Origin of the sequence: Lentibacillus kapialis (genome assembly GCF_014646635.1) — a bacterium.
In the GTDB taxonomy this organism is placed as follows: domain Bacteria; phylum Bacillota; class Bacilli; order Bacillales; family Amphibacillaceae; genus Lentibacillus; species Lentibacillus kapialis.
In genome coordinates this window covers 1-42152 of record NZ_BMNQ01000030.1, presented here as the reverse complement: position 1 = coordinate 42152, position 42152 = coordinate 1, and the positions used below count along the sequence as shown (strand labels likewise).

Annotated in this window: 40 protein-coding genes, 2 tRNA genes and 1 pseudogene; 14 read left to right on the top strand and 29 right to left on the bottom strand. The window is 44.5% G+C overall.

From position 1 onward, the window contains the following. Positions 1–247: 247 nt before the first annotated feature. The 7 genes from IEW67_RS10935 to IEW67_RS10905 all read right to left on the bottom strand — a co-directional run bounded on the left by IEW67_RS10935 (position 248) and on the right by IEW67_RS10905 (position 5182). On the bottom strand, positions 248–898 hold the full coding sequence (locus tag IEW67_RS10935) for a transaldolase family protein (RefSeq protein ID WP_188633109.1): 651 nt from the start codon (positions 896–898) through the stop codon (positions 248–250). Between the two features lie 34 nt (positions 899–932). Beyond that, a complete protein-coding gene (locus IEW67_RS10930) occupies positions 933–1733 on the bottom strand; it encodes an SDR family oxidoreductase (protein WP_188633108.1) in 801 nt (266 codons plus the stop codon). Positions 1734–1799: 66 nt separating this feature from the next. Then, positions 1800–2165 (bottom strand): PTS glucitol/sorbitol transporter subunit IIA, encoded by a 366-nt coding sequence (locus tag IEW67_RS10925; RefSeq protein WP_188633107.1) that lies wholly within the window; start codon positions 2163–2165, stop codon positions 1800–1802. Between the two features lie 16 nt (positions 2166–2181). Further along, positions 2182–3216, bottom strand: coding sequence for a PTS glucitol/sorbitol transporter subunit IIB (gene srlE / locus IEW67_RS10920; RefSeq protein ID WP_188633106.1), 1035 nt, complete (start codon positions 3214–3216; stop codon positions 2182–2184). Beyond that, positions 3217–3777: a PTS glucitol/sorbitol transporter subunit IIC gene (srlA, locus tag IEW67_RS10915; protein WP_188633105.1), complete on the bottom strand. Its 561-nt coding sequence runs from the start codon at positions 3775–3777 to the stop codon at positions 3217–3219. 12 nt (positions 3778–3789) lie between these two features. Next, entirely contained in the window at positions 3790–4224 is a 435-nt protein-coding gene (locus tag IEW67_RS10910; RefSeq protein WP_188633104.1) for a transcriptional regulator GutM, read from the bottom strand. Between the two features lies 1 nt (position 4225). Further along, positions 4226–5182: a sugar-binding transcriptional regulator gene (locus IEW67_RS10905; protein ID WP_188633103.1), complete on the bottom strand. Its 957-nt coding sequence runs from the start codon at positions 5180–5182 to the stop codon at positions 4226–4228. Positions 5183–5585: 403 nt separating this feature from the next. On the opposite strand from IEW67_RS10905, the gene IEW67_RS10900 reads away from it, so the two are divergent. The 3 genes from IEW67_RS10900 (at position 5586) to IEW67_RS10890 (ending at position 8724) form a co-directional block, all read left to right on the top strand. Further along, positions 5586–6251, top strand: a complete 666-nt coding sequence (locus IEW67_RS10900) for an HAD family hydrolase (protein ID WP_188633102.1) — start codon at positions 5586–5588, stop codon at positions 6249–6251. 571 nt (positions 6252–6822) lie between these two features. Continuing rightward, a complete protein-coding gene (locus IEW67_RS10895; protein ID WP_188633101.1) occupies positions 6823–7545 on the top strand; it encodes a DUF5986 family protein in 723 nt (240 codons plus the stop codon). 36 nt (positions 7546–7581) lie between these two features. Further along, complete coding sequence (locus IEW67_RS10890; protein WP_188633100.1) at positions 7582–8724, top strand: helix-turn-helix domain-containing protein; 1143 nt, start codon at positions 7582–7584, stop codon at positions 8722–8724. A gap of 148 nt (positions 8725–8872) precedes the next feature. Here the strand turns inward: IEW67_RS10890 and IEW67_RS10885 are convergent, their stop codons facing one another. The 6 genes from IEW67_RS10885 to IEW67_RS10860 all read right to left on the bottom strand — a co-directional run bounded on the left by IEW67_RS10885 (position 8873) and on the right by IEW67_RS10860 (position 15692). Next, positions 8873–9721 (bottom strand): MurR/RpiR family transcriptional regulator, encoded by an 849-nt coding sequence (locus tag IEW67_RS10885; RefSeq protein WP_308430729.1) that lies wholly within the window; start codon positions 9719–9721, stop codon positions 8873–8875. Then, positions 9718–10626, bottom strand: a complete 909-nt coding sequence (locus tag IEW67_RS10880) for an ROK family protein (RefSeq protein ID WP_188633099.1) — start codon at positions 10624–10626, stop codon at positions 9718–9720. Before IEW67_RS10880 ends, IEW67_RS10885 begins: the two co-directional genes overlap by 4 nt. Before the next feature lie 71 nt (positions 10627–10697). After that, positions 10698–12380 (bottom strand): FAD-binding protein, encoded by a 1683-nt coding sequence (locus IEW67_RS10875; RefSeq protein ID WP_188633098.1) that lies wholly within the window; start codon positions 12378–12380, stop codon positions 10698–10700. Between the two features lie 18 nt (positions 12381–12398). After that, on the bottom strand, positions 12399–13934 hold the full coding sequence (locus IEW67_RS10870; RefSeq protein WP_188633097.1) for a sodium:solute symporter family protein: 1536 nt from the start codon (positions 13932–13934) through the stop codon (positions 12399–12401). 184 nt (positions 13935–14118) lie between these two features. Continuing rightward, entirely contained in the window at positions 14119–14985 is an 867-nt protein-coding gene (locus IEW67_RS10865) for an N-acetylneuraminate lyase (RefSeq protein ID WP_188633096.1), read from the bottom strand. Further along, a complete protein-coding gene (locus IEW67_RS10860) occupies positions 14982–15692 on the bottom strand; it encodes an N-acetylmannosamine-6-phosphate 2-epimerase (protein ID WP_188633095.1) in 711 nt (236 codons plus the stop codon). The genes IEW67_RS10865 and IEW67_RS10860 overlap by 4 nt, the downstream gene beginning before the upstream one ends. Positions 15693–16031: 339 nt before the next feature. Here IEW67_RS10860 and IEW67_RS10855 point away from each other — a divergent pair, with 339 nt between their 5' ends. The 3 genes from IEW67_RS10855 to IEW67_RS10845 all read left to right on the top strand — a co-directional run bounded on the left by IEW67_RS10855 (position 16032) and on the right by IEW67_RS10845 (position 16762). Continuing rightward, complete coding sequence (locus tag IEW67_RS10855) at positions 16032–16550, top strand: hypothetical protein (RefSeq protein ID WP_188633094.1); 519 nt, start codon at positions 16032–16034, stop codon at positions 16548–16550. A 59-nt stretch (positions 16551–16609) separates the two neighbouring features. Further along, positions 16610–16685: transfer RNA gene (locus IEW67_RS10850), tRNA-Gly, on the top strand. Between the two features lie 3 nt (positions 16686–16688). Next, positions 16689–16762: transfer RNA gene (locus IEW67_RS10845), tRNA-Pro, on the top strand. A gap of 279 nt (positions 16763–17041) precedes the next feature. Here IEW67_RS10845 and IEW67_RS10840 read toward each other — a convergent pair. After that, positions 17042–20473 (bottom strand): alpha-N-acetylglucosaminidase, encoded by a 3432-nt coding sequence (locus IEW67_RS10840; protein WP_188633093.1) that lies wholly within the window; start codon positions 20471–20473, stop codon positions 17042–17044. Between the two features lie 416 nt (positions 20474–20889). Between IEW67_RS10840 and IEW67_RS10835 the strand changes: the two genes are divergently transcribed. Further along, on the top strand, positions 20890–21357 hold the full coding sequence (locus IEW67_RS10835; protein ID WP_188633092.1) for a hypothetical protein: 468 nt from the start codon (positions 20890–20892) through the stop codon (positions 21355–21357). Here IEW67_RS10835 and IEW67_RS10830 read toward each other — a convergent pair. Beyond that, positions 21295–22431 carry an endonuclease/exonuclease/phosphatase family protein gene (locus IEW67_RS10830; protein ID WP_229671754.1) on the bottom strand — a complete coding sequence of 379 codons (1137 nt, stop codon included), beginning with the start codon at positions 22429–22431 and terminating at the stop codon, positions 21295–21297. The two genes, IEW67_RS10835 and IEW67_RS10830, sit on opposite strands and share 63 nt — an antisense overlap. Positions 22432–22557: 126 nt before the next feature. Here IEW67_RS10830 and IEW67_RS10825 point away from each other — a divergent pair, with 126 nt between their 5' ends. Next, the gene (locus IEW67_RS10825) at positions 22558–23334 is read left to right on the top strand and encodes a hypothetical protein (RefSeq protein WP_188633091.1); all 777 of its coding nucleotides are present in this window, start codon (positions 22558–22560) and stop codon (positions 23332–23334) included. On the opposite strand, the gene IEW67_RS10820 is transcribed toward IEW67_RS10825, so the two are convergent. From IEW67_RS10820 to IEW67_RS10805, 5 genes and pseudogenes are all read right to left on the bottom strand, one after another. Further along, positions 23237–24709: a serine hydrolase domain-containing protein gene (locus tag IEW67_RS10820; protein ID WP_188633090.1), complete on the bottom strand. Its 1473-nt coding sequence runs from the start codon at positions 24707–24709 to the stop codon at positions 23237–23239. The two genes, IEW67_RS10825 and IEW67_RS10820, sit on opposite strands and share 98 nt — an antisense overlap. 162 nt (positions 24710–24871) lie before the next feature. Then, on the bottom strand, positions 24872–25120 hold the full coding sequence (locus IEW67_RS18470) for an FIMAH domain-containing protein (RefSeq protein ID WP_373288521.1): 249 nt from the start codon (positions 25118–25120) through the stop codon (positions 24872–24874). An 18-nt stretch (positions 25121–25138) separates the two neighbouring features. Next, positions 25139–26392 (bottom strand): annotated as a pseudogene (locus IEW67_RS10815) (exo-beta-N-acetylmuramidase NamZ family protein); the annotation flags it as partial. Between the two features lie 145 nt (positions 26393–26537). Then, positions 26538–27152, bottom strand: a complete 615-nt coding sequence (locus IEW67_RS10810) for a CalY family protein (protein WP_188633088.1) — start codon at positions 27150–27152, stop codon at positions 26538–26540. Positions 27153–27265: 113 nt separating this feature from the next. After that, entirely contained in the window at positions 27266–29296 is a 2031-nt protein-coding gene (locus tag IEW67_RS10805) for a glycoside hydrolase family 3 protein (protein ID WP_188633087.1), read from the bottom strand. A 383-nt stretch (positions 29297–29679) separates the two neighbouring features. Here IEW67_RS10805 and IEW67_RS10800 point away from each other — a divergent pair, with 383 nt between their 5' ends. Continuing rightward, the gene (locus IEW67_RS10800) at positions 29680–30132 is read left to right on the top strand and encodes a hypothetical protein (RefSeq protein WP_188633086.1); all 453 of its coding nucleotides are present in this window, start codon (positions 29680–29682) and stop codon (positions 30130–30132) included. A 74-nt stretch (positions 30133–30206) separates the two neighbouring features. On the opposite strand, the gene IEW67_RS10795 is transcribed toward IEW67_RS10800, so the two are convergent. After that, positions 30207–32390 (bottom strand): malate synthase G, encoded by a 2184-nt coding sequence (locus tag IEW67_RS10795; protein WP_188633085.1) that lies wholly within the window; start codon positions 32388–32390, stop codon positions 30207–30209. A 147-nt stretch (positions 32391–32537) separates the two neighbouring features. Between IEW67_RS10795 and IEW67_RS10790 the strand changes: the two genes are divergently transcribed. From IEW67_RS10790 to IEW67_RS10775, 4 genes are all read left to right on the top strand, one after another. Continuing rightward, positions 32538–33422: a LysR substrate-binding domain-containing protein gene (locus IEW67_RS10790; RefSeq protein WP_188633084.1), complete on the top strand. Its 885-nt coding sequence runs from the start codon at positions 32538–32540 to the stop codon at positions 33420–33422. Beyond that, positions 33394–34329 (top strand): hypothetical protein, encoded by a 936-nt coding sequence (locus IEW67_RS10785; protein WP_188633083.1) that lies wholly within the window; start codon positions 33394–33396, stop codon positions 34327–34329. Before IEW67_RS10790 ends, IEW67_RS10785 begins: the two co-directional genes overlap by 29 nt. A gap of 75 nt (positions 34330–34404) precedes the next feature. Then, a complete protein-coding gene (locus IEW67_RS10780) occupies positions 34405–34995 on the top strand; it encodes a superoxide dismutase family protein (protein WP_188633082.1) in 591 nt (196 codons plus the stop codon). A 214-nt stretch (positions 34996–35209) separates the two neighbouring features. Continuing rightward, the gene (locus tag IEW67_RS10775) at positions 35210–35650 is read left to right on the top strand and encodes a ribosomal eL19 family protein (protein WP_188633081.1); all 441 of its coding nucleotides are present in this window, start codon (positions 35210–35212) and stop codon (positions 35648–35650) included. A 14-nt stretch (positions 35651–35664) separates the two neighbouring features. Here the strand turns inward: IEW67_RS10775 and IEW67_RS10770 are convergent, their stop codons facing one another. The 5 genes from IEW67_RS10770 to IEW67_RS10750 form a co-directional block, all read right to left on the bottom strand. After that, complete coding sequence (locus IEW67_RS10770) at positions 35665–35880, bottom strand: DUF2922 domain-containing protein (protein ID WP_188633080.1); 216 nt, start codon at positions 35878–35880, stop codon at positions 35665–35667. Between the two features lie 120 nt (positions 35881–36000). Then, positions 36001–36222, bottom strand: a complete 222-nt coding sequence (locus IEW67_RS10765) for a DUF1659 domain-containing protein (RefSeq protein WP_188633079.1) — start codon at positions 36220–36222, stop codon at positions 36001–36003. A gap of 215 nt (positions 36223–36437) precedes the next feature. Further along, complete coding sequence (locus tag IEW67_RS10760; RefSeq protein ID WP_229671758.1) at positions 36438–37346, bottom strand: ATP-grasp fold amidoligase family protein; 909 nt, start codon at positions 37344–37346, stop codon at positions 36438–36440. A 31-nt stretch (positions 37347–37377) separates the two neighbouring features. Beyond that, positions 37378–38646 carry a lipopolysaccharide biosynthesis protein gene (locus IEW67_RS10755; RefSeq protein ID WP_188633077.1) on the bottom strand — a complete coding sequence of 423 codons (1269 nt, stop codon included), beginning with the start codon at positions 38644–38646 and terminating at the stop codon, positions 37378–37380. A gap of 11 nt (positions 38647–38657) precedes the next feature. After that, positions 38658–39617, bottom strand: coding sequence for a glycosyltransferase family 2 protein (locus tag IEW67_RS10750; protein WP_188633076.1), 960 nt, complete (start codon positions 39615–39617; stop codon positions 38658–38660). Between the two features lie 332 nt (positions 39618–39949). Here IEW67_RS10750 and IEW67_RS10745 point away from each other — a divergent pair, with 332 nt between their 5' ends. Beyond that, the gene (locus tag IEW67_RS10745) at positions 39950–40993 is read left to right on the top strand and encodes an LCP family protein (protein WP_188633075.1); all 1044 of its coding nucleotides are present in this window, start codon (positions 39950–39952) and stop codon (positions 40991–40993) included. A 152-nt stretch (positions 40994–41145) separates the two neighbouring features. On the opposite strand, the gene IEW67_RS10740 is transcribed toward IEW67_RS10745, so the two are convergent. From IEW67_RS10740 to IEW67_RS18580, 3 genes are all read right to left on the bottom strand, one after another. Continuing rightward, entirely contained in the window at positions 41146–41469 is a 324-nt protein-coding gene (locus tag IEW67_RS10740; protein ID WP_188633074.1) for a nucleotidyltransferase domain-containing protein, read from the bottom strand. Continuing rightward, entirely contained in the window at positions 41450–41836 is a 387-nt protein-coding gene (locus IEW67_RS10735) for a HEPN domain-containing protein (protein ID WP_188633073.1), read from the bottom strand. Before IEW67_RS10735 ends, IEW67_RS10740 begins: the two co-directional genes overlap by 20 nt. A 198-nt stretch (positions 41837–42034) precedes the next feature. Continuing rightward, a complete protein-coding gene (locus IEW67_RS18580) occupies positions 42035–42151 on the bottom strand; it encodes a WecB/TagA/CpsF family glycosyltransferase (protein ID WP_505735187.1) in 117 nt (38 codons plus the stop codon). Position 42152 lies beyond the last annotated feature (1 nt).

The window sequence follows — 42152 nt, the reverse complement described above, 5'->3', positions numbered from 1 at the left end:
ACACTTAAAAGTTATCATGTGGATTCGGACTACCTGGACTGCCCAACAGCGGGGTGCGCAAAAACACACAGTATTGGGTATTGTGATATTCTCAAATTTTATACTTTCTTATCTGATTAGAAAAACTCGGCATTCGCCTCGTCTTACAGCGAATGCCGTAGCTTTTACTTATAAGGTCATCCATAATTTATACTTTCTGACGTTACAAGAAAGACTGACACGCCTTAATTCCACTTACCTTACCTCTCTACAAATTCTTAATCTTATCCCAATCTTCCTGAAACTGCTCCATCCCCGCATCTGTCATGGTGTTATGAAGCATTTTTTCGAAATTGCCATATGAAATGGTTAAGGCATCAATGCCATTTTTCGATAAGTCCACTAGATGCTGTGCGTTTCTGATGCTGGCTCCAATAATTTTTGTATCAAAACCAAGATTTTCATATGCTTGCTTAACATCATTAATAAATTGGATGCTGGAACCGCCCGCATCATCAATCCTCCCTAAATAAGGACTGATGTAGGTCGAACCTGCTTTAGCAGCGAAAATAGCTTGTGGAATCGAATAAACCAATGTCGCATTCGTTTCAATTCCTTTTTGGGAAATCCGTCTGATGCCTTCTAAGTTTTCAAGTGTAAAAGGGAATTTAATGACAACCTTATTATGGCACATATTGGCAACCTTGATTGCCTCTTCAACAGCCTCATCTGCTGTGGATCCTGTTACCTGATACCAAATTTTTCCACTCAGCTTTCTGTCAATCTCTTGAATCAAATCAAATGGCGGGCGTTCTTCCTTGGACAGGATAGTTGGGTTGGTAGTGACTCCATCCAGGAATCCAAGTTTGTTCACACTATCGATATGCTCTAAGTTGGCGGTATCTAAATACAGTTCCATTCAATACATCCCTTTCAAAAATATGATAGAACAATCAGCCTCGTGACTTACCACCGGAAATGTTAATCGTCGTACCCGTGATGTAACTGGAATGGTCTGAAACCAGATAGTTTGCCAGATCAGCGATTTCATCCAGTTGGCCAACCCGGCCTAATGGAATCGAGCTTGCATAGTTCGTTCCCAATTCTTCGACACTAACGTTTCTGGTATAAGCCAGCGCTTCATTATAGGAATCCGTGGTTAAACCGGTTTTTTCATTGATCCCCGGTGCCACACCAACGACACGAATATTATATTTGCCAAGCTCTTTTGCCCATGATCGTGTAAAACCATTCAACGCCCCTTTACTTGCTGAATAACAGCTTTGACCTGAAGAGCCTTCCACGCCGGCCTCGGAAGTCATATTAACAATGACGCCACTTTCCTGTTTAACCATATGTCTGCTGACTGCCTGTGCGCACAAGAATGGTCCCTTAACGTTGACTCCGGTCATGAAATCAAAATCAGATTCATCCAATTCGTATTTTGGCTGCTCACCTTTCACATCCACCAGAAGTCGCGGAAGGTTCACACCGGCATTATTGACCAATGCATCCACTCTGCCAAATTGCTCAACCGTATAATCGACCATTGCTTCAACACTTTCTTTATTCGTTACATCACATTTAACGGTATAAGATCCATTTTCATGTTTACCGTTCTCAACGTTTAAATCTGCTACGATAACGTTGGCATTATTATCCAACAGCCGTTGTACAATGTGCTTGCCAATACCTGAATTACCACCGGTTACAATCACAATTTTTTGGTTCAGGTCAATCCATGATGTATTCATAATCCAAACTCCAATCTCTATTTTTTCCTATAATCATCAAGAAAGAAAAGGCCGCATAAAACGGCTTTATCTTTCTACTTTAATGACATCTCCAATATTCACTTGATTGATGTCTTTATTTTCGAGTGACAAGGTGCCGGGCAATTCAGCTTCTTCGGCACTATCGAAACGTAATGTGATATGCCCTAAGTTTTCAAGGTTTTCATTAACCGCACTGCCGACAGCAGTCACTGCATAGGCTTTTTCGCCGATGATAAAGCTGTCTCCCACTTTGATATCACCGCGAAGGTCATTTTCTGAATGCAGAATACAAAATTCCGCAAGTTCCTGAGGCGCGTTATCTTTGAACAAGATCAACATACCCTGATCGAGAAATTCAGTTACAGATTCACCCAATTTATTAACGTTTGTTTGATAAATGACTTCACGCATTATTCATCATCCTTTTCTAAGATTCATACATGCCAAAGCTAGCTAACCATGCAATAAACACTGTTGGTGCCCCCGTTAAGAAGCGTCCATACAACACGGCAGGAACACCGACCTCCACTGTTTCCGGTTCCGCCTCAGCCAATCCAAGCCCTACTGGCACAAAATCTGCTGCAGCTTGGGAGTTAATGGCAAAAACGGCCGGCAGAGCGTATTGGGGAGGAATATTCCCTTTCCCAATTTCGACACCGATTAATGAACCGATAACTTGTGCAATAACGGCCCCAGGCCCAAGAAATGGAGACAATAGTGGAAAAGAAACAATCGCTGATAATAGAATCAGCCCCCATATACTGCCTGCTAACGGTGAAAGGAAGTTCGCAAATAAATCACCTATCCCGGATTCCGTAATGATACCAATCAGCATCGCAACAAATGCCATAAATGGTAGGATTGTTTTGATGACTGTATCAACGGCTTCACGTCCGGCTTGATAGAAGACACCTACAACGTTACCGACCGACTGGCCAATCCGAGCCATCAAATTCGGCTTCTGTTGTTCACTTACCTTTTGTGAGGCGTTATATTTTCTTTCTGTCGTTTCCTCAGCTTGCGGATATTTCTGCTGCTCATCTGTTTCTCCAACTGATTCCTGTGCTGGTGATTCAGCTGTTCCATCTGCTTCAGCCAGGGAGACATTGTCTGTTTTAACTGCGGATACATAAATATCTTCTTTAATAAAATCAGCCATTGGCCCGCTCGGACCGGTAGCTTTCAAGTTAATGGTATAAATTCGCTTTTTTGGATAAATGCCAGCTCTTAATGTACCGCCGCAATCAATAATGACACAAGCCATTTCATCTTCAGGCACACTCGTATTAAAACCGTCCACCAGTTCACCACCGCTTATGTCTGCGATCTTTCTGGCTACCTCAGACATTGTACCGCCAGTGATGTTAACAATCTTGTTTTTCTGTTCATTTACTGGAATGGTTAATGGCCCGCCAAATCCTCCTGAGCCGGCATGTACGATAATTGACTTATATTCTGCCATTTACGAAGCACCCTTTTCTGTATTCAACGTTTTAGGAAGTTTAACTTTTTGCTGTTTCTCAACATAAGTGACACATAAGTCGGTAATCCATCCTCTGAACATATTCGTTACAACACCTACTAATAAGTAACGCAGGGCCAGATCGGTCGTTTCGAACCCAAGTTCAGTGATACCTGCTGCTACACCCAGGAAAACAAACAGTTCAGCCGGATTAACGTGCGGGAACAAACCATTCATTGAGTGACAGGAATAGCTTGCTGCTGCATAATAACCTGGCTTGAATTTTTCCGGCAAAAACCTTCCAAGTGACAACGTCATCGGGTTGAGCAGGAAAAATGTACCGACAAATGGCAAGACCATGTATCTGAGAAAGATATTTTTGGATGAAGCCATTGCCAGCTTATTGATTCGTTCTTCCCCGACCAAATGAACGACGGAGTTCATGGCTACCAATAATACAAGCAACAATGGAACAATATCTTTGACAAAACTGACAAATTGTTCGCCGCCTGCTTCAAAAAGGCCTATAAAACCTTCCGCTAAACTTACAATTGCGTCCATCTTAACGCCTCCTTATGATTTACTAAAGTTTGAAACTAACTTGCCGAACGGACTCTTGGATGGCGGGATCTCCTCACCTTTAGATACTTTCGTATAAACTTCAACAGCCTCATCAAACGCCTTTTGGGTAAAACGATCCATTTTGTTATAAACCGCTTCGTCTATATGGAGAAGATCCTGCCCTTCCAGTATTGAATAATCTTTAAACCTGGCCAAAATCGTGACGCCTTGCATTTTCTTAGCCGTTCTGATTCTTCTCTTGTTGTCAAGGGACATCAGCAGGACAACCCCCGACCGAAATATTCCTTTTGACCGTCCAATTGAGACTTTACCCTGAGACCTTAATGCGTTATAGTGTTTGTTAAAATTTTTAATTTGCGTTGATCCCAATAATGTCTGCAGAACCCAAGCAACCATAATACCGGCCATTATAAGCAGAATTTCCATGTCACCCCTCCTTTTCCATCAATCTTTTAATCTCAAAAGCTGTTTCCTCGTCCGTCACCAGCGTATTAATGAAACTTCCTCGCATTGCGCCAATGATAGACTTAGCCTTTTCTTTTGAATAAGCAATCCCAATCGAGTAACGCAGGCTTTGTAACGTTTCCAGTTTAACGGCAATCGTCCTTTCCGAAATCGGTGAGGCAATGGATTCACCACCAAGCGTGTAAAACCGTGAGCAAATATCCCCAATTGCCTGATGTGCTTCCAACTCCTTCTGATCCTTCTGACCAAGAAATCCGGACCAGATCAAGTTTGATGATTTTAACTGCGTTCCGATCCCTACAATTGCCACAGATAATTGCTCCCAGAGATCAAGAATTTTACTCATATAATTTGAGTTAAGTATTTCCTGAGCCGTTTCTTTCGATTGATGCACCGCTGCAGCATCAATAAAATGCGATTCGCCGCTAAAAGCCTGTGCAAGTTTGTATACAATGGCGTTCACATGAAAGTCGACTTCCATTTCACCGGGACCGCCCACAAGCGGTACACACGTTACATTTTTGGAATTCAGATCATAAAGCTGATTCACTGTCGTACCCAAAGTGGTCCCCCACGCTGAACCAATCGTATCGTTATCTCTAATGACACGATTTAATAACTTGGTAGTCGCCTTGCCTACCTCTTCGTTGCCGGAATGATTGCCGTTCTCGCTTGAAGGGACAATGATAACTTCCTTCATATCGAAATGCTCGGAGATTTCTTCCTCTAATTGAATTTGTTCATTCAATTGGCTTTGTACTGTGATTTTTACAATACCTTCTTTACGTGCCTTTTTGAGCATCCTGCCTATCGTTGTCCGATAAATACCCAATCTCGATGAAATCTCTGCTTGTGTATAGTCTTCTTCATAGTATAATTTCGCTATTTTATAAAGTAAGCGTTCCTCTTCCCGATCCATCTGCCACCTCCTTGTTTTGCACATATGTGCATATCATAGTCATATGTGCAATGAAACTGTTTTCATTATAAGTACGTTTCTGTCGAATGTCAACGAAAAATATCCGGTCATTTTCTTGGGTCAACACCAAAATCTATAGTTGAATTGTGAATATAGTAGTAAAACTAGCTAGCGGAGGAAAAACACGGAGACTCCTGTGGGAATGCGCAGTGTGAAGACCCCGCAGAAAAAGCGACCTTCTTTTTCGAGGAGGCTGAGGACAAGCCCACGGAAAGCGTCGTGTTTTTCCGAAGCGACTGCTTACGTCAAAATGACATTTGATTTTGGTGAACAGCCATTTTCTTTTTATTAAAAATGTAGTAGGATAATAGCTAAATTAGACAAAAAGGGGACAGCAGCCATCATGATAAACGGGATTATTTTTGATTTTGACGGATTGATTTTAAACACTGAGACTATTTTATATGAAGCATTGAATGCTATTTTTACAGACCATGGAAGTGAATTGCCGGTTTCTAAATGGCAAGAACAAATCGGAACCCATACCGGTTTTTCACCGTTTAGCTACTTGGAAGAATTGACTGGCCATCGTGTTGATCACCAGGAGCTTGAAGCGCGTTTGGAAAGCGATCTTCATTCGAGGTTACTGAAGGAGAAGGCACGTCCAGGAGTAGAGGACTATCTGAAAACCGCTAAAGAGCTGGGGTTAAAGCTTGGATTGGCTTCCAGTTCCAACTATGAGTGGGTCAGCAAATACTTAAAAAACCTGAATCTATTGCATTATTTTGACTGCATCAGGACCGCTGAGGACGTTGAAGCGGTCAAACCTGATCCCGCTTTATATATACAGGCAGCAAAATGTTTGGGTTTACAAACTGCTGAATGTCTGGTTTTTGAGGATTCGGCAAACGGAGCAATAGCAGCCAAGCATGCAGGAGCGAGATGTGTCATCGTTCCCAATGACATCACACAGGATTTGGACTTTTGCCCGGTTGATTACAGACTGGATTCGATGGCTGATAAGGCATTGGAAGCCGTTCTGGAAATAGTGAAAGCCAAGGATAAATAATTGAAATTAGTTTAAGAGGTTGCTCAAAAAGTCGGTAAAAATGACACTTCGAATTTCTTCGTTGGCTTGTTTCTCCGCTGCTCATGTATCTAAAGGCATACATTCCGCTGCTCGAAACTGCGCCGTCTCGAACTTCTTGGTCCTTTTTATCCTCCTTTTTTCACGCACTTTAAGGCTATTTTAAATAGAGAGCCGTGGAATGTCTGTCTAAGGGGTTAAAGAGGAACCATTCAGATATCCGGAAGGGCGCAGATTTAATGCGGCTTTCCTCTTTGTATTTTTTAACGATTTTTGCGCACAAACTCAGCTTAACCTTAACTGCCAAAAAAATGGAGCATTGGAAGAGGGATAAGACAATTATTGACAAAATTATTGCCCGGGAAATACGGATTAATTTACGATTCGACACCTCTAGACATACCAATCCTCATAATAGCTACATTACTTCATGTTCTCTCCATCTAAGGTTTTGCCCCGTTTCTATGATAAAACCCGTTCAACCCATTTTTTACTTGACTTTTAGTGAATTATTGGTAATGTTATTTACAAATAAATAAAAGGTTGTGATGTGATGAATCAATATGATATTGACTATCAAAGGCATATCGCAAAGGGTTTTGTTGAAATTATTTCAAACGGACTTGAATCGTTTTCCGATTACAAACAAACTGTCGCAGAAAATCCGACAACAAATCATTTAGGACATAAAAGAATGGATGAAATTAATAAATACATGGACAGATATCTGATTAATCTCCAGGAAGAAGGATTTTTACATCATGTTATCACAGCCGGACGTTCCCCGTATCAGGTATTAATGATTTTTGATACCAAAAAGAAAAACTTAATTCTTTTAAAAAGAGTAGAATCAATAGATAGTCTGCCGAGAAATATGTTTAAATCGCCAGGCGATGACGTTTCAGAATACATACAAGAATATGCTCAAGTAAATAGGCGGCTATCATACCAATTGGAATTTGAATTCGATAAACAAAACGACCTTAACACTTTCAATCACACCCAGCTCGAACAAGGATTTGAATATAATACATTGGCATTCATAACATTTGTTATCGATAAAGAGGAAAACCTTACTGATATTGCGATCGGAGTTCCCGCATATGATATGAACAGTTGGATACACCAGAATAAATGGAGCCAATTTATAGTTCCTGGCTTTGAAGAACCTCATGCAGATCCAAACATTGCCAATGATGATACATCAAAATCCGGAGAACAAAAGTATAGAGATATTATAAAGCGCAAAAACCAGGAAAAACAAGAAGGCCGTTAATATTTTCGAAGCATTCAAGCGTAAAGGAGCATTTCCATGGAAGTGAATCAATTCAATCCCAGTAAATTAAAACAAGCGAGAATTTTCCGTGGTCTCACGATATCTGAATTGGCACATTCGACCAATATCACAAAACAAGCTATCTCCCAATATGAACAAGGTAAAATCACGCCACGAGTAGAAACGATGTTTAAACTCGTCAATAAACTCTATTTCCCCCGCGAATTTTTTTATTCATTTGATAAAGATACCGGATATAACAGCTACACTTTTTTTAGGTCAAAAGTCAATATCAATAAAAAACAATTAAATGCTCACGTGCAAGTAGTCGATTTTTTATTTAATGGACAACAGTTTTTAGAGCAATATATTGAATTTCCAAAACTAAATATACCTGATGTACCCATTAAAGAATCCTGGGAAAAAGAAGAAATTGAGGAGCTTGCTAAAAACGTAAGAGGCTTATGGGGAATTGACGGCGAACCAATTCATAATCTCATTTTTGAATTAGAACGGAACGGCATTTTCATATCCGGTATCTTAACAAATACACAGGACGTAAATGCCTACAGTCAAAAGAAAGTTATACATGGGCAGGATTATTGTTTTATGCTTTTAGCTAAAGATAAAAAATCCGCTGTTCAGAGGCAATTCGATGCAGCTCACGAATTTGGCCATTTACTGATGCACAGTTGGATTGAAGAAGATACCGATCTGGAACCTGACGAAAAAAGACGAATGGAGAAAGAAGCGGATTATTTCGCGTCTGCATTTTTATTGCCAAAAGAAGCATTTATATCCACCATATATAAACCGAAACTGGAGGAATATATTCATTTAAAGAAATATTGGATGGTTTCGATCAATGCCATGATTGTACGGAGCTATCACCTGAATTTAATCACTTACACACAGTATCAATATCTACAGAAACAACTTTCCGGTAAAAAGATGCGAAAAACAGAACCATACGATAATGTATTACAGCTTTCCAATCCGGGGTTGTTAAAACAAGCGGTGACTGAATTATTGGATGATGGCACCATTAAGCCCATGCAAATAGTTAAAGCGTTAAAAATGTTTCCGGGGCTGATCGAGGCAGTATTAAATCTGAATCCGGGAACACTAAATGTGAGCACAGAGAACAAGAAAACGTTAGAGCTAAAAAGGAAAATTTGAAAAAATGTTGACTGCTTATCCCTCGCACTGTTTCCGTGATGATGAAAAACAGAGAGACAGCCCACAGGATTTATCTTCTGGGTCAGTCTCTCTGTTTATTGTTTCAGTGTTCAATGTCCAATATATTGGTTAATCAATTAAGAGCTTTTCAATACAACTTACGGGCCGTATTCCTACTAATGCCCATTTTGACTTTCTCTGCATTGTCATAATTTTTGATAGTGAGGCCGGTGCAAACCAGATCGATTAAAAATAATTGAGACACTTTGGCTACCAGAGATCCGCTGTCTAATGGGCTTTCTTTAGCCGAAGAAAGCAGAACGTGATCAGCAAATTGTGTCAGGGGCGATTTAATGTAATTGGTTAACGCAATTACGGTTGCGTTTTGCTGTTTGGCAATTTCGACCGAATCGACAATATCTTTCGTACTCCCGGTGAGGCTGACAGCGATGACCACCGTATCCTTATCCATTGAGGAAGCGCGCATGAACTGAAAATGAGGATCGGTCACAGCACCCACGTGCTTGCCGATTCGCATGAGCCGGTTTTGCATGTCCAAAACGGCAATCCCCGAGGAGCCCACACCAAATAACACGACATCTCTTGCGGCATCAATCGCATCCACACATTTCTGCAGTTCATCATAATCAATAATTTCATGCGAATTTTCGATGGCCTGCATCATATTGTATTTGATTTTATCCGCATACGTCTCATTGTGATCATTGTCGTCATCTACAGTAACTTCTTGGGCAAATAAAAATTTAAAATCCTGAAAGCCTTTGAACCCGAGTTTGCGAAAAAAACGCAGCACAGTCGCTTCCGCAACGCCGCTTTCCTCCGATAATTCGGTTAATGAATGATACAGTACCTGCTGGCTGTTGGACTGGATATATTCATAGATCTTTTTCTCGGATTTCGTAAAGCTGTGCTTATGCTGCTCCATCGTAATCGATGGTTTGACACCATTCAGCTGATTTTTATCCAAATCAATCACCCTCCTGCACCACAATCTATAAAATGTTTGACTGCTCCCAGCAAATTGGCTTGGTTAGCATGCTGGGCAATTCTGATATCCAACTTCGCTGCATGGTTCGGCATGATTTTTTCCATCAGCGCTTCCTTAACCGGATCCAGCAGAAAATCACCTTGTGCTGATACCCCGCCGCCAATGACAATCAGTTCCGGATTTAATATATGTACCATCGACTTCATACCCGTTGCCAGATCATCAATCCACTGGTTATATAATACCATGCTTTTCTCATCGTCGGTGCGTAATCCATCAAAAAAAGTCCTTAACTCCATTTTATATCCAAATACTGCACCTATCATCTCCTGAAGCGCAGAACTTGATGCGTATTGTTCCAGACAGCCGCTATCGCCGCAAGTACAAGGCTTTCCACCGGCGTATAAATTGATATGACCGATTTCTCCAGCAGAAAAACGTGACCCGGCATATAATGTTCCATCGGTGAAAATAGCACCGCCGATCCCGGTTCCGATTGTAACGCAAAGAAAGTCATCCGCGTCCATTGCAGCGCCCTTCCAATGTTCACCGAGTGCCGTACAGTTCACATCGTTTTCTGCCGTTACTTTCAACCCTGTTGCCTCTTCTATTCGCTGTTTAATCTGGACACCCGTGTAGCCAGGGATAGTGTCGGTTGCATGGACAACAACACCCGCTTTGTTATCAATCTGTCCCGCTGAACTGATGGCGATACCAGCAAGATCCCATTCCTGCTGCAGTTCTTTACCTTTGGCAATGATGTTTTGAATGATGGCCTTTCCGCCGAGGTGCGCCTCTGAAGGGAAAGAATTATCCATTAAAATGGTGCCTTCTTCATTCACAACGCCGTATTTTATGGACGTTCCGCCGATATCAAAAGCTGCTATGAACATAACGTGTCTCCTTTGCTATAAAAAGAGAAAAACCACAATCAGGTTTTTCTCTTTAATATATCAATCAATTTTCATTGATATAAAAAATTATATGATAGTGTTTCATCCCTTTTTGAAATAAATAATCGTTTATCATATGATGAATCTTCTGCAGGATAGTCTTCTCTATAGTGCGCTCCCCGGCTTTCTTTTCTTTCCTGCATTGCTTGAAGCAGAATCCCCGCCACCTTTATAAAATTCCTTCCTTTAATCGCAAGCTTTCTTGAGTGTTTGTTCTCAAGGAGATCCGCAAACATGAATCCCGATTCAAACTCACTGATTTGCTTTAGGGCATCTTTCAGTCGATCTTCTGAACGAACGACATTTCCATGATACCACATGATTTCTTTAATCTGATCAATCATCTTATTTGCGGTGAGTTTATTTTCAGATGGTGAGACTGAATCAATAGACTTAATGAGCTGCTCCAAGTGTTCCTGTCCATCTGCTTCACTTAGTCTGTAAGCCTTAACTGACTGTAAATACTGGTCACAATCAAAGGCCGATCTTTTTCCAAACACCATACAAGCACCGGTGGAATTACCTCCAAGCCGATTAGCCCCTTCTATGTTAGCTGAAAGTTCTCCAATGGCATATAGTCCTTCAACACCAGTTCTTCCATATTCATCTATAAACACACCGCCATTGCTAGCATGAGCAAACGGGGCAATCTTTACTTCTTGTTTCGTTAAGTGAACATTCTTTTCTTTTAGCCAATCCAGATAAACCTTGTAAAATTCTTCTTCATTATCATAAAGTTCATCTTCGTAAAATAATGTAAAACCATTTTCATTTTTAGTTTTGATAATATTATCCATCATAGCAATATCAAAATACTTTGATTCAAGTGAATGTGTAAAAGGGCCGTGTGTACTTCTGATTTCCAGACAATCTTTTTTTGATATATTTTCGGGAAGATACTGATCAAGCAAACTTTCCCCTTGTTCATCAATAATATCCCGGCAATACATAAGGGTGTGCTCGCCGAAAAGCGTTTTGTACCTTGGAGTGGTAATACCAGGAATAAATTGGATGAACTCCATGTTCACTAAACTAGCACCTGCTTCAAGTGCCAGCATATGACCGGAACCATCTACATCAGCAGGATTCAGATTATGCTTATATATGCTGCCAAATCCCCCTGATGCTAAAATCACCGCCTGACACTCCACCATAACGAATTCATTTTTATCATCCAGAAGGATTGCGCCTACAATCTGATTTTCTTTTTTAATTAAAGAAACAACAACTGTTTTCTGCATGACATTTAAATTGTCATATTGATTAAAAATTTCTTTAACATTTTCTCGAATCTGATCCCAGTCACTCAATAGGTAAATATCTCGGGGATGATTGGCAAAACAAGCCTTTCTTTCTCCTTCGAGTTTTTTTGCTTGAACACCTATGTCTTTGTATTCCTTTACTCGTTCGGGAATATCTTTCACATAAGCTTCAGCAAGATTCCGGCTGTGCATCCCACGGCTCAGATCTTCTATATCTTTAAAGAAAATATTGTGATCTTCCTCATCCTTAGTTACCTGTGTACCCAAAGATGCTTTTAAGGGATAGAAGCTGGAACCTGAAGCCAGCTTCGTCTTTGTCACCATTAAAACGTCACGATTCATAGATGCTAATTCTTTAGTTGCTTTGATTCCTGAAAGCCCACCTCCAACTACTAAAACCTCCGTTGTTATTTTTTGGCTAATTTCCAACATAATCCCACCTAATCTCGCTTACTGAGCATAAGAATCATCATTATATCCATTTATCTTTGTCTTTCGATCATAATAAGTAAGTTCTAGTGTTTTGTCTTCAGCCTTACTTTTGCCGCTGAAAATTAAACTAAACACATAACCAAAGACTAGCGAATCTATCAAATTGATTATAGAATATGCCCAAAATGAAATATCTGAAAAGTAAGATACATAAATGGCAATGATTGTCGTAGCAATAAATCCAAACATGGCTCCTTTTGAATTTGCCTTTCTTGTCATAACACCCAGTGTAAACGTACCACCGACAATCCCAAGAACGAGTCCCATCAATCCATTGAACCACTCATATGCCGAGCTAATCTCAGAATAAGCAAGGACAATCGCAAAAACAATAGCGAATACGCCTACTAGAGTTGATACAAATTTAGCTATTTTTGTACTTTTTTCATCACTTAAATCAGGTTTAATGATTTTTTGAATATCAAGCGTCCAGCTTGTTGCCACACTATTCAAGCCAGTTGATAACGTCGATTGGCCCGCTGCAAATAAGCCGGCAATCAACAAACCGGATACCCCGGCCGGGAGCTGACTCACAATAAAGTTCGCAAAAATCAAATCAGAATTTCCACTGGGGATATCACTTCCCATTTGCTGTGTATAAAAGACGAACAAAGCTGTTCCGATGAAAAAGAACAAAGTCGCAGTACCAAGTGACAGCAATCCATTACCAATCGTCATTTTATTCATCTGTTTCAAGTCATTCGTGGTGAGATAACGCTGAACCATATCCTGACTGGATATATAAGAGAACGCAGTCGACAACCCGGCACCTAAAAAGATAATAAACAGACTGTTATTCACGAGATTTGAATCAAAAATTACTTCTTCACTGAAAAATTTATTATTTTCAAGACCGGTGCTGAATATTTCAGACACACCACCTTCGATTGAAAAAATGAGCACAATAAGGGCAAATATACCGCCCCCTATTAGGACGACCCCTTGAATAAAATCCGTCCAAAGTACTGATTTAATACCACCGACAGTTGAGTAAATAGTGGCAATGACACCCATAAACAATATTATGAATATAGCATTTATTCCTGTTACAGCAGATAACGCTATGGAAGGCAAGTACATAATAATCGACATTCTGCCTATTTGATAAATAATAAATAGAATACTTGCCAGCAATCGCATCTTTTTATCAAATCTTCTTTCTAAATACTCATAGGCTGTATCCAAATTTAAATTACGGTATACCGGCAAGAAAAAGATAATGGCTACAGGTACTGAAATAAACAACCCCAGTTGAGCAACCCATAATTGCCATGAATCTGAATAGGAATTTCCGGCAAGGGATAAGAAAGAAATTGGGCTTAATAGTGTTGCAAATAGGCTTACTGAAGTAACCCACCACGGGATTTTCCCATCTCCCTTAAAAAACTCTTTTCCTTTCATACCCTTCTTGGCAACGGCCATGCCAATATAGAGGATGAATAATAAGTACCCAAATAAGATTATATAATCAATAACCTCAAAATGACCTGTCATACGTTTGTCCCTCCCATTTAATTTTTTTATTATCGTCTTTAACACACTTACGCTAGCTGCAAATCTTCTCGACCATCTCCAGTTTAAGCGTTTTCAATGTACGTAAACGATATCATTTTGAAAATTTACTGTCAATAATTTTCGATAAAATGATTGTTAGAAATCATTTTATCGAAAATGTTGTTTATAAATGTTTGTCAGCAATGTGTTGAGCGTTTGTGACGCCCTCTGGATCAAGTGATTTCATTGGTTTACGGCAAACCCCGGCATCAACACCTTTATATTTCAGGATTTCTTTAATGGTTGGATATAGGCCATTATCCAAAATTTCAGCGATCAGATCGTTGGTCACTTTTTGCACGTCGCGCGCTTCATCGATTTGACCTTTCTGGGCAAGTTCATAAATTTGTTTTGCGCGCCGGCCGTTTACGTTAAATGTACTGCCGATCGCACCATCAACATTTAACACGCTTGCAGACAGCAGCATCTCATCAAAGCCTGAGAAAATCAGCTTATTCGGATAGGCATGTCGAATGCGCTCCAACAGGAAGAAATCAGGTGCCGTGAATTTCACACCGATTACTTTTTCATTCTTAAACAGTTCACCAAACTGTTCGAGATTCATGTTGACGCCTGTCAATGCTGGAATGGAATAAATGATCAAATCATTATCGACACTGTCTAAAATCGTATTATAGTAATCTTTTATTTCCTCAAAATCAAACTTGTAATAGAACGGTGTCACAGCGGAGATGGCGTTATAACCCAGATCTGTTGCATACGTCGCAAGCTCGACAGCCTCGTCCAGATCCAGAGCTCCCACCTGCGCGATCAGCTTCACATCATTGCCCGCTTCATTATTCACAACGTCAAAAATCTGCTTCTTCTGCTCTTTGGAGATGAGAAAATTTTCGCCCGTACTGCCATTCACATACAAGCCATCAACCTGCTGAACATCAATATTGTGCCTGACAATTTCCCGTAGACCTTTTTCATTCACATTACCCTTTTCGTCAAACGAACACATTAACGCTGTATATAAACCGTTCATTCTTTTACCCTTCTTTCTGCTGTATTGTTGTCAAACTCCTGTACAGCCTGATTAAATTTCTCCGTGATTATTTGCGGTCGTGTAATAGCGCTTCCGACGACAACGGCATGAGCGCCAAGCTGTAATGCTTTCTTCACTTTTTCCGGTGAGTCGAAATTACCTTCCGCAATCACCGGAACCGATAGATGGTCAATCAAATCCGTCACAAGATTCATAGGCACCGTATGTTTTGAGTAGGGTGTATAGCCCGCGAGCGTTGAAGCGACGATATCAATCCCCATTTTCTCAGCATGGATCCCCTCCTCCAGTGTCGAAATATCCGCCATGAACAATTGGTCCGGATACTTGGCCTTTATGTCAGAAAAGAATGTCTTGAAGCTTATTCCATCGGGCCGTTCCTGTCCGGTGGCGTCAAACGCGATGATGTCCACACCTTCCTTATACAGTTCATCGACTTCATGAACCGTCGGCGTTATGAAAACACCGCTATTAGCAAAATCCTTTTTTATGATGCCAATAATGGGGAGGTTTACTTCTTTTTTGATCGCCTGAATGTCCTGCACCGTATTGGCACGGATACCGGAGGCACCACCCTGCTTCGCTGCCAAAGCCATTTTTGACATGATATAAGGACTATGAAGCGGCTCATCTTCCAAGGCCTGACATGACACAATCAATTTCTGCCTGAGTTTTTCCATTATGTCCATAAATAATCCCCTTACACCTAACTAAAATCAATCTGAAACGATTACATTCACTATACACAACATGATATTTGACTGTCAATATATTTTATAAAATGACAGTTAAATGTCATTGAGGCTTGATACCTCCGCTGACGTCCGGGGTCTGGTATACAGTGCTTTTTTCCTACAATAGGCCTTGTTTTATTCAGAAAATTAATGCGAAACGCTCTTTCTATTTTTATGGGTAAACGTTACTATAATCTATATTGATAGATTAGGAGGGGTTTTTTTAACAGAAGGTACATACAAAAATTCACCAAGAAATTTGCGGGCGCAGTCATCATCGACTGCACCTTTCCTATGAGCATACTGACCAGCACATTACGGCACAAGTTGTGGAGGTTCCTGCACAAGTTCAGGGCGCTCTCGCACGAGTTGAGACCGCTCTCGCTCAAGTTGTGGCTGCTCTCGCACGAGTTGAAGCCGCTCTCGCTCAAGTTCAGGGCACTCTCGCACGAGTTGAAGCCGCTCTCGCTCAAGTTGCGGTGCTTCTCGCACGAGTTGAAGCTGCTCTCGCTCAAGTTCGGGCCGCTCTCGCACGAGTTGAAGGCGCTCTCGCTCAAGTTGTGGCTGCTCTCGCACGAGTTGAGTACGCTCCCGCTCAAGTTGTGGCTGCTCTCGCACGAGTTGAGTACGCTCCCGCTCAAGTTGTGGCTGCTCTCGCACGAGTTGAAGCTGCTCTCGCTCAAGTTGAGGCCGCTCTCGCACGAGCTTGGAGCGTTCTCCATAATTGAGACGGCTTTCCCTCTTTTCTTTTTCGACTTGATAATCGGTAAGGTTAAAAAGCAGGTGTTTGACATTTTTAAGCACCGGGCGTAACATAAAAATTGTCGATTCAAAAAGGTTGAGAACCTATAAATAGGGCGAATCACATCGATGCGGAAGTAGTTCAGTTGGTAGAACACCACCTTCCCAAGGTGGGGGTCGCGGGTTCGAGCCCCGTCTTCCGCTCCATTACGGGAAGTAGCTTAGTTTGGTAGAGCGCCACGTTCGGGACGTGGAGGTCGTAGGTTCAAATCCTGTCTTCCCGATCACTTGCCTCTTGAGCTCCCACCTCTACTCAACTTGTGCTTATAAAGGGTTTAGCTTAGTTTAAAAACATGCAGACGTTTAGCAACCTAAAGCAACAAAGCCGGAATGACGTGAATCATTCCGGCTTTTTTATCGTAGTCGTTTATTTGGAAAAATGACGTCGCCCGAATCAGGTCGCTTTCCGCCCGAGTTCGAGCAACTCCCGCTCGACTTGCTGCCGTTTTTCGCCCGAGTTCGGCCCCCACTTAAGTTTAAACCGATTTCGCTCAAGTTAACCTCTACTGCCACTTCTCCTTCAAATAATCTGCATCCATTTTAATTTCCTGATAAGCCTTATCCGAAACCAAACCGCTCTCGTTATAATATTCCAGCAAGTCACCAAATCCTTTCAAATGTTTGACAACCTTTTCAGTTTCGTTGTTGTTGGCATATCGTTCCACAGCAGTTACATGCAATGTTAAAGCATGCGCAGCCTTGTCACTATTAATCCCCCCCGATTGACGGTAATCTTTTATCTTCTCCTTCACATCCGTCACGGTTAAGTCCTGCGCTGGGCTAATGGAAAACTCTTTAAACTTAACAACGCCCCTATGATCGTTAGACCCATTTGCGGCTGTCATGAACAATCCAGCATCCGGTGCTTCTGCCACTCCCGGAACATCGTCTGCACTAACTGTTGTCCAGGTTTCTCCATCCGTACTGCACTCACCTATAAAAGTGGTTCCTTCACGCGTTAGACGTAAGTATACTGGTGTCGTTTTATTCTTTGTCTTTTTATAGGAATCAACGTACCCGTCACCATTACTATCCCAGCTCAAAACACAGCCGTTTTCTGGTGTAATTGCCAGATTAATATATCCAGCTGAACCATTTTGTTTGGCTAAATCATTTCGGACAACTATTCCTGCACGTGCCCATGGAGCGGTGTGATCCTGCGACATAACTTTGGTGGTCACACTTTTTCCACTACTAAACGCATCCTTTTGATAGATTGTGCCGTACTCATTGGTCAAGCCCCACAGATCACTACCGCCACCATAGATAGCAAATTGCTCACCGGACTGACTGAATATGGCATTATTAAACGATTTTGTCTTAAATGGTGACTGGATATCTTTCACAATAAGCAAATTGATATTGTTTGACGTTTCTGCATTGGTAGCGCCATGTTTATAACTACCAGCAACATCTAGGTTTACTGAAAAATTACTGTCAATTTCTTCTGAAACGGTGATCCTCCATTTAACCGTAAATGCTTCCCCCGGAGCCAAAGAATCTTTTGACACATCGGTTAATGCCTCCGCCGTCATTCCATTTGGTGTGTCTAATGACAATTGAATATCCTTAGCATCCTCAAACATATTGTGGTTGGTAAATGTGACAGATATCGTCGTTGGTTCTCCAGGTGCAACAGCCACCCGATCATTACTCATTTCTATACTTGCCAGAGACTGGGAAGCAAGTTCATCATAGACTTGTTGTGCAAGTTCATAAATATCACCTGTTGATTCAAGCGGATAATCATTTGTTTGCTTTGCCCAATTATTACCAAACTCGTACCAATCAATTGATTTCGGGTTTTCTCCTGTCTTCAGGGCTTTGTCAAGTGAGTCGAAATAAGCCTTCCACCTTGAGTAATAATAATCACCAACCAGACCCTGCCATTCCCGGTTAGAGTAATCTTGTAATCCAGCCTCAGATCCGGACCTGTTGCCCCAAACGGTTAAAAGCGTACGAGCATCATATTCCAGATTTGCTGCTCCCTCTTCATTGAGGGCGAAAGAACGGGCCTTTTCCAGCCAAGGTCCAATCATTGTTTGTTTATTCGTGCCTACTACTTGGTCAAGTAATTTCATCCAATGCAGCCATTGATCACTAAGTTCGTTAAACTTCTCCCTGTTTTTTGCGTTATATGCTGCTTTAATCCGGGGCAGCAGTATCCGGCTTTCATTTGATATTACCTGGCGAGTAACATCCATCAAATCATACTTATATGCACTGCTGGTACGTAAAGATGAATCAACCTTCAGCAATTCCGGGAGAGCTTTTGCAAAGGTATTCGGATCGTAACGCATGGATGATGGTGACCAGGAGGCTGCTTTGGTCGCTGAGAGGCTAGGCTCCGCACCAAATAATCCATCCTGCGCTTCACTCCACCCATCTGCCGGCATACTATAGGCACTTTCCTGAAGTGCTTGCCATGCGTTCACAGCATGCTGATCAAAATCGCCATATCGGCGCTCTGTCCATTTGCTAAACCATGTATCAAGATTCACCGGTGTATCCCGCCATGCTAATTCAGAAAGGAAATCGAATGCTACTGGATTGTTATCACTTGCTTCCGGCATGATCGCAATCCCAGATAATGCGCTATTCGGTTTCTCAAGCCAATCCCAATACGTGGAATTCCATACCGACATATTCGCTCCCATGGTGGTATGTCCGCCGAAGTTCCAAATAGATCCAAATGCATATGGGGTATTAAGCCACTCTTCCTCCCGATTTAGGCCAGTATAGCGATCCGATAAACCATCGACAATTAGCATTTTGCTGCGATCTATTGCTTTAATTGTTTCTTTACGTGGGTTGGATTGCCAACCAAGAATGGCCCATATTGCTCCTGGATGCGCTTTTTCCAGTGCATTTTGTACCGCTATTGACGCATTTTGGACATTAACTTTTCCAGCTGTGCCACCTTCATGCAATAGATCCATTTTATACATTGTTGTTTCGCCAAATATTTCCTCTTGATTTTTATAAAAAGATGCAGCAACCTCTTGGTATAATACATTTGTTGGATCTAGCCATCCCGGGCGTTGAAATCCACTCCATGTCCCTTGAGGTACAACATTAGCATCTTGGTTTTTCTCTTCAAAATCCGCCGGAACCGTTCCAAAATACCCAGGGAAAACCGGTGTCATTCCAAGTTCCTTCAAGCGTTTCACAATCTTCTTCCCTAATTCCACACGTTTATTAATAACATCCTTTGAAATTGGGTCAGGAAAGCCGCTCATGTTCTGCAACAGCCACCAGGATTGATGAGCTGGTTGCGGAATCCATTCAATCATTTCCTCTTCTGTATAACCGAACTCTTGAAACGTTTTCTTATAAACAGCCTCCTGTCCTGGGTAAACCAACACCTCATTGACGCCGTGAAGCGCCAAAACATCAATCTTACGTTCCCAATAATCCCAGTCTGCATATGGCTGTGTATAACCTTGGTCCGTATCATTCAGAGCAAACCGATGCTGAACATTTGCCTCTTGTTTTATCTCAGATTCCGGAACAGGCAGTTTTTCAGGTAAATTAAGCTGTTCACCGTTCCAAGAAATGTTCGCATCAGCAACATATTTTAAATACCAGTTAAACCCGGTTAACAGAGCTGAAGTACTCGTTCCCTCAATTAAGATAGTGTTTTGGGTACCGTTATTCTTGTGTCCTTTTTGAATGCTAAAATAGTCTTTTTCATCATTTGTTTCTACCGCTTTAAAATGAAATTGCTTTGCAAATTTCTTGCCAATCAGACGTTCTACTGCTTTCTTGGTACTTTCTGTTTCAAACACCGAGTTCTGAGTAGAGTGTTTTTCATTGTTCACGTGGCTGTTTTTACCCGTTCCCGCTGACTCGGCAAATACCGGACTTTGTAAAACAAAAAATAAACACAGAAAGACCAGTAACTTGGTTAGGAGGTGTTGATGACTATTTTTCATTCATAGATCTCCTTTCTACATTGATGGCAATCTATATTATAATGAATAAGGCAAAGTTGCTGACTTGCCTTAGGGCTATAAAATCGTAAACCTATGAAAAAGAGTTACTGATATTTTCACACAATGTTTTCTATCGATCCCCGCCGGTAATCAAGATTCAGCCAGGTCTTAACGAAGGCGATAGAAAATATCATACATCCGACACCGGCAGCTTCATGCGTCTGCCACGTGATTCCACGCTTTTATCCCCTGCAACATACTCAGACGTTCCCTTATCAAGTTCAATAACACAAGTTAAGACTAACGCTTTATAAAGCGATTTCACAATAAATATATTGTTATATTTTTTATAAAAATTGTCTTTTAACTGATTTTTATTAAAATAGTGTTAGCCGGTTGCTATCGCCCTGCATGAGTTGAAGACGCTCTCGAACGAGTTTGAGACGTTATCGCTCAAGTTGAGGCCGTTCTCGCACGAGTTGAGGCTGCTCTCGCTCAAGTTTGGACCGTTCTCGCACGAGTTGAGGCCGTTCCCGCACGAGTTTGAACCGTTCTCGCACGAGTTGAGGCTGCTCTCGCTCAAGTTCGAGGCGTTCCCGCACGAGTTGAGGCTGCTCTCGCTCAAGTTCGAGGCGTTCCCGCACGAGTTGAGGCCGCTCTCGCACGAGTTGAGCCCGTTCTCGCACGAGTTTGGGCCGCTCTCGCTCAAGTTGAGGCCGTTCCCGCACGAGTTGAGGCCGCTCTCGCTCAAGTTCGGGCCAACCCCATCCAACCCTGTGAAAAAAATGAGAGGGACAGTCCCTTCTCATTTTTGTTGGGTTCTATTGCCATTCACCCATCAACAATTCCGCATCTGTTTGAAGTGTCTCAAAAGCATCCTCTGACATATTTTCCTGCTGGTGCTCCAGCAATTTTTTAAAGCCTTCCATATGTTTAATGACCTTGTCGGCAGAGCTCTTGTCTTCATAATGGCTCACAGCATCGAGGTGAAGCTTTAATGAACGGGTGGTTTCAGCACCCTCCATTTCCCCTTCTTCCTGAAAGTATTCAACGAGGGCCTTCATACCGGATGCGTCAAATGGATGCTTCTCTGGATCAATAGAGACATCTGTCGTAACCGGAAGATGGTCGGATGCCATTGACGGAAAGACACTGGCTGACTGAACATCCATCCCCGGTGCTGTTAACACATAGTCAATTCGTTTGTTCGGCGAATTTGCCGGATACGTATGGCCTGGATCATCACGCGTCAATTTCCAGGTATCTTCAAACTGCTGAAAAAGTAGGTCCAATTCGGGTGATTCAGGGGTTGCATTCATATCACCGACTAAAACCCTGTTACTGCGCGCGGGCATAATTTCGAGCATATCTTCTACTTGCATTTCCCGAACAGTCGGGTCTGAGCGGTAATCAAGGTGTGTGACGTAATACCATACTTCCGCTCCGTCGACATGGATTTGCGCTTCAAGAAAGCCCGGGCCAGGTTTTGGAACAGGTTCAGCATCCTGGGTGGACAATCTTGCTATGTCGCGGTTTTCAGCATGCAGAATCGGATATTTGCTTAAAATGGCTACACCAAATTGCCTTCTGGGATCACCTGATGCTGCAGGATCCAAATTGTAAATCGGAGCAAAGTAGTAGTCCATGTCCAGTTTATTGGCTAGAGTCCTGATCTGATTGTCAAACTGGCTTCTGTTTCCCCAATGAACATCGACTTCCTCCAAACCTATGATATCTGCGCCGGATTCGCGAATCGTATTGGCGATTCGGTTCAAATTGTAATCGCCATCTGTCCCGATACCAGCGTGCATATTATAAGTGGCCATCGTGGCTGTAATTTCATCCGCGGGCTGTGCATTCTTTTCGTTACTTGAAACATTGCTATCTGCACTGACATGACCGGCTGAAGACAGTATGACAAGCGCCAGAACAGCAATGAGCATATACCGTTTTCTCACGTAAATCCCTCCATTTCTTAGAGCGGCCGCCCTCGCTCAAGTTGAGGCCGTTCCCGCACGAGTTGAGGCCGCTCTCGCACGAGTTGAGGCCGCTCTCGCACGAGTTGAGACCGTTCCCGCACGAGTTTGAGGCCGCCCTCGCACGAGTTTGGACCGCTCTCGCACGAGTTGAGACCGTTCCCGCACGAGTTTGGGCCGCTCTCGCACGAGTTGAGACCGCTCTCGCACGAGTTTGAACCGTTCTCGCACGAGTTGACCTCGCTCTCGCACGAGTTGAGACCGTTCCCGCACGAGTTCGGGCCTTTCTCGCACGAGTTTGGACCGTTCTCGCACGAGTTGACCTCGCTCTCGCTCAAGTTGAGGCCGTTCCCGCACGAGTTCGGGCCTTTCTCGCACGAGTTTGGACCGTTTTCGCACGAGTTGACCTCGCTCTCGCTCAAGTTGAGGCCGTTCCCGCACGAGTTGACCTCGCTCTCGCACGAGTTTGGACCGTTCTCGCACGAGTTGACCTCGCTCTCGCACGAGTTTGGACCGTTCTCGCACGAGTTGACCTCGCTCTCGCACGAGTTGAGCCCGTTCTCGCACGAGTTTGGACCGCCCTCGCACGAGTTGAGGCCGTTCTCGCACGAGTTGACCTCGCTCTCGCTCAAGTTGAGACCGCCCTCGCACGAGTTGAGGCCGCTCTCGCACGAGTTGAACTCGCTCTCGCTCAAGTTGAGGCCGCTCTCGCACGAGTTGAGACCGTTCCCGCACGAGTCCACGCCACTCCCGCATGGGTTGCGTCCGCTCCCGCCCGGGTTAACCTTTATCGCCACTTCCCAATCAAATAATCAGCATCTGTTTGAAGTGTCTCAAAAGCATCCTCTGACATGTTGTCCTGCTGATGCTCGAGCAAATTTTTAAAGCCTTCCATATGTTTGATGACTTTTTCCGCAGAACCCTTGTCCTCATAATGGCTCACTGCATCGAGATGGACTTTTAATGCGTGCGCGGCCCGATCGCTTGAGAATTCCCTATCCGCTGCCAAATCCTCGACAAGTGTTTTCAGAGTGGATGCACTCCAGGCGTTAATAGCAGCACCTGTCTTTCCTGCAACTGCTCGGCGTATCGGATTAGTGGATGGCGCCTCCCGTGTCGGGTGAACCTTATTCGTTAGTAAAATGGCCACCGTTTCCTTGTTTGGATTAATCACGATTGATGTTCCCGTGAACCCGGTATGTCCCATCGTAACCGGCCCGGATAAATCACCCATATACCAATCCTGGTTCAATTCCCAGCTCAGACTATGCGCATTACCCGGAAATTCAGGCAGCTGATTTTGCTCCATGATGTCGACGGTTTCTGTTTCAAGAATGCGTGTACCTTGATATGTGCCATCATTAAGGATCATTTGGGCAAAAACCGCTAAATCCTCTGCAGTCGAAAACAAACCGGCGTGACCGGCAACACCATCCATCGCCCAGGCGTTTTCGTCATGCACTTCACCCCAAACCATTCCACGATCTGTTTGCGGCTGATACTCCGTTGCCGCAATGCGATTCTTTAGTGATTCAGGCGGATTGAACATCGTATCCGTCATGCCGAGCGGTTCGGTGATATTTGCTTTAACATATTGGTCAAGCCGCTCACCTGAAATTTCTTCGATCACGGCAGCCATTGTAATCATGTTCAGATCGCTGTACCCGTAATGTGTACCAGGCTCGTGCTCTAATGCAGTTGAGAACACTTCCTGATAGGCTTCTTCCCGGGAATCCGTCGTTTTATAAAACGGAATCCACGCCGGAAAACCGGATGTGTGTGTCAGCAATTGCCGGATCGTGACATCAGACTTTCCATTTTGCGCAAATTCCGGAATATAGTCTGCCACCGGATCGTCCAGTTCAAGCTTGTCTTGTTCGTACAACTGCATGGCAGCTGCCGCCGTAAACACTTTCGTTATGGAAGCTAAATCAAAGATCGTATCCGTTTGCATCACCACCGGGTTTTCCATTTCGGTAAAATCATCATCCAAATAGCGCGCGGCATAGCCGTAAGCGTCTTTTTTCACAATCGTGCCGTTTCTGGCTGCTAAAAAGACAGAACCCGCCATATACTGATCATCAATGCCCTGCTGAATAATGCCATCGATGTCATCCAATGGCTGTTGCAGCATTTGCACACTGTTTGGCGATCCGGGTTCCACAATGGGCGCAGCAGCCAGAGCTTTCCCGTTGCCTGCAAAAAGCACCGAAGCAACTACAGCACAGGCCAGTGTGACTGATATCAATCTATTTTTCATACTATATCGCCTCCCCGATTTGAAAAACTCGGCATTCGCCTCGTTTATAGCGAATGCCGAAGCTTTTCTTGTAAGGTCATCCATAATTTATACTTTCTGACGTTAAAATAAAGTCCCCCCGCGGCGAGGCAAGCCCCCGCCGTAAGAGGCACTATAAAAAACCTATCCCCACTGTCCCATCATGGATTTTGTTTTGGCCATCAGCGCATCATACGCATCCTCAGAAATCGCTTCATTCTCCAGTTGCTGGTTAAGCAGCAGCTTAAAACCCTCAATATGTTTAGCGACTTTGTCAGCCGAATCGTCCTGTTCAAACCGTTTCACGGCTGTCAAGTGCATTTTCAGAGCCCGCACGGCTTCATCATCGGAAAAGGCTCCTTCTGCTTCAAAACGCTCAACCATGTCGATCATTTCCTGGGCGCTTGTTGTATATAAAAGATACTCTCTCCGTACGTCTTTGAAATCTTCCAAACCGGCTTGCCATTCTTCGACGATTGCATCCACTGATGTGCCGTTTTCGATTTCTTCACGCACCCAACCATTGCCGATCAACTTATCAAAAAATGAGACACCTTCACTATTTTCAGCGCGGAATTTAAAATCGTCCGGATACATATCATGAATTGTTTTGACAATGGTCAGACCTGTTTTTACAGGTTTGTATTCATCCCGGTCCTTGATATGAATTTGAATGCCCCCGGACAGTTCACCGGCATGCTTTGAAAATTGCGGTGTGAAGTAAGCCGATCTGAATTGAACACCAGGCAATTCAGCATCATTCATCTGTTCTGCAAGGTCGGCTCCTTTAATAAACGGGGCACCAATCAGTTCAAATGGTTTGGTCGTGCCGCGTCCTTCCGAGACATTCGTCCCTTCGATCAAGGCGGCTCCCGGATAAACAGTGGCTGTATTCAGTGTCGGCATATTTGGTGACGGCAGCACCCATTCAAGTGGAGTGTCATCATAGTACATAGAACGCTCCCATCCGTTCATTTCAACCACTGATAAATCAGCTCCAATGTCAAACTCATTGTTGAATAATTGGGCGAGCTCGCCAACCGTCATACCGTGACGAAGCGGAATCGGATACTTTCCGACAAACGATTTGTAGTCAGGGTCAAGCACCGGCCCCTCTACTTTGACACCACCGAGCGGATTCGGACGATCAAGCACCATAAACTTAATGTCATTTTCTTCAGCGGCTTCCATTGCTAAAGCCATCGTGTAAATATACGTGTAAAAACGCGTGCCGACATCCTGAATGTCAAACAGCAGGACATCAACGTCTTCCAGCATTTCCGGTGTCGGTTTCCGCGTATCACCATACAAACTGTAAACAGGCAGTCCGGTCCTTTCGTCAATGTAAAAGTCAACATCGTCGCCCGCCTGTGCACCCCCACGAACACCGTGTTCCGGACCGTATAAAGAAACGAGGTTCACATCGGGATGATTGTTTAGTGTATCGACAATGCTGTTTAATTCCTGGTCAACCCCTGTGGGATTCGTAATCAAGCCGACATTTTTATCCTCAAGCTGGTCAATTTCTTCATTGAGCAGCACTTCAACGCCAGGCGAAAAACGTTCCTGGCCGTTTGAATCCTCCTTTTCATCACCGGCCACTGCTGCCGGTAACAGTGCTAACATCAGGACAACTGCCAGCGTCACGATCGACCATTTTTTCATAGATTTCCCTCCATTTTGATTGATTTTAAGTCAAGGTTTAAACGGCTTAATGTTTAGTGGTCTCTCCAATATTTAGCGAGTGCCTCCACATATGGTCTTTTACGTAAAAGAGGCAGGTTTATCCTGCCTCTCTCCCGGGTGTCAATCAGTTATTATTATTCTCATCTTCATTGCCGTTCTCGCCTTCGTCTGCTGCTTGTTGTGCATTAAATGTCCATTCAAGATTTAACGCATCGCCCTGGAATTGATTTTGGTCTTCTCCGCTATTGACGAACGTGAACTTGACGACAAGATCATCGAGTGAACCGGGTTCAAGACCATCCTCAAGCATCGGATCGAAAACGTGCTCGTTCACCGCTTCAGGCTCCATGTTTTTCAATTCTGCCAATGTTGTTTTATAAATCACTTCATCAAGCTTGTCAGCGTTGTATAGAAATTCAACCTCGATTTGACTGCCAAAGTCTTCTGTATTGTCACCTTCTGCATCGGTTACGGAATAATCCGTCTCCAGCAGTACTTTATCAATTGCAAGCGAACCATTATTTTGCAGTTCAAAGTCACGGGTCATGGAATCGCCCGGCTGAATGTTATCAACATCAATGACCTTCGTCGGCTCGACAGCCAAATCAATCTCCCCGGCTGCAAATGTGTTGTTTGTTGTCTCGCTATCGCTGAAATAGGCGTACGTTCCGCCACCGATTAACGTTAAACCAAGTGCTGCCGACAGAACCCCCATGCCTAATTGCTTTTTAATCCCCATTAAAAATGCCTCCTCTAATAGTTTTCTCCTTTGTGGAGTATTATTTTAAATGCCTCTATGGCCATTCCAAACGATGTCAGATGTGATAAGATGCAAGTGATGATGCCTGCATTTTATTGTGCCGTTTTCCATTTCTCAATGAGCTGATCAGCTTCGGTCATCAAATAGCTATGGGCTTTCGCTGAGATCTTCCCATTATTTTTGTGATGATTGATTAACTGTTTGAAACTTTTCATATGTTTAACGACCTTTTCTGACGCATCTTTCTTCTCATAATGGCTCACGGACGTTAAATGCATCGTAATGGAACGCGCTGTCGAGTCATCCTCAATTTCTCCTTGTTCTATCAGGTTGTCAACAAGTGTCTTCATGCCGTCTGCGCTCCGGGGTGTGTCCACATAATCCAATCCGTGCCCATAATCATACAATTCCGGAATGGTTACCGGGAGCTTCCCGGATGGATTGACTTCACCGGCGATGACCTTTGCCAGTGCCTTCACTGACACGTCCTGGAAACCATATGTTGTCAGATAAGCGTCCACCTCTGGGAAAACCATCAGATCATAAGGATTCCGGATTGCTGCCACCGTAACAGGCTTGCCGGTTGCTTCAATCTCCTGCACCAGCTGCTCCTGGGCCTCATTTGTATTGGCGGTATATGTTGTGACAATGACTTTCTCGGCCTCCCGGGCGTTCGCCACAGCATTCTTGATTTCTGTATCGGATGGGCTTGTCCCTGTTGCCATGCTGTTTGCTTCGATCCCTTTTTCATTCAATTGATCCGAAAGCAAATCCGGTTCCGCCGCGGACGGGCCGGTAATGAATACTTCATCATTGCCTTTCAGCGGCAGCAGGTCATTCTCATTTTTCACAAGCGTAATGCTTTTGTCCGCAATGTCCTCAGCCGTTTGCAAATGGTCGTCCGTGCCGATCTCTTCAATGGCTCCCGGATCAGTGTACGGATCGTCAAAAAGACCCTTATCCATTTTTGCTTTTAAAATGCGGAAAACAGACTCATTCACCCGTTCCTCACTGATCTCCCCGCTTTCGACAGCTTCCATCATGCTGTTATAGGCCAACTCAACATTCGGCGGATTTAAAAGAACGTCGTTGCCGGCTTTGAACGCTTCAACGGCGACACGGTCCTCCGGTACCACATTGGCCCCTGACATGCCGAGACTGTCTGTGACAATTAACCCGTCAAAACCCATCTCTTCACGCAATAAGCCGGTAAGAATCGGCTTTGAAAGTGTTGCCGGAAGCCCGGAATCATCCAGCGCCGGCACTACAATATGCCCCGACATGATCGAATCGATGCCGGCATCAATCGCAGCTTTAAACGGCTTCAAATCCACTTCATGCAGCGTCTCCAAGTCATGATTGATAACCGGCAGTCCGTAATGGGAATCCACGTCCGTATCCCCGTGTCCCGGAAAGTGTTTCGCTGATGCCATCACATTTTCTTCCTGGTAAGCGCTTACCTGTGCAGCCGTCAGACGCGAAACCAAATCAGGATCCTCACCAAACGAGCGGACACCGATAACCGGATTCGCCGGGTTGACATTGACGTCCGCAACAGGAGCATAGTTCGTGTTAATCCCAAGACTGCTCAATTCCTCACCCAGGATACCGGCTGAAGCGGCTGCATACTCCTCGGAGCGTGTCGCCCCGAGTGCCATATTGCCTGGAAAAACAGTCCCCGGACTTGTCACCCTCTGCACAATACCACCTTCCTGGTCCGTTGCAACAAAGAGAGGAATCTCACTCTTCTGATCCATGGCAATCTCCTGCAGACCATTTGAGAGCGCATTCACTTGTTCGGTATCAACAGGTTTCTCAATGTTATGGGTCCAGTTAAAATAAAGCACACCACCAATATGGTAGTTTTCGATCACTTCTTTAAAATTCTTTCCACCGCGATTACGATCCAGGTTGGTTTGCTCATAATCCGGATCAGTCGGTGTTTGTCCGTAAACATGGACGACAAATAATTGCCCGATTTTTTCCTCTAACGTCATGTCGTTCATCTTATCGCGGATCAAATCTTCTGTTCCACTCGCGCTGTCAGCAAATGTATGAGCCGGGAAAATAAGCATCAAAGCCAGCAGAAAAGAAAGGATTGACAACAAATGACGATTTTTCATGTTACGCCTCCCAGATAATTCTTATTTTGGGGTATAAAATTTTTAAATAGCCTGATAGATTTATGCCAAAATAGCATGACATCAGTCGCTACACGATACTTCCCCCTTTCCGATTGGCTCGTTGTATCCGGGTAAAATTTCATCTTGAGGACAGAATGTGAAATTTCTCGGGTGGAAGGTGAGGTCTCACACCATTATTGTAAAATGATGACGAATCATTACAATAAGATTATCAATTTATGACAAGCCCGTCTATATAACTTTTGTTTCATTTTTCAGAAATATCATGCATTTAAGCCCGTCTTTTGAACTGGTACTTTTTTCCCTTTTATCCTTAACGGACAGTCAAAATTCGTCAGGGGTGCTCGAGTCGAATTGGAGTTTTGCATAAGTTCGCGGCGTTCCCGCACGAGTTCGGGGCGCTCTCGCTCAAGTTGAGGCTGTTCTCGCTCAAGTTTGAGGCGCTCTCGCACGAGTTCGAGCCGCTCCCGCACGAGTTCGGGGCGCTCTCGCTCAAGTTCGCGGCATTCCCGCACGAGTTCAGCGCGCTCTCGCACAAGTTGAGGCTGTTCTCGCTCAAGTTCGCGGCGTTCCCGCACGAGTTCGCGGCGCTCTCGCACGAGTTCGCGGCGCTCTCGCTCAAGTTTGAGGCGCTCTCGCACGAGTTCGAGGCGTTCTCGCACGAGTTCGAGGCGCTCTCGCACGAGTTCGGGGCGCTCTCGCACGAGTTCGAGGCGTTCTCGCACGAGTTCGGGCTGCTGTCGCACCATGCTGGGACGCGATGTCTGACTCTTTGTCCATGTCGCCCAATCCGCCGTTGTTTGACGGGTTACTAAGGGATATAAAACAGCAGGAAAATTGAGAGGGCAGGCTATCGCCATAAAAATCCCTCTCATTTCCTGCTGTCCCCTCATTCCACCATATTCAATGCTTCCTTCTTTTTCGCTTCTAAGCGGCGCTTATGCAATATCGGCTCAGTATAGCCGTTTGGCTGCTCCCGTCCTTTAAACACCAAGTCACATGCGGCCTGGAATGCAATCGAGTCGGCATAATCAGCGGCCATTGGACGGTATGCAGGATCACCCGCATTTTGCTGATCGACAATTTTGGCCATCCGTTTCAGGGTATCCATCATCTGCTCCTCGGTGCAGATATCATGATAAAGCCAGTTGGTGAGCATCTGGCTGGAGATGCGTAGTGTCGCGCGGTCTTCCATCAGGGCAACATCATTAATGTCAGGGACTTTTGAACAGCCGACGCCCTGCTCGACCCAACGCACAACATAACCAAGCAGTGTCTGACAGCTGTTGTCCATTTCCGCCTGGATCTCATCAGCTGACAAACTTGAATCGTTCGTAGCAGGTAGCTGCAATACATCATCTCGATAGTCTTGCGGTGTTTTTTCGATCTCCGCTTGGATTTTTTTCACATCCACTTGATGGTAATGCAGCGCGTGCAGGGTGGCAGCTGTCGGGGATGGCACCCATGCTGTGTTGCCGCCTGCTTGCAAGTGGCCGATTTTTTGCTCAAGCATAGCAGCCATTAAATCCGGCATCGCCCACATGCCTTTGCCGATTTGCGCTCTGCCCTTCAGACCAGCATCAAGGCCAACGCTGACATTATTTTTCTCATAGCCATTAAGCCAGGTTGATGCTTTCATCTCGCCTTTGCGGATCATCGGACCGGCTTCCATGGATGTATGGATTTCATCACCTGTGCGGTCGAGGAACCCGGTATTGATAAACACCACGCGTTCGCGCACCTCATAAATGCAATTTTTCAGGTTCAGGGTGGTGCGGCGCTCTTCATCCATCAAACCAATTTTCAGCGTATTGCGCTCCATATCGAGCATATCTTCAACACGCTTGAATAATTCATTGGCAAACGCCGCTTCTTTAGATCCGTGCATTTTCGGCTTGACGATGTAAACAGAACCGGTCTGTGAATTTTGATATGGTCCGTTGCCGAGCAGGCTGTGCTTTGCCATCAGACTTGTGAAAACACCATCTATAATGCCCTCGAACACTTCATGACCATGTTGATCAAGAATAGCACTGTTCGTCATCAAGTGCCCGACATTGCGTACAAACATAAGCACACGGCCGTTCAGGCTCACCTCTCCACCGCTCGGACTCGTATACGTACGATCAGGATTTAATTCGCGCGTTACATCTTTTCCATTTTTCGAAAATGTCGTCGACAAATCGCCCCGATTCAGACCAAGCCAGTTGCGGTAAATAAGCGTCTTGTCTTCTGCGTCAACGGCCGCTACCGAGTCTTCACAATCCATGATACTTGTTGTCGCGGATTCCATGAAAATATCTTTGACACCGGCTGAATCTGTTTTGCCGATCGGATGATCAGCATCAATCTGTATTTCGATGTGCAGTCCGTTATTCTCGAGCAAAATGGCATCGGGCTTTTCGACAGTGCCGCGGTAGCCTTTAAACTGGGATGTGTCTTTTAGGCTGGTCGTCTTGCCATTTTCCAATGTCACATCGAGTTTTCCGTCATTTATTGTATAGTGAATGGCGTCTGTATGTGAGGCGCTCTCAAGTGGTGTATGCTCATCAAGGAATTTTTTAGCGAAAGCGATTACGTTTGCACCGCGGACAGGATTGTACGAACTGGACTTCTCAGCACCGTCTTCTTCACTGATCACATCGGTACCATACAAAGCATCATAAAGTGATCCCCAGCGTGCGTTAGCAGCATTCAAGGCATAGCGCGCGTTGTCAACCGGTACAACAAGCTGTGGTCCCGCCTGCTTGGTGATCACCTCGTCGACATTTTCAGTCGTAATCTTGAAATCATCCACTTCAGACTCCAAATAGCCGATATCCTCAAGGAATCTTTTATACGTTTCCAAATCAAACGTATTATTTAGCTTATGCCATGTATCCATCTGTTTTTGTATCGATTCCCGTTCATCCAGCAATGCTTGATTTTTCGGCGTCAGATCAGCAACCAATTTTTCAAGATCCTCCCAGAATGCTGCTCTGTCCAAACCAGTTCCCGGCAGCGCTTCCAAATTGACAAAATCGTAAAGTTCCTTGGCGACTTGCAACTGCCCCGATTTGATATATTCTGTCATCCCTGAATCCTCCCTTGTGCTTTTCTTCAGTTTAATACGGCCCGGGCAAAAACTAAAATACATGTTTTGCATGAACACTATTCCTTTTGGCTATACCTTGACGTATAATAGGCGTAACCATAGATATATGAAGGGGCGGCGATCCATATGGACATCAGGCAATTGACTTGTTTTTCGGAGGTTGCACGGCAAAAAAATGTCACACGGGCAGCTGAAACACTTCATATCTCACAGCCATCACTGAGCAAAACAATCAAAAATCTGGAACGAGAACTTGATGCTCCGCTGTTTGATCGAAGTACTCATCAGCTGAAATTGACCGATGCGGGTAAGGCCTTTCTGATCAGCGCACGAAAAGTGCTTGATTCCTTTGAAAACCTCACATCTGAAATGGAAGATGTGATGGATGTCAAAAAAGGTGAAATCAAAATCGGTATCCCCCCAATTATCGGTGCTGCTTTTTTCGCTCCATACATCAGCCGCTACAAAGAAACGTATCCGTCAATCGACCTGTTATTGACAGAAGTCGGCAGTAAGACAATCAGACAGGGTGTCAGTGAAGGCGAATTGGACATCGGCCTGATTTGCAATACCCCGGCAAGCGAGGAAAACCTTGCAACCATACAACTATTGAAAGATCCTCTAATGCTCATGGTACACAAAAACAATCCGCTCGCTGGTGAGATGACACTTGAGTTTACCGCAATCAAAAACGAACCGCTTATTTTATATCGCCAGGATTTTTCGCTTCATGATCAGATTATGGAAGCCTGTACCTATTACGGATTTGACCCGAAAGTCGTCTGCGAAAGCTCCCAGAAAGACTTTATGATTGAAATGGTTGAGGCCAAACTGGGAAGCACCCTACTCCCGAGCCGCATCTGCAGCCGGATTAACAATGATAACCTTACAGCAATCCCCTTCGCCCAACCTGTCGTTAACCTGGAACTCGGCATGGTTTGGAATAAGGATAACTATATACCATATGCCGTGCGGGAGTTTATTGAAATGTCGGCGTCTTATCGGGTTTGAGACGTTCTCGCACGAGTTGAGGATGCTCTCGCTCAAGTTCGAGGCGTTCCCGCACGAGTTGGGGGCGCTCCCGCTCAAGTTCGGGACCCTCTCGCACGAGTTGAGGCTGTTCTCGCTCAAGTTCGAGGCGCTCTCGCACGAGTTGAGGCTGTTCTCGCTCAAGTTCGAGGCGCTCTCGCACGAGTTGAGGATACTCTCGCTCAAGTTCGAGGCGTTCTCGCACGAGTTGAGGCTGTTCTCGCTCAAGTTCAAGGCGTTCTCGCACGGGTTGAGGATGCTCTCGCTCAAGTTCGGGACCCTCTCGCACGAGTTGAGGCTGTTCTCGCTCAAGTTCGAGGCGCTCTCGCACGAGTTGAGGCTGTTCTCGCTCAAGTTCGAGGCGTTCTCGCACGAGTTGAGGATGCTCTCGCTCAAGTTCGTGACGCTCTCGCACGAGTTGAGGCTGTTCTCGCTCAAGTTCGAGGCGTTCCCGCACAAGTTAGGGACGCTCTCGCTCAAGTTCGAGGCGCTCTCGCACGAGTTGGGGATGCTCTCGCTCAAGTTCGAGGCGTTCCCGCACAAGTTGAGGCTGTTCTCGCTCAAGTTTGAGGCGTTCCCGCACAAGTTAGGGACGCTCTCGCTCAAGTTCGTGACGCTCTCGCACGAGTTGAGGCTGTTCTCGCTCAAGTTCGAGGCGTTCCCGCACAAGTTAGGGACGCTCTCGCTCAAGTTCGAGGCGCTCTCGCACGAGTTGAGGATACTCTCGCTCAAGTTCGAGGCGTTCTCGCACGAGTTGAGGCTGTTCTCGCTCAAGTTCAAGGCGTTCTCGCACGGGTTGAGGATGCTCTCGCTCAAGTTCGTGACGCTCCCGCTCAAAAGGACCTTCGAATCACAAGCTGTGGTGACACATCATGGTATTTTAGGATGAATTATTGCTATAATCGTTTAGAAGCTCAAGTTCCCGGTTACAACGGTAGTAGTAAATCGGGAAAGGAGAATGTAAATGAAACGCTGGATAGTGTTGCTGATGCTGTTGGTTGTCGCATTTGCACTGGCGGCTTGCGGCGGAAATTCAAATACCGATGATTCAGACCAGGGAGATAATACAACTGAATCAAGTGAGCAAACCGGGGGCGACAGCGGAAAGACCGTTACAGTGGACTTACAAAATGGAAAAGAAGAATCCGTTGGCACCGCCACGCTAGAACACGTATCGAAAGGTGTCAAGGTAACGCTTGACGGAAAGAACATCCCAAAAGGCACGCACGGTTTTCACATTCATGAAAAAGGCACATGTGAAGCCCCCGACTTCAAATCGGCAGGCGGACATTTCAATCCCGGCGATACCAAGCATGGGTTTGATACATCAGGAGGACCGCATGCGGGCGACATGCCGAACATTACCGTCGGCGAAGATGGCACTGTAAAAATGTCTTATGTCGCAGAAAATGTGACATTGGAAAACGGTCAGGACAATTCCCTTCTCGGTGATGGCGGCACCGCACTGGTCATCCACAAAGGTAAAGATGATGGAAAATCACAACCGTCGGGCGATGCAGGCGATCGCTTCGCATGTGGGACAATCAGTAAATGATGTTTATGCAACAGGCATTCGCAGCTGTTAAGCCAGCGAATGCCTGCATTGTTTATATCCTCTTCATACCCACTATATGGCTGCCACCCCGTTTATTTTCAAGGCCTAAAGCTTGAGACGGAGCATAGGAACTGGGATCTGACACCCTGTCCCTACCGCACTCTATCAATAGGACTTTCGCGCGATATATGGGGCATTGCGCGATTTCTGATGTGTGCCGCGCGACCTTGTGATGGTGTCGCGCGAAATCAAGCCTCCCTCGCGCGAAATCAAGCCGCCCTCGCGCGAAATCAAGCCGTCCTCGCGCGAAATCAAGACACCCTCGCGCGAAATCAAGACACCCTCGCGCGAAATCAAGCCGCCCTCGCGCGAAATCAAGACACCCTCGCGCGAAATCAAGCCGCCCTCGCGCGAAATCAAGCCGCCCTCGCGCGAAATTCAGCCGTCCTCGCGCGAAATCAAGCCGCCCTCGCGCGAAATCAAGCCGCCCTCGCGCGAAATCAAGCCGCCCTCGCGCGAAATCAGGCCGCCCTCGCGCGAAATCAGGCCGTCGTCGCACGCGTTGACCACGCTCCCGCACAAGTCAAAAACCCTCGCGCCGCCCCAAATATACCAAAGGGACGCCGACATACTCAGCGCCCCTTTATTCCCTTAGCTGCCTTGCCTTCATTATGCCAATTCAATCTCCTCAACCGTACGATCAACAATCCTGGCTTCCTTGATGGATACGACATCACCACCTGATGAAGTGAAGGCATTCTGATTGATGATTTCCTCCATCGCAGCTTTGATGGCTGCCGGATCGGCCGGCTCAACCGGCTTTTCCACTGAATATGTGACGGTCTTGCCGTCTTCATTTAAAAATTTCAATTCGAGCTTCTTCATTGTGTCACCTCCCCCCTGTTGATGCGAATTATTCACATCCTCCGGCAGAACGATAATCCGTTATATCACGAATCCCCCCGAACCGTTCTGCTGCCTGCTGAATCGTCCTCATGGTTTGACTTATGCGGTGATTTCAGAGCTGTCATTACGCTCCACTTCCACCAGCGGGCGCTGCTGCAATCCTGAAACCGACGTGGCGATCGCATAAAGCTGATCGGCAGTTGCTTCTGTCTTCACATTGTTAAATCCTTTCGTTTTGAAAAGCTGTTTCCCGGACATTTCGTCCACCCCGTCGTCCAAGATAAGGCGCATCCGTGAGTTAACCATATGCTGTAAGGCCATGTTGCTCACCTCCCTTCACCCCTATAATCGAAATAAAACACAAAAAAGGGGCACGAAAATCAAATTATTTTCATGCCACCTTTTTCAGGCAGGATTCGATTATAGAGAAAAGAAGGTCTTGGATAATTGAAGATTTTCGGCGTATGCCGAAAATCAACACCCTTAAATTAAATGAAGCGCGATGGAATGCCGATCGAGGGAAAAGGGCCCAGACCCTAATATCCCTGGGGCAATTTTATCATATCGCCTAATGTGCTAAGCATGTTTTCGTTATAATGTGATGCCATGCCCCGATCCGGGGTAAAAGTCATTTCGCCTAACAGGGCTTTGCCGTTATCATCATAGAAATCAACACGCACAAACGGAAAAGGCGCTGCTAATTTTTTGGCATAGTGCACCATGTCATTAAATGACCGGGGACGCTCAATAAATGCCGCTTGTTTGACCGTCTGATCTTTTTCAAAATGGATGCTGTTCCATTCCAGATCAAAGAAAAAGCGTTTCACTTCGGTCGCCCGGTCAAGCGCCACCAATACCAATTCAGGTGAGCCATTAAAACAAAAAATTTTATAATCAATCGGCAGCTTGCCATCGTGTGTCTCAATCAATCGTTCACATAGAATACGCGGCGTCATTCTGGAATAATGCAATTCGGCACGGTCCAAGCCGTAATCAACTTTCAGCCAGCGGTTCAGTGTTGCCGCAGCCGCCTCATAGTCGAACGTGCTTTTATTATCGCACATCATATTCAACGTGGATGCACTGGTCACTTTCAGGATAAATTTTTGCGGAAGCTCATCCCAATCAATATTTGTGGCATCATCATAAACACCAAACGACTCAATTAGCGCTTCTGAGCAGCCGACCTCCTTTGCATAGTTGCGTACGTCATATTTATCACCGCATTTCGCAACAAGGGGATGCTGCCAATAGAGTTTCAGCCATTGGATTTTTTCATTGAAATCCTGTGGGTTTTTTAAATTAAGGCGTTTCCCGGTGTATTTTTTATACAAATATTTCGTAGCCAAATAAGGCGATAGGCGCGTGAATACGGCAATAAATCTTGCGAAGACCTTATGATAGACATTCATGCAAACTGAATTGCTTTTAAGCCGGTCCTTCATTCGTGACACGTTTGACACCTCTTTCCCTGACTTAATGATGTGTTTGGCTGATGTGAAGCGTCCTTAATATCAGTCCAAGACTCAGAAGCGCTGCTGCAACACTGAACGAAGCCACTGCCGCAACATCATCTGAAAATAAGACATAACCACCCAGCAGTGCAGCCGTCCGGATGATGACGGTAACAATCGAGTATTTCAGAAAAAAAGCCTGTGCCGCCAAAACCGGCAGTGCATTAATACAAGGCTGATTAACGAATATGAAAAAAATCCAAAGCGACATCCAGCGTGCATATTCACCGGCCGTTACCCAGTCAGAGCCAAACACAAAACTGAAAAGCCATGGCCCAAACAGCACAATCGTTCCAAACGGGATGATCCCAATTAATGCAAGTGTCACCGTTGCTCGGGCAATCAGACGGGTGAGATTTTCACCCTTGTCCTCAGCTTCAGTGATCCGGGGATAAAATACATCCCCGACCGATTTACCGATCAATTGAATAGGGAGACTTAACACCGTCCGTCCGATACTATAAAATCCCGCCGATGCAGGACCGAAAAAACCGGATAACAGTATGACGGGTATGTTATGTGATATACCATTGATGAATACTTGCGGCGCGCGATACTTCGGAAAATCACTGTATCGCTTAGCCAGTTTCCGATACGATAATGCTTCCTCATTTGCATCACCCGTATATCTAGTCGTAAGCAACAGCATTAACAACGCCTTTATCCCATTTGCCGACGCTGTTAAAACAATCAGCACAGTTGCTGCAGGGTGGATGAACCCGATCCCGGCTTTACCCCCCTGCACTATAAGCGCCTGCAGGAAAGATGCCTTAGCGGTGACGCCAAATTGCTTCGTACGGACAAGCCATTGCTCATTCGTCTGCATGAAAGCTGAAAATAAAATCACAAGCGGCACCAACAACAAAAACGGTGCGACATCTCCGAGCTGGAATAACTGCACAAGCGGCTTGTCAAACAATATAATGACCAGCGCTGCAACAGCCGCCATCCCGACTGACAGATATATCGAAAGACGCATCAGCCCTTTAGCCTCAGCTTCCCTCTTGGGAAGAACCACCGCAATCGGATACGTTAAAGCCGCAACGGGGGCGACGGTTTGGATAATCGCCATAAACACACCCATCAGTCCATACGCCTCAGGTCCATACAAGCGAGTGATTATGGGTGTTAATGCCAGTGAAATAGCTTGAGCTGCGGCAGTACCGGAAGCCATAATGACCACGTTGCGCACAAACGGCCTTTTCCATAACGTTAATAGTGTTTGTTTCATGCCAATCCCTTTTATCCTTTAAGATGATAATTCCGTTCCCGCTTCTGTCTTTGATAGACAAACACGGCATTCCTGAAAAACCAGACCGGATTAAACAGTTTCGGTTCAATCAAGCGCACTTTTTGCCGTTTCAGTTTAAGAAAAACCGTCATGACTTTTTTCCATCCGTAATCTGCAGCTTTAAGCAATAAGGGCCTGCCGGTTAACCCCAGTTTCTTGAATGCTGTTTTTGACAAGCGCGTTTGTAAAAAACGATACTGCCGGATAAACACGTCCAGCCTTGTATTAAATATGTCATCGTTTAATGTTTTTGTCAGACTGCCTTTAGTGGTTGTCGCACAATAAATCACATCATCCGAAACTTGAAACGTCGTCATATGATAACCCGCTTTAGTCGAAAACATCACATCATTGGCGGACATAACCTCGTCAAACTGAATTTGATAGTCATTTATAAAAGACGCTCGCATTAATTTTGACCAGGGAACGACGAATTTATAGCGCAGTGAACATTCCGCTTCTTCTGAACGGGGCGCACGCATGACCTCGTCAATTAATGTCACAAACGACAGGTGCCGGTCTGACCTGTTACCGGTATCGTTTTCAATGCTGGTTGGTTTGAAAAAAATGATATCTGCCGACGACTGAAAATAGGGCTGCAAGCGGTCGTAAAAACCTTCCGTAAAATAATCATCCGCATCAGCAAATAAAATCCATTTGCCTTCAGCATGGTTCAGCCCGATATTTCGACATGCACCGGCTCCCTTTTTACCGGGCTCATTGTAATGAACCACCAGATTTTTGTGTGCATGATGCCTACAGATTCGAGCCAGCTCATGCTGCTGGTTCGAATCACTGTGATCGTCTATCACAATGATTTGGATGGTTTCTGATCCGGGTATCGTCCCGATCAGTCTGCTTAATGAAGCTGTTGAATGATAATGCGGAATTATGATAGTCAGCTGCGGCATATGGGTCCCTTCATTCGCGTTTACCTTTATTATTGGCCAGAATGGTTCATTATAAAACAGGACGCAGAAAATCCGCATGATCAACAGTCATGATGATTGTACACGTTATAAAAACGTCCCATTCGCTGTAACATTTTTACTTGCAGCATCGTCTCATATACAACAAATTTGAAATGCTTTTCTAATTGGATTGTAATATAAACACGATTTACTTATTTGATAATCCATAGTAAAATGAGGATTGGTCTATTGTTAAGTGAATGTAAACTTTCAGCGACTTTTAAATAATACTGACTATATATATTTAAAGCTAATCGGAGAGGAATAGTGTTATGACTGATGAATCAAGACGAACGATGCGTAAAAAGAAAAAACGCAGATTAAGGAAAAGAGCCTTTTTTATATTAATTCCCTTGTTTATCGTTGTTGTCGGATTATCTTATGCAACCTATTTATACGTCAAGGCTGACTCTGTATTATCGGATTCATATGAAGATGATGGCAGAGAAAAATCCGAACTTCGTGAAACAGAGGTGGATCCGACCGAGGATAATGTTTCCATCTTGATTACCGGTGTCGATGCAAGTGATGTCCGCAACAATGCTGACAATGCGCGAACGGATACATTGATGCTGGCTACATTGAATAAAGAAGAGAAAAGTGTCAAAATGCTGAGCATCCCAAGGGATTCGCTGGTTTACATCCCGGAAGTCGGCCGCGAAGACAAAATAAACCATGCCCATGCTTATGGCGGTATGGATGCAACCATCAGCACAGTGGAAAATTTATTGGATATCCCGGTCGATTATTATGTGAAGCTTAACTTTGAAGCATTTATCGAAGTCGTGAATGCAGTAAATGGTATTGAGTTTGATGTCCCTTACGAATTAACGGAACAGAACTCAAAAGACAAGGCAGGAGCTATTCACCTCATGCCCGGCGAACAGAAACTCAATGGTGAAGAAGCGCTGGCACTCGCCCGCACCAGAAAGCTCGATAATGATATCGAACGCGGCAAACGCCAGCAGAAGATCATAAAAGCTGTTGCCAACAAGGCGATGTCCCTGAATTCCATCTTAAAATATGACGATATCATTGAAGCCGTGGGCACCAATATGACCACCAACATGAAATTTGGCGAAATGAAAAGCTTTATTTCATATGGCAGAGCCCGTGACAAACTGAACTTCGAGACGTACACTCTGCAAGGCACGGACTACCAGCCAAACGGAACGTATTACTGGCAGCTTGACCCGACGGCACTTTCTGAGACCAAAAGCATGCTGAAAAAACATCTTGAACTAAGTGATAAAGCCACCGCAACGGAAGAAGATGAATCACCAGCTGCATCAGGAGAAAACACAGGTTCATATTGATCATAAAACTGCCGGTCTGGATAAGACCGGCAGTTTTAGTTTTATATATGATTCACTCAACTAGATGGCCTTTATATACTATATGGCCGCTAACCCCTACTTAAAAGCGCCCGATTAAGAAAGATCGATAACTGAAATGAACAAGCCCCCATCTAGGCAGAAGCTCGATCCCGTCGGTAAATCACCTTACCCGTTTTCTTAATTTCTTCCAAAAATCCACCTCTGTACTCATCTTTTCCAATTAGAACGGGTTCAATCAAGACATGAACATCCTCACCAATTCGAAAAAGCCGGGTTAAGGACTGAAGATAATTCCCTTCGATGTGATTAACTACAACCGCAACATCAATATCACTATGTGTATGGGCTGTACCTTTGGCATAGGATCCGAATAAAACAACCAATTCCGCCGGATATTCTTGAATAACTAACTCTGCATAGTTTTCAACTAACTTTTCAACTTCTTTTGTACCCATTCAGACAACTCCTTTGTCTTTGAATAAATCTGCTGGCATTTTTGTTATCGAGAGCTTGCATAATCCTATCCTTGTCCTCTGGGTAACGACTTTCAATATTCAACGGACGTAGCTCTCTAATGAATGCGCGTTGTTCATCTGAAAGCTCTTCATTCAACCCTATAAGTTCAGTCAAATATGCCAGATTATGCGTATAAGGTGGAACCTCATCTTTCTGAAAAACAAAAAATACTTTTAAAAGCTTCTCAATCACTTGATGGCACATGAATCCCACATATAAAAATCTTTTTGTATCAAGCATAGCTTTTGCTGTTTTCAAGTCATAATCAGCCATATCTATCCAATAACTTACCTTATCGTACGGCATTTTAATCCCCTTATTCCTGATTTTCCTATATTGTATAATATTTCTGACATGAAAACAAAAGTAGATGAAAATGTAAGGTGATTTTTAATAAAAACCCATTCATAACAATAAAAAATGACTATCAAATTAATCTGCAAATTGATAGTCATTTTTGCTTACATTTTTAATGTTTGTAGTAGACAATGGAACCCGTCAGCATCAGCTTTTTCTCAGTTTAATTCGTATGATAAATTCGAACACCTTCAGTATCCGCTTAAAACGGGACGGCTGCTTTATTAACCGGTACAGCCACTCCAGATTAAGGTTGATCCACATT

Bases quoted from the DNA above. Each gene is read 5' to 3' on its own strand.
- IEW67_RS10935 (WP_188633109.1), bottom strand. From the start codon at position 898: ATGGAACTGTATTTAGATACCGCCAACTTAGAGCATATCGATAGTGTG.
- IEW67_RS10930 (WP_188633108.1), bottom strand. From the start codon at position 1,733: ATGAATACATCATGGATTGACCTGAACCAAAAAATTGTGATTGTAACC.
- IEW67_RS10925 (WP_188633107.1), bottom strand. From the start codon at position 2,165: ATGCGTGAAGTCATTTATCAAACAAACGTTAATAAATTGGGTGAATCT.
- srlE (WP_188633106.1), bottom strand. From the start codon at position 3,216: ATGGCAGAATATAAGTCAATTATCGTACATGCCGGCTCAGGAGGATTT.
- srlA (WP_188633105.1), bottom strand. From the start codon at position 3,777: ATGGACGCAATTGTAAGTTTAGCGGAAGGTTTTATAGGCCTTTTTGAA.
- IEW67_RS10910 (WP_188633104.1), bottom strand. From the start codon at position 4,224: ATGGAAATTCTGCTTATAATGGCCGGTATTATGGTTGCTTGGGTTCTG.
- IEW67_RS10905 (WP_188633103.1), bottom strand. From the start codon at position 5,182: ATGGATCGGGAAGAGGAACGCTTACTTTATAAAATAGCGAAATTATAC.
- IEW67_RS10900 (WP_188633102.1), top strand. From the start codon at position 5,586: ATGATAAACGGGATTATTTTTGATTTTGACGGATTGATTTTAAACACT.
- IEW67_RS10895 (WP_188633101.1), top strand. From the start codon at position 6,823: ATGAATCAATATGATATTGACTATCAAAGGCATATCGCAAAGGGTTTT.
- IEW67_RS10890 (WP_188633100.1), top strand. From the start codon at position 7,582: ATGGAAGTGAATCAATTCAATCCCAGTAAATTAAAACAAGCGAGAATT.
- IEW67_RS10880 (WP_188633099.1), bottom strand. From the start codon at position 10,626: ATGTTCATAGCAGCTTTTGATATCGGCGGAACGTCCATAAAATACGGC.
- IEW67_RS10875 (WP_188633098.1), bottom strand. From the start codon at position 12,380: ATGTTGGAAATTAGCCAAAAAATAACAACGGAGGTTTTAGTAGTTGGA.
- IEW67_RS10870 (WP_188633097.1), bottom strand. From the start codon at position 13,934: ATGACAGGTCATTTTGAGGTTATTGATTATATAATCTTATTTGGGTAC.
- IEW67_RS10865 (WP_188633096.1), bottom strand. From the start codon at position 14,985: ATGAACGGTTTATATACAGCGTTAATGTGTTCGTTTGACGAAAAGGGT.
- IEW67_RS10860 (WP_188633095.1), bottom strand. From the start codon at position 15,692: ATGGACATAATGGAAAAACTCAGGCAGAAATTGATTGTGTCATGTCAG.
- IEW67_RS10855 (WP_188633094.1), top strand. From the start codon at position 16,032: ATGAGCATACTGACCAGCACATTACGGCACAAGTTGTGGAGGTTCCTG.
- IEW67_RS10840 (WP_188633093.1), bottom strand. From the start codon at position 20,473: ATGAAAAATAGTCATCAACACCTCCTAACCAAGTTACTGGTCTTTCTG.
- IEW67_RS10820 (WP_188633090.1), bottom strand. From the start codon at position 24,709: ATGAAAAATAGATTGATATCAGTCACACTGGCCTGTGCTGTAGTTGCT.
- IEW67_RS18470 (WP_373288521.1), bottom strand. From the start codon at position 25,120: ATGATCGACATGGTTGAGCGTTTTGAAGCAGAAGGAGCCTTTTCCGAT.
- IEW67_RS10810 (WP_188633088.1), bottom strand. From the start codon at position 27,152: ATGGGGATTAAAAAGCAATTAGGCATGGGGGTTCTGTCGGCAGCACTT.
- IEW67_RS10805 (WP_188633087.1), bottom strand. From the start codon at position 29,296: ATGAAAAATCGTCATTTGTTGTCAATCCTTTCTTTTCTGCTGGCTTTG.
- IEW67_RS10795 (WP_188633085.1), bottom strand. From the start codon at position 32,390: ATGACAGAATATATCAAATCGGGGCAGTTGCAAGTCGCCAAGGAACTT.
- IEW67_RS10790 (WP_188633084.1), top strand. From the start codon at position 32,538: ATGGACATCAGGCAATTGACTTGTTTTTCGGAGGTTGCACGGCAAAAA.
- IEW67_RS10780 (WP_188633082.1), top strand. From the start codon at position 34,405: ATGAAACGCTGGATAGTGTTGCTGATGCTGTTGGTTGTCGCATTTGCA.
- IEW67_RS10770 (WP_188633080.1), bottom strand. From the start codon at position 35,880: ATGAAGAAGCTCGAATTGAAATTTTTAAATGAAGACGGCAAGACCGTC.
- IEW67_RS10765 (WP_188633079.1), bottom strand. From the start codon at position 36,222: ATGGCCTTACAGCATATGGTTAACTCACGGATGCGCCTTATCTTGGAC.
- IEW67_RS10760 (WP_229671758.1), bottom strand. From the start codon at position 37,346: ATGAAGGACCGGCTTAAAAGCAATTCAGTTTGCATGAATGTCTATCAT.
- IEW67_RS10755 (WP_188633077.1), bottom strand. From the start codon at position 38,646: ATGAAACAAACACTATTAACGTTATGGAAAAGGCCGTTTGTGCGCAAC.
- IEW67_RS10750 (WP_188633076.1), bottom strand. From the start codon at position 39,617: ATGCCGCAGCTGACTATCATAATTCCGCATTATCATTCAACAGCTTCA.
- IEW67_RS10745 (WP_188633075.1), top strand. From the start codon at position 39,950: ATGACTGATGAATCAAGACGAACGATGCGTAAAAAGAAAAAACGCAGA.
- IEW67_RS10740 (WP_188633074.1), bottom strand. From the start codon at position 41,469: ATGGGTACAAAAGAAGTTGAAAAGTTAGTTGAAAACTATGCAGAGTTA.
- IEW67_RS10735 (WP_188633073.1), bottom strand. From the start codon at position 41,836: ATGCCGTACGATAAGGTAAGTTATTGGATAGATATGGCTGATTATGAC.
- IEW67_RS18580 (WP_505735187.1), bottom strand. From the start codon at position 42,151: ATGTGGATCAACCTTAATCTGGAGTGGCTGTACCGGTTAATAAAGCAG.